This window comes from Pseudomonas sp. GW821-FHT01A09, assembly GCF_058986725.1.
This window is the reverse complement of the sequence record NZ_JBYSWB010000005.1, coordinates 225,751-280,895: the sequence shown is the minus strand read 5'-3', so window position 1 is coordinate 280,895 and position 55,145 is coordinate 225,751. Positions and strand designations below refer to the sequence as shown.

General features: G+C 62.2%; 53 protein-coding genes and 1 tRNA gene (1 of these 54 running past the window's edge). 27 read left to right on the top strand and 27 right to left on the bottom strand.

The features are described 5' to 3' along the window. Nucleotides 1–812, bottom strand: the 5' portion of a protein-coding gene (locus AC3WJP_RS09050) for an ABC transporter ATP-binding protein (protein ID WP_493721136.1). It extends 301 nt beyond the left edge of the window; the window shows 812 of its 1,113 coding nt (coding positions 1–812); its start codon is at nt 810–812; its stop codon lies beyond the left edge, outside the window. Between the two features lie 248 nt (nt 813–1,060). Between AC3WJP_RS09050 and AC3WJP_RS09045 the strand changes: the two genes are divergently transcribed. After that, nucleotides 1,061–1,735, top strand: a complete 675-nt coding sequence (locus tag AC3WJP_RS09045; RefSeq protein ID WP_493721135.1) for a DUF1028 domain-containing protein — start codon at nt 1,061–1,063, stop codon at nt 1,733–1,735. Nucleotides 1,736–1,739: 4 nt separating this feature from the next. Here the strand turns inward: AC3WJP_RS09045 and AC3WJP_RS09040 are convergent, their stop codons facing one another. Beyond that, the gene (locus tag AC3WJP_RS09040; protein ID WP_493721134.1) at nt 1,740–2,669 is read right to left on the bottom strand and encodes a LysR family transcriptional regulator; all 930 of its coding nucleotides are present in this window, start codon (nt 2,667–2,669) and stop codon (nt 1,740–1,742) included. Between the two features lie 177 nt (nt 2,670–2,846). Beyond that, nucleotides 2,847–3,416 carry an SPOR domain-containing protein gene (locus AC3WJP_RS09035; protein WP_493721133.1) on the bottom strand — a complete coding sequence of 190 codons (570 nt, stop codon included), beginning with the start codon at nt 3,414–3,416 and terminating at the stop codon, nt 2,847–2,849. 113 nt (nt 3,417–3,529) lie between these two features. On the opposite strand from AC3WJP_RS09035, the gene AC3WJP_RS09030 reads away from it, so the two are divergent. Next, complete coding sequence (locus tag AC3WJP_RS09030) at nt 3,530–3,823, top strand: DUF6388 family protein (protein WP_493721132.1); 294 nt, start codon at nt 3,530–3,532, stop codon at nt 3,821–3,823. Nucleotides 3,824–3,936: 113 nt separating this feature from the next. Here AC3WJP_RS09030 and AC3WJP_RS09025 read toward each other — a convergent pair. Continuing rightward, nucleotides 3,937–4,013, bottom strand: a tRNA-Val gene (locus AC3WJP_RS09025). 183 nt (nt 4,014–4,196) lie between these two features. On the opposite strand from AC3WJP_RS09025, the gene AC3WJP_RS09020 reads away from it, so the two are divergent. Next, the gene (locus AC3WJP_RS09020; protein ID WP_493721131.1) at nt 4,197–5,480 is read left to right on the top strand and encodes an NAD(P)/FAD-dependent oxidoreductase; all 1,284 of its coding nucleotides are present in this window, start codon (nt 4,197–4,199) and stop codon (nt 5,478–5,480) included. A 15-nt stretch (nt 5,481–5,495) separates the two neighbouring features. On the opposite strand, the gene AC3WJP_RS09015 is transcribed toward AC3WJP_RS09020, so the two are convergent. Then, a complete protein-coding gene (locus tag AC3WJP_RS09015) occupies nt 5,496–6,188 on the bottom strand; it encodes a peptidase C39 family protein (protein WP_493721130.1) in 693 nt (230 codons plus the stop codon). A gap of 545 nt (nt 6,189–6,733) precedes the next feature. Continuing rightward, the gene (locus AC3WJP_RS09010) at nt 6,734–7,489 is read right to left on the bottom strand and encodes a TerC family protein (RefSeq protein ID WP_493721129.1); all 756 of its coding nucleotides are present in this window, start codon (nt 7,487–7,489) and stop codon (nt 6,734–6,736) included. 124 nt (nt 7,490–7,613) lie between these two features. On the opposite strand from AC3WJP_RS09010, the gene nhaR reads away from it, so the two are divergent. Further along, on the top strand, nt 7,614–8,510 hold the full coding sequence (gene nhaR / locus AC3WJP_RS09005; protein ID WP_493721128.1) for a transcriptional activator NhaR: 897 nt from the start codon (nt 7,614–7,616) through the stop codon (nt 8,508–8,510). Nucleotides 8,511–8,518: 8 nt separating this feature from the next. Here the strand turns inward: nhaR and AC3WJP_RS09000 are convergent, their stop codons facing one another. Further along, nucleotides 8,519–9,028 (bottom strand): DUF1993 domain-containing protein, encoded by a 510-nt coding sequence (locus AC3WJP_RS09000; RefSeq protein WP_493721127.1) that lies wholly within the window; start codon nt 9,026–9,028, stop codon nt 8,519–8,521. Nucleotides 9,029–9,132: 104 nt separating this feature from the next. Here AC3WJP_RS09000 and AC3WJP_RS08995 point away from each other — a divergent pair, with 104 nt between their 5' ends. Next, on the top strand, nt 9,133–9,783 hold the full coding sequence (locus AC3WJP_RS08995) for a YceH family protein (RefSeq protein WP_493721126.1): 651 nt from the start codon (nt 9,133–9,135) through the stop codon (nt 9,781–9,783). Nucleotides 9,784–9,787: 4 nt separating this feature from the next. On the opposite strand, the gene AC3WJP_RS08990 is transcribed toward AC3WJP_RS08995, so the two are convergent. After that, nucleotides 9,788–10,609: a shikimate 5-dehydrogenase gene (locus tag AC3WJP_RS08990; RefSeq protein WP_493721125.1), complete on the bottom strand. Its 822-nt coding sequence runs from the start codon at nt 10,607–10,609 to the stop codon at nt 9,788–9,790. Nucleotides 10,610–10,777: 168 nt separating this feature from the next. Here AC3WJP_RS08990 and AC3WJP_RS08985 point away from each other — a divergent pair, with 168 nt between their 5' ends. Continuing rightward, complete coding sequence (locus AC3WJP_RS08985) at nt 10,778–11,128, top strand: hypothetical protein (protein ID WP_493721124.1); 351 nt, start codon at nt 10,778–10,780, stop codon at nt 11,126–11,128. Between the two features lie 360 nt (nt 11,129–11,488). Then, nucleotides 11,489–12,406, top strand: coding sequence for a D-alanyl-D-alanine endopeptidase (pbpG, locus tag AC3WJP_RS08980; RefSeq protein ID WP_493721123.1), 918 nt, complete (start codon nt 11,489–11,491; stop codon nt 12,404–12,406). 41 nt (nt 12,407–12,447) lie between these two features. Here pbpG and AC3WJP_RS08975 read toward each other — a convergent pair whose 3' ends face one another. Next, entirely contained in the window at nt 12,448–13,413 is a 966-nt protein-coding gene (locus tag AC3WJP_RS08975; protein ID WP_493721122.1) for a sensor domain-containing diguanylate cyclase, read from the bottom strand. A gap of 152 nt (nt 13,414–13,565) precedes the next feature. Beyond that, entirely contained in the window at nt 13,566–14,030 is a 465-nt protein-coding gene (locus AC3WJP_RS08970; protein ID WP_493721121.1) for a hypothetical protein, read from the bottom strand. A gap of 253 nt (nt 14,031–14,283) precedes the next feature. Between AC3WJP_RS08970 and AC3WJP_RS08965 the strand changes: the two genes are divergently transcribed. Genes AC3WJP_RS08965 through AC3WJP_RS08955 form a run of 3 tightly spaced genes read left to right on the top strand, consistent with a single transcriptional unit; the run spans nt 14,284 to nt 17,007 of the window. After that, entirely contained in the window at nt 14,284–14,967 is a 684-nt protein-coding gene (locus AC3WJP_RS08965; RefSeq protein WP_311969293.1) for a response regulator transcription factor, read from the top strand. Continuing rightward, on the top strand, nt 14,945–16,336 hold the full coding sequence (locus tag AC3WJP_RS08960) for a sensor histidine kinase (RefSeq protein ID WP_493721120.1): 1,392 nt from the start codon (nt 14,945–14,947) through the stop codon (nt 16,334–16,336). Before AC3WJP_RS08965 ends, AC3WJP_RS08960 begins: the two co-directional genes overlap by 23 nt. Then, nucleotides 16,333–17,007 (top strand): response regulator transcription factor, encoded by a 675-nt coding sequence (locus AC3WJP_RS08955; RefSeq protein ID WP_493721119.1) that lies wholly within the window; start codon nt 16,333–16,335, stop codon nt 17,005–17,007. Before AC3WJP_RS08960 ends, AC3WJP_RS08955 begins: the two co-directional genes overlap by 4 nt. 21 nt (nt 17,008–17,028) lie before the next feature. Here AC3WJP_RS08955 and AC3WJP_RS08950 read toward each other — a convergent pair whose 3' ends face one another. From AC3WJP_RS08950 to AC3WJP_RS08930, 5 genes are all read right to left on the bottom strand, one after another. Further along, a complete protein-coding gene (locus AC3WJP_RS08950; protein WP_493721118.1) occupies nt 17,029–17,802 on the bottom strand; it encodes an enoyl-CoA hydratase in 774 nt (257 codons plus the stop codon). Nucleotides 17,803–17,823: 21 nt separating this feature from the next. Continuing rightward, nucleotides 17,824–18,951 carry an acyl-CoA dehydrogenase gene (locus tag AC3WJP_RS08945; protein ID WP_493721117.1) on the bottom strand — a complete coding sequence of 376 codons (1,128 nt, stop codon included), beginning with the start codon at nt 18,949–18,951 and terminating at the stop codon, nt 17,824–17,826. A 4-nt stretch (nt 18,952–18,955) separates the two neighbouring features. Continuing rightward, on the bottom strand, nt 18,956–20,149 hold the full coding sequence (locus AC3WJP_RS08940) for an acetyl-CoA C-acyltransferase (RefSeq protein ID WP_493721116.1): 1,194 nt from the start codon (nt 20,147–20,149) through the stop codon (nt 18,956–18,958). Between the two features lie 57 nt (nt 20,150–20,206). Beyond that, nucleotides 20,207–20,974: an SDR family NAD(P)-dependent oxidoreductase gene (locus AC3WJP_RS08935; RefSeq protein WP_493721115.1), complete on the bottom strand. Its 768-nt coding sequence runs from the start codon at nt 20,972–20,974 to the stop codon at nt 20,207–20,209. Nucleotides 20,975–21,047: 73 nt separating this feature from the next. Next, entirely contained in the window at nt 21,048–22,073 is a 1,026-nt protein-coding gene (locus tag AC3WJP_RS08930) for an AraC family transcriptional regulator (RefSeq protein ID WP_493721114.1), read from the bottom strand. Nucleotides 22,074–22,262: 189 nt separating this feature from the next. Between AC3WJP_RS08930 and AC3WJP_RS08925 the strand changes: the two genes are divergently transcribed. Beyond that, on the top strand, nt 22,263–23,270 hold the full coding sequence (locus AC3WJP_RS08925) for an alpha/beta fold hydrolase (RefSeq protein WP_493721113.1): 1,008 nt from the start codon (nt 22,263–22,265) through the stop codon (nt 23,268–23,270). 35 nt (nt 23,271–23,305) lie between these two features. Further along, a complete protein-coding gene (locus tag AC3WJP_RS08920) occupies nt 23,306–24,259 on the top strand; it encodes a D-2-hydroxyacid dehydrogenase family protein (protein WP_493721112.1) in 954 nt (317 codons plus the stop codon). Nucleotides 24,260–24,286: 27 nt separating this feature from the next. On the opposite strand, the gene AC3WJP_RS08915 is transcribed toward AC3WJP_RS08920, so the two are convergent. Both AC3WJP_RS08915 and AC3WJP_RS08910 read right to left on the bottom strand, forming a co-directional pair. Then, nucleotides 24,287–25,438 carry a PQQ-dependent sugar dehydrogenase gene (locus AC3WJP_RS08915; protein WP_493721111.1) on the bottom strand — a complete coding sequence of 384 codons (1,152 nt, stop codon included), beginning with the start codon at nt 25,436–25,438 and terminating at the stop codon, nt 24,287–24,289. A 28-nt stretch (nt 25,439–25,466) separates the two neighbouring features. Next, complete coding sequence (locus AC3WJP_RS08910; protein WP_493721110.1) at nt 25,467–25,790, bottom strand: hypothetical protein; 324 nt, start codon at nt 25,788–25,790, stop codon at nt 25,467–25,469. A 226-nt stretch (nt 25,791–26,016) separates the two neighbouring features. Here AC3WJP_RS08910 and AC3WJP_RS08905 point away from each other — a divergent pair, with 226 nt between their 5' ends. Then, complete coding sequence (locus AC3WJP_RS08905) at nt 26,017–26,490, top strand: LEA/WHy family protein (RefSeq protein ID WP_493721109.1); 474 nt, start codon at nt 26,017–26,019, stop codon at nt 26,488–26,490. A 21-nt stretch (nt 26,491–26,511) separates the two neighbouring features. On the opposite strand, the gene AC3WJP_RS08900 is transcribed toward AC3WJP_RS08905, so the two are convergent. Then, complete coding sequence (locus AC3WJP_RS08900; protein ID WP_493721108.1) at nt 26,512–26,766, bottom strand: hypothetical protein; 255 nt, start codon at nt 26,764–26,766, stop codon at nt 26,512–26,514. Between the two features lie 137 nt (nt 26,767–26,903). On the opposite strand from AC3WJP_RS08900, the gene AC3WJP_RS08895 reads away from it, so the two are divergent. Further along, nucleotides 26,904–27,221 carry an ElaB/YgaM/YqjD family protein gene (locus AC3WJP_RS08895; RefSeq protein ID WP_493721107.1) on the top strand — a complete coding sequence of 106 codons (318 nt, stop codon included), beginning with the start codon at nt 26,904–26,906 and terminating at the stop codon, nt 27,219–27,221. 53 nt (nt 27,222–27,274) lie between these two features. Here the strand turns inward: AC3WJP_RS08895 and AC3WJP_RS08890 are convergent, their stop codons facing one another. Beyond that, nucleotides 27,275–28,306 carry an Ldh family oxidoreductase gene (locus AC3WJP_RS08890; protein ID WP_493721106.1) on the bottom strand — a complete coding sequence of 344 codons (1,032 nt, stop codon included), beginning with the start codon at nt 28,304–28,306 and terminating at the stop codon, nt 27,275–27,277. Nucleotides 28,307–28,471: 165 nt separating this feature from the next. Here AC3WJP_RS08890 and AC3WJP_RS08885 point away from each other — a divergent pair, with 165 nt between their 5' ends. Next, nucleotides 28,472–33,598 (top strand): dermonecrotic toxin domain-containing protein, encoded by a 5,127-nt coding sequence (locus AC3WJP_RS08885; protein ID WP_493721105.1) that lies wholly within the window; start codon nt 28,472–28,474, stop codon nt 33,596–33,598. Nucleotides 33,599–33,746: 148 nt separating this feature from the next. Then, entirely contained in the window at nt 33,747–34,130 is a 384-nt protein-coding gene (locus AC3WJP_RS08880; protein WP_493721104.1) for a fe2+ zn2+ uptake regulation protein, read from the top strand. Nucleotides 34,131–34,139: 9 nt separating this feature from the next. Here AC3WJP_RS08880 and AC3WJP_RS08875 read toward each other — a convergent pair whose 3' ends face one another. Then, nucleotides 34,140–34,331: a hypothetical protein gene (locus AC3WJP_RS08875; protein ID WP_493721103.1), complete on the bottom strand. Its 192-nt coding sequence runs from the start codon at nt 34,329–34,331 to the stop codon at nt 34,140–34,142. A 660-nt stretch (nt 34,332–34,991) separates the two neighbouring features. Between AC3WJP_RS08875 and AC3WJP_RS08870 the strand changes: the two genes are divergently transcribed. Next, nucleotides 34,992–35,372: a Mor transcription activator family protein gene (locus AC3WJP_RS08870; RefSeq protein ID WP_493721102.1), complete on the top strand. Its 381-nt coding sequence runs from the start codon at nt 34,992–34,994 to the stop codon at nt 35,370–35,372. 49 nt (nt 35,373–35,421) lie between these two features. Here the strand turns inward: AC3WJP_RS08870 and AC3WJP_RS08865 are convergent, their stop codons facing one another. After that, on the bottom strand, nt 35,422–39,108 hold the full coding sequence (locus tag AC3WJP_RS08865) for a translocation/assembly module TamB domain-containing protein (protein ID WP_493721101.1): 3,687 nt from the start codon (nt 39,106–39,108) through the stop codon (nt 35,422–35,424). After that, a complete protein-coding gene (locus AC3WJP_RS08860; RefSeq protein ID WP_493721100.1) occupies nt 39,105–40,835 on the bottom strand; it encodes an autotransporter assembly complex protein TamA in 1,731 nt (576 codons plus the stop codon). The genes AC3WJP_RS08865 and AC3WJP_RS08860 overlap by 4 nt, the downstream gene beginning before the upstream one ends. A gap of 143 nt (nt 40,836–40,978) precedes the next feature. On the opposite strand from AC3WJP_RS08860, the gene xthA reads away from it, so the two are divergent. Next, the gene (gene xthA / locus AC3WJP_RS08855; protein ID WP_493721099.1) at nt 40,979–41,791 is read left to right on the top strand and encodes an exodeoxyribonuclease III; all 813 of its coding nucleotides are present in this window, start codon (nt 40,979–40,981) and stop codon (nt 41,789–41,791) included. A gap of 10 nt (nt 41,792–41,801) precedes the next feature. On the opposite strand, the gene AC3WJP_RS08850 is transcribed toward xthA, so the two are convergent. Next, nucleotides 41,802–43,007 carry an acyl-CoA dehydrogenase family protein gene (locus tag AC3WJP_RS08850; protein ID WP_493721098.1) on the bottom strand — a complete coding sequence of 402 codons (1,206 nt, stop codon included), beginning with the start codon at nt 43,005–43,007 and terminating at the stop codon, nt 41,802–41,804. Nucleotides 43,008–43,167: 160 nt separating this feature from the next. Here AC3WJP_RS08850 and AC3WJP_RS08845 point away from each other — a divergent pair, with 160 nt between their 5' ends. After that, entirely contained in the window at nt 43,168–44,088 is a 921-nt protein-coding gene (locus tag AC3WJP_RS08845; RefSeq protein WP_493721097.1) for a LysR family transcriptional regulator, read from the top strand. Between the two features lie 625 nt (nt 44,089–44,713). On the opposite strand, the gene AC3WJP_RS08840 is transcribed toward AC3WJP_RS08845, so the two are convergent. Further along, nucleotides 44,714–45,400, bottom strand: a complete 687-nt coding sequence (locus tag AC3WJP_RS08840) for a LexA family protein (protein WP_493721096.1) — start codon at nt 45,398–45,400, stop codon at nt 44,714–44,716. A gap of 142 nt (nt 45,401–45,542) precedes the next feature. Here AC3WJP_RS08840 and AC3WJP_RS08835 point away from each other — a divergent pair, with 142 nt between their 5' ends. The 3 genes from AC3WJP_RS08835 to AC3WJP_RS08825 all read left to right on the top strand — a co-directional run bounded on the left by AC3WJP_RS08835 (nt 45,543) and on the right by AC3WJP_RS08825 (nt 48,152). Then, nucleotides 45,543–45,872, top strand: a complete 330-nt coding sequence (locus AC3WJP_RS08835) for a DUF6124 family protein (RefSeq protein WP_493721095.1) — start codon at nt 45,543–45,545, stop codon at nt 45,870–45,872. Nucleotides 45,873–46,401: 529 nt separating this feature from the next. Beyond that, nucleotides 46,402–46,935, top strand: a complete 534-nt coding sequence (locus tag AC3WJP_RS08830) for a DUF4880 domain-containing protein (RefSeq protein WP_493721094.1) — start codon at nt 46,402–46,404, stop codon at nt 46,933–46,935. A gap of 68 nt (nt 46,936–47,003) precedes the next feature. Continuing rightward, nucleotides 47,004–48,152 (top strand): M14 family metallopeptidase, encoded by a 1,149-nt coding sequence (locus tag AC3WJP_RS08825; RefSeq protein ID WP_493721093.1) that lies wholly within the window; start codon nt 47,004–47,006, stop codon nt 48,150–48,152. 75 nt (nt 48,153–48,227) lie between these two features. Here the strand turns inward: AC3WJP_RS08825 and AC3WJP_RS08820 are convergent, their stop codons facing one another. Together AC3WJP_RS08820 and AC3WJP_RS08815 are read right to left on the bottom strand one after the other, a co-directional pair. Next, entirely contained in the window at nt 48,228–48,779 is a 552-nt protein-coding gene (locus tag AC3WJP_RS08820; RefSeq protein ID WP_493721092.1) for a cytochrome b, read from the bottom strand. Further along, nucleotides 48,776–49,840, bottom strand: a complete 1,065-nt coding sequence (locus AC3WJP_RS08815; protein ID WP_493721091.1) for a catalase family peroxidase — start codon at nt 49,838–49,840, stop codon at nt 48,776–48,778. Before AC3WJP_RS08815 ends, AC3WJP_RS08820 begins: the two co-directional genes overlap by 4 nt. Before the next feature lie 168 nt (nt 49,841–50,008). Between AC3WJP_RS08815 and AC3WJP_RS08810 the strand changes: the two genes are divergently transcribed. From AC3WJP_RS08810 to AC3WJP_RS08795, 4 genes are all read left to right on the top strand, one after another. Next, nucleotides 50,009–50,521: a sigma-70 family RNA polymerase sigma factor gene (locus AC3WJP_RS08810; RefSeq protein ID WP_493721090.1), complete on the top strand. Its 513-nt coding sequence runs from the start codon at nt 50,009–50,011 to the stop codon at nt 50,519–50,521. Then, a complete protein-coding gene (locus tag AC3WJP_RS08805; protein ID WP_493721089.1) occupies nt 50,518–51,279 on the top strand; it encodes an anti-sigma factor family protein in 762 nt (253 codons plus the stop codon). Before AC3WJP_RS08810 ends, AC3WJP_RS08805 begins: the two co-directional genes overlap by 4 nt. A gap of 90 nt (nt 51,280–51,369) precedes the next feature. Beyond that, on the top strand, nt 51,370–52,473 hold the full coding sequence (gene zapE / locus AC3WJP_RS08800) for a cell division protein ZapE (RefSeq protein ID WP_493721088.1): 1,104 nt from the start codon (nt 51,370–51,372) through the stop codon (nt 52,471–52,473). Nucleotides 52,474–52,497: 24 nt separating this feature from the next. Then, a complete protein-coding gene (locus tag AC3WJP_RS08795; RefSeq protein WP_493721087.1) occupies nt 52,498–53,781 on the top strand; it encodes a leucine-rich repeat-containing protein kinase family protein in 1,284 nt (427 codons plus the stop codon). A gap of 93 nt (nt 53,782–53,874) precedes the next feature. Here AC3WJP_RS08795 and AC3WJP_RS08790 read toward each other — a convergent pair whose 3' ends face one another. Next, a complete protein-coding gene (locus AC3WJP_RS08790; protein WP_493721086.1) occupies nt 53,875–54,579 on the bottom strand; it encodes a YebC/PmpR family DNA-binding transcriptional regulator in 705 nt (234 codons plus the stop codon). A gap of 249 nt (nt 54,580–54,828) precedes the next feature. On the opposite strand from AC3WJP_RS08790, the gene AC3WJP_RS08785 reads away from it, so the two are divergent. Further along, nucleotides 54,829–55,068 carry a hypothetical protein gene (locus tag AC3WJP_RS08785; RefSeq protein ID WP_493721175.1) on the top strand — a complete coding sequence of 80 codons (240 nt, stop codon included), beginning with the start codon at nt 54,829–54,831 and terminating at the stop codon, nt 55,066–55,068. The last annotated feature ends 77 nt before the right edge of the window (nt 55,069–55,145 follow it).

Below are 55,145 nucleotides of genomic sequence, written 5' to 3'. Positions count from 1 at the left end.
TTGCCTGTGAGCGCCTTGCCTTCCAGCACGTTGGAAATACCGATGAAGCGCGCCACGGCGAGGGTGCGCGGGCGCTCGTACATGGTCTGCGGATCATCGATCTGCTCGATGCGACCGTTGTGCATCATGCAGATGCGGTCGGACAGCGCCAGCGCTTCGTCCTGGTCGTGGGTGACGAAAATGATCGTCGAGCCGGTTTCGCGGTGCAGGCGCTTGATCTCCATCTGCATGGTTTCACGCAGCTTGCGATCCAGCGCCGACAGCGGTTCGTCCATCAGGATCAGCGAAGGCTTGTAGATGAAGCAGCGGGCCAGCGCGACCCGTTGTTGCTGGCCACCGGACAGCTCCCGGGGAAAACGCTGATGCATGGCATCGAGACCGACCATGGTCAGGGCCTCGCTGATGCGCCGCTGTGCTTCATTGCGCGAAACTCCGCGCATGTCCAAGGCGAAGCCGACGTTCTGGGCGACGGTGAGGTGCGGAAACAGCGCGTAATTCTGGAACACCACACCGATGTCGCGCTGGTGCGCCGGGGCGTGGGTCTGGTCGCGATCATCGATCAGGATGCGACCGCTGGTGGGCGCTACCAGGCCGCTGATGATCTGCAAGAGTGTGGTCTTGCCGGAGCCCGAAGCCCCGAGCAGGGTCAGCAATTCGCCGCTGCGGACCTGCAGGTCGAGGGCGTGCAAGGCGTCGATATTGCCGTAGCGTTTGCCCAGGCCCTCGACTCGAAGCTTGACCGCTGCGCCGTTGACGGACTGGACAGGGCTCTGGGCTGGCGATGCTTGCGGCAGCTGGGTCAGCGTGCTCAATATCATTTCTCCCGTGCTGGCCTGGCGTTGGCTATAAGTACAGAAATGTGGCTGGTCGCTGCATTCTGTTGAGAGAACGGGGATAGCGAAAGTAGGTTTTTTATGGTCCCAAGGCAGGAAAAAGCTTTGCTAGACCGCCGCCATCGCTAACGACCTTTTAGCTTGGCAAGCGCTACAAAAAACCTCGTTTCGCCCAATACGGCGTATGGACACAATGTCGGCACACCTGGCGAACGGAGAAAACCTGGATGACGTTCTCAATCGTCGGCCGTTGCGCCGAAACCGGTCAGTTGGGCATCGCGATCAGCTCCTCCTCCATTGCCGTGGGCTCTCGCTGCCCTTGGCTGCGGCCGGGCGTGGGCGCCGTGGTAACGCAGAACAGCACCTTGCCAGCGCTGGGGCCGCAAGTGCTAGAGCAAATGGAGTCTGGTCTGGAGCCAGCCCAGGCACTGGAGCGCACGCTCATCCATAACGGCTTTAACCCCTTCCGTCAGCTCTCGGCCATCGATCACCTGGGCCGCACCGCGCATTTCACTGGCTGCGAAACCCTCGGCACCCATCATGCGTTGGCGGGTGAGCAGTGCGTGGGCGCCGGTAACCTGCTGGCCGGTCGTTCGGTGGTCGAGGCATTGGTGCTTGGTTTCGAGAACACCGGTGGGCAATTGGCGGATCGGCTACTGGCGTCGCTGCAGGCGGCACTCGCCGCAGGTGGCGAAGCTGGCCCGGTGCATTCGGCGGCGTTGGTGGTGGTGGGGGAATTGACCTGGCCCATCGTCGATCTGCGCATCGACTGGGCGGCGCAGGATCCAATCGGCCAGCTCGCACTGCTCTGGGCGGCATATCGCCCGCAGATGGAAGATTACCTCCTGCGCGCCCTCGACCCGGCCAAAGCCCCGGGTTACGGCGTTCCCGGCGATGACTGAGCCATCAGGCAGGCAGCGCCGGCTCGGCCAGCTTGGGCGCCAGCACCTCGCGGCAATGATCGACGAACAGCTGCGCCGGCTTGGTCAATTGCCCGCGGCGCAGCCAGGCCGCCGACAGGCCCGAGCTGGTGACCCGCTCGGCCAAGGGCACACAGACGAGCTTGTGCCCGTCGTAGGTATAGGGCGAGTGGGGACGGGTCACCAGGATCGAGAAACCGAAGCCGCAGCCGACCATGCCGCGCACCATCTCGATCGACGGTGAGCTGAACTGGATGTTCGGGGTAAGCCCACGCTCCTCGAAGATACTGACGAAGTAGTTGCGACTCGGCAAAACATCCAGCAATACCATGGGCTCAAGCACCAGATCACTCAGCGACACCTTGGCCTGGCGAGCAAAGCGATGCCCCTCAGGGAGCAACGCATAGGGCTGTTGCGGCGCCATCAGCGGTACCGTGTCGATGGTGCTGTCCAGACCATGCTCGTAGAGCATCGCCAAGTCGATACTGCCGGACGTCAGCGCCTGAACCAGCTCTTGCTGCTCGCCGTCGCGGATGCGGATTTCGACCCCCGGCCAGCGATCGCGGAAACCGGCGATCAGGCGCGGCAGGTACAGCGGCGCCACGGTTTCGAAGCAACCGATGTCGATCTGCCCGCCGACGACCTCGTTGTCCGCCAGCGCGTTCTGCTCGAACTCATGGGCGACTCGCAGCAACTCCAGGGCCTTGCGGTAGAAACGTGCGCCCGCAGGGGTCAACGAAACACCCTGGGCATGGTGGCGGATGAACAACTGCACACCGAAGCTCTCTTCGAGATGCTTTACCGCAGTGGAAATCGACGGCTGAGCGATATACAGCTTGCGGGAGGCCTCCGCCACGCTGCCGCATTCAACGGTGGTGATGAAGTACTTGAGTTGTCGAAGGTTGTAAGCAGCCATGTTCACCTCGGGTGAGTGACCGCATCAAATCAGGGCAAACGACCTCGACAGTGGCCGTCAGCGGGCGCGCCGATGGCGGTCAATGACCGCGTTATCGGGCACGCCGGTTGATGCTGGTTCCAGAGCACTCTCCCCTTCAAGAACCGGGCCGCTTCTGCCCGCGCAACGAAATCGGCGTCACTGGGCCGCAGCGGCCTGGTGAGCCACGACCACTGACTCGATGCCTTGGGAAGCCATTAATTCAGCGCGCTTGGCGTCCGCCTCGGCCTTGTCGGCAAAGGGCCCGAGGTACACCTGGGTGACGCCGTCGCGTTGGGCGATGCTGGCCATGAAGCCATGCTCCACCAGGCGCGACGTCATGTCGCTCAAGGCGCCCATGTTGCTGCCCTGGACGATCTGCACTTCCCAGCCGGCCGTGGCGCCGGTGGCGGCGACCGCAGGGGCTGGCGGCAACGATGGCCCACAAGCGGCCTGGACCTCGGCGTTGTTGCCGTCCTTGTCGAGGATGGCCCTGAAGCCATCGGCGGTCTTCAGCGCCACGTAACTCTGGAAGCCGCCGAAGTTGCCGGCAGCGTCCTTGCTCTTCACCTGTCCGCAGACATTGCCCTGGGGCGTGACGCGAACGTTGGTATATTTGGCCGAAGCGGGGTTCTCCAGAAGCTGGGACACCGCCTTGCTGGACGTCGAGACATCACTGCCGCAACCTGCCATCAGCACCATCGCCGCCACTGCCGTCAATCTGCGCACACGCCCTCTCCCGGAAAAATAAAGGGGCGATTTTATCACCATCGGATTCGAACCGGGGCGCTGCGCTGTGGCATCATTTCCCATCGAGACCTTCCAATACCTGAGAGACCTGCATGATCCCCAAGCACCAGCGCCAAGCTATCGCCCTCGAAAGATTTCTCGAGCAGCATCCCGATCTGCGCGAGGAAATCCAGGTCCTGAGCGAAAAGGAACAAAAAGAGCAGACGCTGTGGGCACTTGAAGATGCCGCCCAGGAACAGGGCCAGGAACCCTGGGAACTGGTGCTGGAACTGGTCGCCGAGTCCCCTGAGGAGCTTAAGGCCATGCGCCTGGAGGTGCATCAGGAAGTGGCCGAGGCGCTGGGCATGGACTGGGACGAGTATCGCCAGCTTAACGAACTGGACTGAACGGTGCGGGTGGGAGCTTGCTCCTGCCCTTCAGGTCAAGAAACGCGCACAACAAAAAAGGGCGACCCTTTCGGATCGCCCTTTTTTCACCGCCCAGCAGAGCGGATTTTGTTTGGTAGGCGCGATTGGACTCGAACCAACGACCCCCACCATGTCAAGGTGGTGCTCTAACCAACTGAGCTACGTGCCTGCTGTGAGGCGGCATTCTACGGATCTGTGCGTCGCTGTCAACACGTTTTTACGGCTAAGCCTATGAATAAGCGTATTTTTTAGTCCGCACTGCGTGGCATACCCTTCCCCCCTCACTGGTGGCCGATTTTTATCTCAGGTAGCATCGGAGCACTCGTAAAAAATATAGAACAGAGGTTGCAGGATGACGAACACCCCCTACCCCCAGTCCTACTATGCGGCCTCGGCCAACCCCGCACCTGCACGCCCGCACCTGCAAGAACAGCTCGACACCGATGTGTGCATCATCGGTGCGGGGTACACCGGGCTGTCCAGCGCCCTGTTCCTGCTCGAGCATGGTTTTTCGGTCACGGTGCTGGAAGCGGCACGGGTCGGCTTCGGCGCGTCGGGCCGCAATGGTGGGCAGATCGTCAACAGCTACAGCCGCGATATCGACGTGATCGAGAAGACCGTCGGCGCCAGCCAGGCGCAGTTGCTGGGCAATATGGCCTTTGAGGGTGGACGCATCATTCGTGACCGCGTGGCACGCTACAACATTGCCTGCGACCTCAAGGACGGCGGTATCTTCGCCGCCCTGACCAGCAAGCAGATGGACCACCTGCAAGCCCAGAAACGCTTGTGGGAACGCTATGGCAATACCCAGCTGGACCTGCTCGATCAACCGCGCATCCGCGCCAGCGTCAACTGCGAGCAGTACATCGGCGGCCTGCTGGACATGAGCGGTGGCCATATCCATCCGCTCAACCTGGCGCTGGGCGAGGCTGCGGCGGTGGAGTCACTCGGCGGGCGGATTTTCGAACAATCCGCGGCCCTGCGCATCGATCGCGGCGCTAGCCCGGTGGTGCACACGGCCAGCGGCCAAGTGCGGGCGAAATTCGTCATCGTCGCGGGCAATGCCTATCTGGGCAATCTGGTGCCGGAACTGGCCGCCAAATCCATGCCCTGCGGCACTCAGGTGATCACCACCGCGCCGCTTGCCGATGACCTGGCCCACAGCCTGCTGCCCCAGGATTACTGCGTTGAAGACTGCAACTACCTGCTCGACTATTACCGCCTCAGCGCCGACAAGCGCCTGATCTTCGGCGGTGGCGTGGTATACGGCGCCCGTGATCCGGCCAATATCGAGGCGATCATTCGGCCGAAAATGCTCAAGGCGTTCCCGCAGCTCAAGGACGTGAAGATCGATTACGCCTGGACCGGCAATTTCCTGCTGACGCTGTCGCGGCTGCCCCAGGTCGGGCGCCTGGGCGACAACATCTATTACTCCCAAGGCTGCAGCGGCCATGGCGTGACCTACACCCATCTGGCGGGCAAGGTGCTGGCCGAAGCGCTGCGCGGCCAGGCCGAGCGCTTCGATGCTTTCGCCGGTTTGCCCCACTACCCGTTCCCGGGCGGCCAGTTGCTGCGCACGCCGCTGACGGCACTGGGCGCCTGGTACTACAGCCTGCGGGACAGGTTCGGGTTCTGAGTCATCAAGCCGCGCTTAATGACCCGCGACGGCTTTCACCGCCTTCGCGGCCTCGCTTTCCTGGCCAGTGCGGGACAACTCGTCGGCCGCGGTCAACCAGCGCTGGCGATCGACTTCGGCGGGCAATTGCGTCGGCCGCTGAATCAGCACCGCCCAGCTGCCGGCATCGCGCCACTTGGATTCGAAATCGGAAAACCTCACTAGCTTGCGACGCTCTTCGGCTGAGCGCAGCACCATGTTGTCCTTGAAACGGTCGTAACCGACCACTACCGCATAGCGCGGTTCGGACCAGAACAGCGAGCCCTCGGTGTAGCGCACCAGCACCGGATAGCCAGCCGCGACCTGGGTCAGCAGTGCGCGCAGGTTGCCGTCCAACGGGTAGACCAGCATGCCGTATTCACGTGCGACACGCTGAGTGGAGGTCTGAAGCTGGTCGGCCTGTTCGGGCAGATGCAGCGGTTTGTCCAGCAGGCCTGGGGTTATCTCGATACCTTGCTGGCGCAACAGCGCCGCCAATGCCATGGCCCCGCTGTGGTTAGCCTTGCCGCGGAAATACGGCACGCTGTTGAGCTCGACGCGGTCCGGTAGTCCGGACATACCCGGTGCCGGCGTCGGCTTGCTGGCACAGCCACCAAGGGCGCCCAGCAAAACCAGCAGGGTAAACAAGGGTGCATAGAACGAAGTGTTGCGCGTGAATCCGGACGACATCTGGCGCTCTCTATCCTGGGGGGCCGAGCCGCTGATGGCCCGAGGGGAAGGCTGATGATAGAAGGGTGCCGCGCGCCGGTACAGTGTCCCAGCATTAAAGGTTGTCGCCAGGTGAAATGCGGCTGCGTCATACCATTGGTCAATGGACTGAAACATGGGCCGGGCTAGAATGTCATCTATAACAAGCGCACGCGTTTGTTTGGCCAAAGGAGGCCCTTATGAGCCCGACAGTGACAATTCTGATGTTGATCGGCGCCTGGCTGGCCGTAGCCGGTGCAATGTTGTGGGGGGTACTGCGCATCAGCCGCCGGCACCACCCCGTTTCCCGCCCGTTGCCCAAGGCACGATCGCAAGCTCGGCCGCGCCACCAGGTGGCTCACCTGCACTGATCATTCAAGCCGATCGCTATGGCTGCACCGATAATCTCCAGCCAATCCCTATGGCTGCACCGATAATCTCCAGCCAATCCCTGTGGCGAGGGGGCTTGCCCCCGATAGGGCGTGTCAGTCACAGACATTGCTCCTGACACCCCTCACGGGGCGCCATCAAGCGCCGGCAAGCCTCTGCTCTTTACGCAAGCGCGCCTTGCGGGCCCAGATGTTCAGGCATTCGATCGCTGCCGAGAAGCCCATGGCGCAATAGATGTAGCCCTTGGGCACATGAGCGCCGAAGCCTTCGGCGATCAGCGTCATGCCGATCATGATCAAAAAGCCCAGCGCCAGCATCACCACGGTCGGGTTATCGTTGATGAATTTCGCCAACGGCTCCGATGCCAGCAACATCACCAGCACGGCTACCACTACCGCGATGATCATGATCGGCAAATGCTGCGTCATGCCAACGGCAGTGACGATGCTGTCGATCGAGAACACCAGATCGAGCATCAGAATCTGCCCGATCGCCGCAGCGAAGCCCATGGTCACCTTGGACGCCACCTGCGCCTCCTGCTGCGCCGTAGGGTCGACGCTATGGTGAATCTCAGTAGTGGCCTTCCACAGCAGGAACAGTCCACCGGCGATCAGGATCATGTCTTTCCACGAGAACGCCTGGCCGAGTACCTCGACCACCGGCTCGGTCAACTGGACGATGAAGGCCACCGTGCTCAGCAGGCCCAGGCGCAAGATCAACGCCATGCCGATACCGACGCGGCGCGCCTTGGTGCGGTGCTCCACGGGCAATTTGTTGGTGAGAATGGAAATGAAAATCAGGTTGTCGATGCCCAGGACGATTTCCATGACCACCAGCGTGGCGAGGGCAATCCAGGCAGCGGGGCTAGTGGCCAGTTCAAGTAGATATTCCATGCAGATACGCGCTCGTGTGGGAGAGATTCGATAAGCACGCAGTGTAGGCAACGCCAATCATCAGGAAAATTCGTATTTTCAAGCGCTATACTTCGCCCATACCGAACTGTTACCGGAAATTTCGATGCTCAACTATCGGCAACTTCATTACTTCTGGGTGGTCGCCAAGACCGGCAGCATCGTGCGCGCCTGCGAGCAGTTGAACCTGACGGCGCAGACCATCAGCGGCCAGATCAGCCTGCTGGAACAGACGTTCGGTACCGAGCTGTTCAAAAAGGTCGGCCGCCATCTCGAGCTTACCGACACCGGCCGTCAGGCCCTGCCCTATGCCGAACAGATGTTTCAACTGGGCAACGAGCTGGAGGTGCTGTTGCGCGCACAACCCAAGGAGCAACCGATCCTGTTTCGTGTGGGGGTGGCGGACGTGGTGCCCAAGTCGATTGTCTACCGCCTGCTGGCGCCGACCATGGAGCTGGCCGAACCGCTGCGCATTACCTGTCGGGAGGACAAGCTGGAGCGCTTGCTGGCCGATCTGGCTATCCAGCGCCTGGATCTGGTGATCTCCGACCGCCCGATGCCGGCGCATCTGGACATCAAGGGATACAGCCAGAAACTCGGCGAATGCGGCATCAGTTTTTTCGCCACGCCGGCTCTGGCCGCGCAGTATGCGGGGGATTTCCCGGCCTGCCTGCAGGGCGCGCCGCTGCTGATTCCAGGTACGGAAACCGTGGTGCGCAGCCGCCTGGGTCGCTGGTTCGCTGACCAGCGGGTACAACCGCGCATTGTCGGGGAGTTCGATGACAGCGCCTTGATGCAGGCATTCGGGCAATCGGGCAGCGGTGTGTTCATCGCCCCCAGCGTGATCGCGGAAGAAGTCTGCACTACCCTCAACGTGCACGAGATCGGCCACACCGACGCGGTCACGGAATCGTTTTATGCGATTGCCGTGGACCGCAAGGTGAAACACCCCGGGATCGTCGCCATTACCGAAGGCGCGCGCCGCGAGCTGTTCACCCCATGAGTGCCGGCTTAGAACGCGCCCATGAAGTCACGCTTGCCGATTTCCACGCCGTTGTGGCGCAGGATGGCGTAGGCGGTGGTGACGTGGAAGAAGAACTGCGGCAAGCCATAGCTCAGCAGGTAGCTTTGGCCGGTGAAGCGTTTTTCCTTATCGGTGCCTGGGCGGGTGATGATTTCCCGCGCTTCCTGGCCGTCGATCTGGGCGGCGTCCAGGCCATTGATGAAGCCCAGCACTTGGGCCAGCTTGGCCTGCAGGTCCGCGAAGGTCTTGTCGTCATCGGCGAACGAGGGCACTTCGACACCGGCCAGGCGCGCCGAGACGCCCTTGGCGAAGTCGACGGCAATCTGCACCTGGCGGATCAACGGGAACATGTCCGGGTACAGGCGGGCCTGCAGCAGCGCATCGGGCTCGATCTTGCGCGCGGTGGCGTGAGCTTCGGCCTTGGTGAGCACTTCGCCCAGGGCGGTGAGCAGTTGCTTGAAGACGGGAATCGAGGCAGCGTAAAGGGAGATCGTCATGGGGCATCCTGAAAGGTCGAGAGAATCGCGTAAACGCCTGCCCCGCTTGTGTTTTATCGGGGTCAGGCCCTAGGCTGTGGGCATTACTGCATAGGAAGCGCGCTATGTCCGCCGAACACGATACCGCAACCACGACCATTGAGCTCGACCGTACTGAAATTCGCGTGCTGGGCTCACTCATAGAAAAGCAGGCCAGCAACCCGGAAACCTATCCGCTGACGCTCAATGCGCTGGTCCTGGCGTGCAATCAGAAGACCAGCCGCGAGCCGGTCATGCAACTGACACCGGGACTGGTCGGGCAAAGCCTGCGGGCACTCGAAGGCCGCGGCATGACGCGCCTGGTCATGGGCAGCCGCGCCGATCGCTGGGAACAACGGCTGGACAAGGCACTGGAACTGGTACCGGCGCAATTGACGCTGATGGGCCTGATGTTCCTGCGCGGTCCGCAGACAGTCAGCGAGCTGCTGACCCGCAGTAATCGCCTGCACGACTTCGAGGATGCCGAACAGGTCGTGCACCAGCTGGAACGCTTGATCGGCCGCGGCCTGGCAGTGTCGATACCGCGCCAGGCGGGGCAACGCGAAGACCGCTATTGTCATGCGCTGGGCGATCCCGCGGATATCGAAGCGGTGCTCACCGCGCGCCAGAGTCCGCCGGAACGCACCCAGGCCAGCGCGGCTGCCAATGAGCGTATCGGCGAGCTTGAAGCACGCATCGCCGCCCTCGAAGAGCGACTGGCGCGTTTGGAGGGCTGAAGCCTCACACTGCCCGGGCAAACTCCGTCGCCAGGCGCACTTGCTCGTCACTCGGGCGAACGCCGGTGTAAAGCACGAACTGCTCCAGCGCCTGGATGGCAATCACTTCAAGTCCGGTGACCACCTGCTTGCCCAGCGACTCACCCAGCAACACCAGCGGCGTCTGCGCCGGCAGGGCCACTACGTCGAACACCGTCGTGGCGGCCTCGACCGCCTCGCGGGGAAACGCCAGGTCATTGACCTGCGGCCCGCCACTCATGCCCACCGGGGTGACATTGATCAGCATCTGCGGGCGCAACTGCCCTAACTCGTTGCGCCAATCGTAGCCACAGTTGCGCGCCAGTGCAGGCCCGGTGTCGGTATTGCGGGCAATGAGGGTGCCGCGCTTGAACCCGGCATCCCGGAACGCCGAGGCCACGGCCTTGGCCATGCCACCGCTGCCGCGCAAGGCAAACGTGGTGTCGGGATTCAGCCCATGACGGTCGATCAGTTGACGAATGGCAATGTAGTCCGTGTTGTACGCCTTGAGGCGCCCATCGGTATTGACCAGGGTGTTGATCGACTGGATGGCGGCGGCCGACTCATCCATTTCATCGACCAGCGCGATGCACGCCTCTTTGAAAGGCATCGACACGCCGCAACCGCGGATGCCCAAGGCGCGAATACCGCCAACCGCTGCGGGCAGATCCGAAGTGGTCATGGCCTTGTAGTAATAATTGAGGCCCAACTGCTCATAAAGATGGTTGTGGAAGCGCACGCCAAAGGTGCCGGGCCGTCCGGCGAGCGACATGCACAGCACTGTGTCTTTATTGGGTGAAGTCGACATCTAATGCTCCTGTAGGGGGACCCGCCGCTGGGCGGTAGCGGGGTTGGACCTTACACAATATTTACCGTTCCCTTTCGCAATTTTTTACAATTTAGCTGTCATAGTTTGTACGGCGGACCTTGATCTCACAGAGAGCCCAAGCGCCAGGTCGTAATACGAGGAACCATCATGATTCGTCATCTTCCCAAAATCGCCTTGTTGGTCGGCGCTCTCGCTGCCGCCGGCCAAGCCTCTGCTCACCCCTACGGCTATGGCGGTGGTCACTGGGGCGGCGGTGCGGCAGGCGCAGGTGTATTGGGTGCTGTACTCGGCGCAGCAGTCGTCGGTGCAGTAGTGGCAACCCGACCTGCTCCCGTTTATGTCGAACAGCGCCCGGTGTACGTCGCCCCGCAGCCCGTGTATGTACAGGCGCCACCTCAACCGGTCTACTACCAGCCAGCACCGGTCTACTATGCACCGCCACCGCCGCCACCTGGGTACTACGCACCCCGCGGCTACTACGGTCCACCACGCTGGTAATCGCTGGGCCGCAGCGTCCCGTGGCCTGCTGAGAACCAATAGCCCCGCCCTGTGCGGGGCTTTTTATTAGGCATAACCCATCGACATGGACGTTTCGAGGCTCCTGAAAACGGCAATTGTCTTGGTTTTCAATGAAAAAGATTTAACTTCTACAGCCAATCGACAGTTGTGGGGCCATACTCATAAAATGTAACGGTTTTTTACCACCGTATTTTTTGCGCCAACGATGAACCTTGCAGGAGCGGGTTCTGCACGCGAAGCTCTTTGGCCTTCGCGTGCAGAGCCCGTTCGTGCAGACAGGCCCCGGAAACGCAGAACCATTGGCTGTTATTACCCACTTTTTCCAGGTGAGCGCTACACGTGAAAAAATCTCTTTCGATTCTGAGCCTGTTGTTGGTTCTGACAGGCGCTGCCGTGACGTCGAATGCCCTCGCCACCGAAGCTTCCCTGCAACGCGATCCCGCGCAATTGCACCTGGCTTCGGGCAGCGCCTTGCTGGTGGACTTGCAGACCAGCAAAGTCATCTACCAGAGCAAGGCCGATCAGGTCTTGCCGATCGCCTCCGTGACCAAGCTGATGACCGCCATGGTGGTCCTTGACGCCAAGCAGTCGATGAGCGAAGACCTGACCGTCGACATCAGCCAGACCCCGGAGATGAAAGGCGTATTCTCCCGCGTCAAACTGGGCAGCACACTCAACCGCCACGACATGATGCTGATCGCACTGATGTCCTCCGAAAACCGCGCGGCGGCGACCCTGGCGCATCACTACCCGGGCGGCTACAACGCGTTCATCGCCGCCATGAACGCCAAGGCGCGCTCGTTGGGCATGGACCACACCCATTACGTGGAGCCGACCGGGCTGTCGATCCACAACGTGTCCACCGCTCGTGACCTGAGCAAGCTGTTGATCGCCGCACGCCGCTACCCGATGCTCAGCGACTTGAGCACCACCCGGGAAAAGACCGTGGCTTTCAAGAAACCCAACTACACCCTGGGCTTTCACAACACCGATCACCTGTTGAACAAAAGCAACTGGGATATCAAGCTGACCAAGACCGGCTTCACCAATGAAGCCGGCCATTGCCTGGTTCTGGTGACCAGTATGGCCGGGCGCCCGGTGGCGATGGTGATCCTCGATGCGTACGGCAAGTACACTCACTTCGCCGATGCTGCGCGTCTGCGCAGCTGGATGGAAACCGGCAAGAGCACCAAAGCCCCCGCCGTCGCGGTGCAGTACAAGCTCGACAAGCATGGCGAACGCCAGGCGATGGAGTGAGCCCCGTGGCGAGGGGGCTCGCCTCCTCGCCCACCGCAAGGTTAGCGCTGACCTGACGCCAGCTTCTGCTGAAGCATCAAAGAATCGGCATCACCGAGCAGCGACTGCACGCTGACATGCCGGGCCGGATCGTATTCGGTCCTGCCCATGCTGCAACGAATCTCGTAACCCCGCGCCTCCAGCGCGTTGCGTGCTGCCAGCGCGGCACGCAAGCGCTCGATGATCAAACGACTCTGCGCCGCCGCCGAGCCCATCAGCAGCGCGGCGAACTGGTCGCCGCCCAGGCGGCCGATGATGTCCATCTCGCGCACCACCGAGGCCAGTACCTCGGAAAAGATCACCAACGCACGATCACCCTCTGCATGCCCGAAGCGATCATTGATGGTCTTGAATTGATTGAGATCGAAAGACAGCAGCGAGGCCGGGGTGTCCATACGCTTGCAGATACTCAACGCATGCGCCGCCAGGGTCTCGAAACCGCGGCGGTTGGCGATTTGCGTCAGTTGATCGATGGTGGCGGCCTGCACGGCTTCGAGTTCCTGCTCGGCCATGCTCGCCAGATCCCTGAACAGCTCTCGCTCCTCGGCATCCAGCGTGCGCGGGCGCGTATCGATCAGGCACAGCGTCCCGACATTGCTGCCATCACCGACCTTCAACGGGCATCCTGCATAAAAGCGAATATTGGGCGCACCGGTGACCAACGGGTTATCGGCAAAACGCTCATCGCTGCCGGCATCGGGGATCATCAGGATCTGGTCGTTGAGGATGGCGTGGCCGCAGAAGGACACTTCCCGCGTGGTCTCGCTGACGCCAAGGCCCGAGCAGGACTTGAACCACTGACGGTTGCTGTCGACCAGGCTGATCAAGGCGATGGGCACATCGAACAGTCGCCGTGCCATGCGCGTCAGACGGTCGAAGCGCTCTTGCGGGGGGGTGTCGAGAATCTGCAGCGAACGCAGGGTCGCGATGCGCTGATACTCGTTGGCGGGTTGAACAGGTGCGAGCATCGGAACCTCCAGGCAGGTGAGTTACCAAGCCTAGCTGATGGATACCGACGTGCGCGCTCAAAGGTAGCGAGGAGGTTTGCCCACGAACAGTCGCCAGGCGAACATCTCGGGCGTCTTTCGGGGGCAAGCCCCCTCGCTACAGGGTGCAGTAATCAAGCGGTGGTGCTGACCGAAGTACCCGAGGTGCTGCTGCCTTCGTCCGTCAAGGCCTGCAGCAAGGCGGCGTTGGCCGTTTGCAGCTCGGACGAAACGCTGCTTACCGAAGACTGCGCTTCAGCAACCGCGGCGGCCTTGGCATCGGCGCTCTGGGTACTGGCCTGGGCCTTTTGCAGCGCTTGCTCCTGAGCTTGCAGTTGCTTTTGCAGTTCGGCGATCTGTTGCTTGAGCTGCTTGACGGTATCGCTGCTGCTATCGCTGCTGGAGGAGTCGCCGGACCCACCTGCGCCTGCGCTACCAGAGCTCTTGGACACGCCGCTGAGGTCGGCGGACGCCGTGGTGGCCGACGCAGCGGTGGTATCGGTGCTGGTGGCGTCTTCTGCCGCGGCCTTGGCCTTGGCGGTGGTGGTGAGCGTCAGGGTCGATAGACTCTGACTGGAGCTGAGCGAAACGCTGACCATAGTGGATTCGTCCCTAGGAATGGAAAAGAGAGTTCTAGCGAACAGTCCATCGGCCAAGGGGCACAGGTCTTGAGCACTATCGGGTAACGCTGCAGATACAAACAGTTACAAACGCCTGAACCGGGTCATCCTGCACCCTGAGCTAGCATCACTTGGCCTGAGCCGTCAATATGAAACAATCTTCAGAATGTCATGCAGTATTTCTTGGCACAATGATTGTGTCTAAAGCCGAAACCTCTGGGTAGATCACACCATGACGCGCGTATTGACCATCGAAGACGATGCCGTAACTGCCAGGGAAATCGTGGCAGAACTCAGTAGCCATGGCCTGCAGGTCGACTGGGTCGACAATGGCCGTGAAGGACTGGTCAAGGCGGTCAGTGGCGTCTATGACGTCATCACCTTGGACCGCATGCTACCTGAACTCGACGGTCTGGCGATCGTCACCACCCTGCGCACGATCGGCGTCTCCACGCCGATCCTGATGATCAGTGCGCTGTCGGACGTCGACGAACGCGTGCGCGGTCTGCGCGCCGGTGGCGACGATTACCTGACCAAGCCATTCGCCTCTGACGAAATGGCCGCGCGCGTCGAAGTCTTGCTGCGTCGCAACAGCACCACTGCTGCCCCGAGCAACGGCCTCAAGGTCGCCGATCTGGAACTCGACCTGATCAGCCGCGAAGCCAAGCGTGGCGAGCAATCGCTGAACCTGTTGCCGACCGAGTACAAACTGCTCGAGTTCCTGATGCGCAACGCCGGCCAGATCCTCACTCGCATGATGATTTTCGAGGAAGTCTGGGGCTACCACTTCGATCCGGGCACCAACCTCATCGACGTGCATATCGGCCGCCTGCGCAAGAAAATCGACCCTGCCGGCACCGTGCCTCTGATCAAGACCGTTCGAGGTTCTGGCTATGTCATTGCCGAACCCCTCTGAGGGTTGGCGCTCCTCCAGCAGCCGGTTGCTGGCGCTCTACAGTTTTCTGTTCGTGGCCTGGGGGAGCATCCTCATGGGCGTCATGTACTACGAGGTGTTCACTTATCTGGACAGCCTCGCACGGCATTCGCTGATGCAGCGCGAACAATTGTTCTCGCGCTTCCAGGGCCGTGATCTGGAAGATGCGCTGGCCGCCAGTTCGACCTTCGACGACCGCGCCTTCGACGCCTACGGCCTGTTCGACGACCGTCTCAACCCGCTGGCCGGCGAACTGCTGCGTATCCCCAAAGGCCTGCCGCTCGATGGGCAGATCTATGAGCTGGACAAGTGCATCGATTCGGACAACGACAACATCCCCGACGACGCCTGCGATGCGGTGGCCATGCCCACCCGCGATGGCCGCTGGCTGGTGCTGGTGCGCGACAACGGTTCGCTGTTCGCCGTCACGCGCATCATCCTCCATGCGTTGCTGTGGGGCATGTCGCTGACCATCATTCCCGGTGCCCTGGCCTTCCACTTCCTGAGGCGCAGGCCGCTGCGGCGGATCAGGGCGATTCAGGACAGCGCCGATGCCATCGTCGCCGGTGATCTGACCCAGCGCCTGCCGCTCTCGGACCGGCGCGACGAGCTCGACCGCCTGGCGGCGATCGTCAACACCATGCTCGACCGTATCGAGCGGCTGATGATGGAAGTCAAAGGCGTGTGCGACAACATCGCTCATGACCTGCGCACCCCGCTGACCCGCTTGCGCGCGCAGATCTATCGGATCAAGCAACAGAACGACCAGGACCCGCAATTGGGCGAGCAACTGGACGAGGTAATCAGTGAAACCGATACCTTGATGGCGCGTTTCCGCGGTTTGCTGCGCATTTCCGAAATCGAGGATCACCGCCGTCGCTCCGGCTTCGTCGAGCTCGATCCACTGGCGCTGCTGCAGGAGCTGCACGACTTCTACCTGCCGCTGGCTGAAGAAGGCGAATTGACCCTGGATCTGCAACTGCCGGATTCGGTGCCGCAGTTGTACGGCGACCGGGCGTTGCTGTTCGAAGCCATCGGCAACCTGCTGAGCAACTCGATCAAGTTCACCCCCATGGGTGGCAGTGTCACCGTGCGGGCAAGCATCGAGCAGGGGGCCACGCGCATCGATGTCGAGGACACCGGGCCAGGGATTCCGGCCAGCGAACGCGAGGCGATCTTCCAGCGCTTCTACCGCAGCGACGACAGCAGCAACCAGAGCGGCTTCGGCCTCGGGTTGTCGATTGTCGCGGCCATCGTCAACTTGCATGGATTCACTCTGGACGTCGGCGCCAGCCCTGAAGGGGGCGCGCGTTTGACCTTGTTGTGTCGGCAGACCAAGGCGCTGGTATGAACACGAACCTGCTGTATATCGCGCAACAACGTGACGCACAGTTGCTCCACAGCCTGTGCAGCGAAGGCCAACGGGTCACCGCTGCCGAGCCTGTGGATGCCGAGCGCGCCCTCAGGGGTGGCGGCTATGCCTTCATCCTTCTCGACCTGGTGGAACTGCGCCCGGAATTGCTCGCCCTGTGCGTTGCCCACCGTGGCGCCGCCGAACTGCTGGTGTTGTTGACCGACAGCGATCGCCACGCCCGTATCGAAACCCTGCGCGCCGGGGCCGACATGTGCCTGTCGCGGCCGTTGAGCCTGGTCGAGCTGCAAGCGCGGATGGAAGCCCTGAGCCGCGATCACCGCAGCGACACCAGCGCCGCCACCGAGCAGCTGTGGCTGTCCAACAGCCGCTTGTTGCTGGGGCGCGGCCGAGACGGTGGTGTGGTGGCGGTGACGGTCACCGAGCAGCGCTTGCTGATCCTGCTGGCCCGGCATAACGGCGCCATCAGCCGTGATGCCATCGAGCAGGCTGTGTGGGGCAGCAACGATTCGAGCCGCAGCACACTGATCGAGCGGCATATCTGCAACCTGCGGCGCAAACTTGCGCAACTCAACGCGCCCCATGCGCTGCAGACCTTGCGCGGGTTCGGCTACTGCCTGAGCGAAACGATCGAACTGCGGGTGGAGTGACACCACCCGCAACACCTCGGCTTATCGGTGCTTGAACTGCGGCTCGCGTTTGGCGACGAACGCCGCCATGCCTTCCTTCTGGTCTTCGGTCGCAAACGCCGCATGAAACACCCGGCGTTCGAAGCGTATGCCTTCACTCAAACTGACCTCGAAGGCGCGCTCTACGCTCTCCTTGACCATCATCGCCACCGGCAGGGATTTTTCCGCGATGCTGGCGGCGACTTTGAGCGCTTCCTCCAGTAGCTCCGCTTGGGGCACTATCCGCGCCGCCAGCCCGGCGCGCTCGGCTTCTTCGGCGCCCATCAAGCGCCCGGTGAGGCACAGTTCCATGGCCTTGGCCTTGCCGATGGCGCGGGTCAGGCGCTGGGTGCCACCCATGCCGGGCAAGACCCCGAGCTTGATTTCCGGCTGACCGAAACGTGCGGTGTCCGATGCCAGGATAAAGTCGCACATCATCGCCAGCTCGCAGCCGCCACCGAGGGCGAAGCCGGAGACGGCGGCGATGATCGGCTTGCGTCGGTTGGCCACGCGATCCGCTTCGACGAACAGATCGTCCAGATAGATCTGTGGATAAGTACGCTCGGCCATCTCCTTGATGTCCGCGCCCGCGGCGAAGGCCTTGGCCGAACCCGTGAGCACGATGCAGCCAATACCGGCATCGGCATGCAGGGCGTCGAGGGCGTGATTGAGCTCGCTGACCATCTGGCCATTGAGGGCATTGAGGGCTTCGGGGCGGTTGAGGGTGATCAACGCCACGCGGTCGCGGGTTTCGAGCAGGATGCTTTGGTAGGACACGGTCGATGACTCCTTGGCACGTTAGAGGTTGCGGGCAATCACCAGGCGCTGGATATCGCTGGTGCCTTCGTAGATCTGGCAAATGCGCACATCACGATAGATGCGCTCCAGGGGGAAGTCATTCAGGTAGCCATAACCGCCGAGGGTCTGCAACGCCTGGGAACAGACGGTCTCGGCCATTTCCGAGGCGAACAGCTTGGCCATCGATGCTTCGGCCAGGGCTGGCTCGCCGGCGTCGCGCAGGCTGGCGGCGTGATAGACCATCTGCCGGGCCACGCTGATCTGGGTCAGCATGTCGGCCAGGCGAAAGGCCACCGCCTGATGCTCCACCAGCGGCTTGCCGAAGCTCTCGCGCTCGCGGGCATAGTCACGGGCGACCTCGAAGGCCGCGCGGGCCATGCCGACCGCCTGCGCGGCAATGCCGATGCGACCACCCTCGAGGTTGGCGAGGGCAATACGATAGCCCTCACCCTCCTCACCCAGACGGTTCTCCACCGGGACGCGCACTTCATCCAGCTGGATCTGACAGGTGTCGGACGCGTGCAGGCCGAGTTTGTGCTCGACCCGCACCACCTGGTAGCCGGGGGTATCGGTGGGCACCAGGAAGGCGCTGATTCCGCGCTTGCCCGCCGCCGGGTCGGTGACGGCGAAGACAATGACCATGCCGGCGTTCTTGCCGGAGGTGATGAACTGCTTGGCGCCATTGAGGATGTAGTACTCACCCTCCCGGCGCGCGCGGCATTTGAGGCTGCTGGCATCGGAGCCGGCCTGCGGCTCGGTCAGGGCAAAGCCACCGAGCATCGCGCCGCTGGCCAGGGGCTCGAGCCAGCGGCGTTTCTGCGCCTCGCTGCCGAAGCGCAGGATCGGCACGCAACCCACCGAGTTGTGCACACTCATGATGGTCGAGCAGGAGCCGTCGCCAGCGGCGATTTCCTCGATGGCCATGGCATAGGCCACGTAGCCGGTGTCACAGCCGCCCCACTCTTCCGGCACCAGCATGCCGAAAAAACCCAACTGGCCCATCTCGGCGATGGCTTCGTGGGGGAAACGGTGCTCACGGTCCCAGTCCGCCGCGAACGGCCGCAGGCGCTCCTGGGCGAAATCACGGGCGGCATCACGGATTTGTCGTTGTTGTTCGTCGGGTAGCATGGTTTTACTCCAGGGATTCGAGGGCCATGGCCGTGGCTTCACCACCGCCGATGCAGATGGCAGCGACGCCGCGGCGCGCTCCGCGTTGGCGCAATGCCGCCAGCAAGGTGACCAGGATACGCGCGCCTGAGGCGCCAATCGGGTGGCCGAGGGCGCAGGCGCCGCCGTGCACATTGACCTTGTCGTGGGGCAGGCCGAGCCGAGCCATGGTCACCAACGCGACCACCGCAAAGGCTTCGTTGATTTCGAACAGGTCGACGTCACCCAGCTGCCAACCGGTGCGCTGCATGAGCTTGTCGATCGCGCCCACCGGTGCTTGCGGGAACAGTCCCGGCGCGGCCGCGAAGGCCGCATGCCCATGAATGATCGCCAACGGCCGCAAACCCGCCGCTTCGGCCTCGCAACGACGCATCAGCAGCAACGCGGCTGCGCCATCTGAGATCGAGCTGGAATTGGCCGCAGTCACCGTGCCGCCTTCGCGGAACGCCGGTTTGAGCGTGGGGATCTTGTCCAGCCGCGCCTTGGGCGGTTGTTCGTCATCGCTGATCAGGCGTGGCTGCTTGCCTGTCGTCACCTGCACCGGGACGATCTGCGAGCGAAACCAGCCTTGTTCGATCGCCTGCTGCGCGCGCTTGAGCGAGGTGATGGCGTAGTCATCCTGCACGCTGCGGCTGAAATCATTGGCCTGAGCACAGTCCTCGGCAAAGGTGCCCATAAGCCGGCCCTTGTCGTAGGCATCCTCCAGGCCATCGAGAAACATATGGTCGATGACTCGCCCATGGCCCATGCGATAACCCGAACGGGCACGATCCAGCAGGTACGGCGCATTGGACATGCTTTCCATGCCACCGACGACGACCCGCCGGGCACTGCCGGCCAGCAGCAGGTCGTTACCCAGAATGGCCGCCTGCATGCCGGAGCCGCACATCTTGTTGAGCGTGGTGCAGGGCGTCGCCGGGCTCAGCCCCGCCCCCAGCGCGGCCTGGCGAGCCGGTGCCTGACCGAGGCCGGCGGGCAGCACGCAGCCCATCAGCACCTCGTCGATGCTGTCGGCGGCGATCCCGGCCCGCTCGACGCTGGCCCGTATCGCCGCGGCGCCCAGTTGCGGGGCCGTCAGGCTGGAAAGATCGCCCTGGAAACTACCCATCGGCGTGCGGGCGGCACTGACGATGACGACGGGATCATTGCTTATTGTCATTGTGGGTTCCTCTCTGCGCGGCCTCGACGTGAGTGACGTCGCCGCCGACCACGGAATTCAGCGTGCGGCCATCCGCAAAGCACCATCGAGGCGGATGACCTCGCCATTGAGCATAGAGTTCTCGAGAATATGTCGCACCAGTGCGGCATATTCCTGCGGCCGCCCCAGGCGCGGGGGGAAAGGTACATCGCTGGCCAAGGCATCGCGCACTTCGTCGGTCATGCCGGCCATCATCGGTGTTTCGAAGATCCCTGGGGCGATGGTCATGACGCGGATACCATGGGCCGCCAGCTCCCGCGCGGCAGGTAAAGTCAGGCTGGCGATCGCGCCCTTGGAGGCCGCGTAGGCCGCTTGGCCGACCTGGCCATCGAAGGCCGCCACCGAAGCGGTATTGATGATCACCCCGCGCTCGCCATCGGCATTCGGGACATTGCGGGCCATGGCCTCGGCGGCCAGGCGCAGCATATTGAAGCTGCCGATCAGATTGACATTGATGACCTTGGCGAACGTCGCCAGATCGTGCACGCCACGCTTGCCGAGAATCTTGCCGCCGTTGACGATGCCCGCGCAGTTGATCAACCCATCCAGGCCGCCAAAAGCCTCGCTGGCGGCGTCGACTGCAGCCTGGGCATCGGCCTCCACGCAGATATCGGCGACGCTGTAGCGGCTGCGATTGCCGAGGGCCCGCACCCGTTGCGCCAGACCCTCGGCGTTGAGGTCCACCAGCATCACTCGAGCGCCGGCCGCGGCCAGCAAGGTGGCCGTCGCCGCACCTAGACCGGAGGCGGCGCCGGTGACCAGAAAGCGTTGGTTGTCGATATGCATGAGGGCGCTGCTCCTTGCCTGAATGGGGAAAATCATCCCTCTGCAAGGTGGCCAGCGGCAATGGTCAAAGCACTCAATCGGCTTGAGCGGTTTGGCCAAGGATCAACTGCCGGTACTGGCCCGGATTGGCGCCCGACCACTTGCGGAATGCCTTGTAGAACGAACTGGTGTCGGCGAAGCCAAGCGTCTGCGCGATATCGGCGAAACTCAGCTCGGCATCGGCCAGGGCGGCCACGGCGAGCTCCTTGCGCACGGCATCCTTGAGGCGCTGGTAGGTTTGTTCCTCGTCGGCCAAGCGCCGCCGCAGGGTGGCGGACGACATGCACCACTGCTGCGCGAGGGTGTCGGTTTCCGGCCACAGTACCGGTGCCTGGGCCCGCAGCTGCGCCTTGACGCGCTGGGCGAAACTGTCCGGGTCGCGGTACTTGACCAGAATATTGCCCGGCGCCCGCGCCAAAAATCGTTGCAGATCGGCCTCGTTGCGACGGATCGGCAGGTCCAGGCACTCATCGGCGAACATTATCCGCGTGCGTGGCTGGGCAAAGCGCAGGTGGTCGGAAAACATCACTTGATAATCGTCGCAGTCATCGGGCGCGGCGCTGCGCAGATCCAGGGCGAGGATCGGAATGCGTCGCCCGGCCAGCCAGCACAGCACGCCATGGACGATCATCCAGAAGGTGAAGTACGCAAATGCCCGCAGGGGCGGCACCGCAACGTCGTGGATGACGATTTCCACCAGACCCCGATGGCGGGTCGGGCGTGCGGCGAAGCGGTCGAGCATCAGCGACAGGAACGTCAGCATCGACTCCAGCCCCTGCGCCACGGTCGGTTGAGCGATGGCGCCCCGGCAGATGAACGCCAGGCTGCCGCTGCGCAACGGGCGTGGGTCCATGGCGAAGAATTCATCGTCCAGGCGCCGCGCCAGCAGCCGCCACAGGCGCGCATAGGCCCGCGCTGAAACCCGGGTGCCGGGCTGTTGCAACTGCTGCGAATCGATGCCGGCACGGGTGAGCATCGGCACCACTTCGGCGCGCGACAAACCGCTCTGTAGCAGCGCTTCACGCACCATTTGCATGGAAATGCTGTCCCGCTGTGCCATGGTCTTACCTTGTTCGATGTCTTATTGTGGGCGCCTGTTGCCTGACATTGCCCGGCTGACGAAGCGCCGGTAGCGCTACGCCATCTTAGGGGGCTGCCGGGCAAAAGTCAGTGGGCCATGAAACCGTAGTGCCTGCTCAAGGTCAGTGGCTGCAACGCTGGCCCAATGAACGCCCAAGAGGAATCGACCATGTACCGTCTTTCTGCCCTGTTGTTGTCCTGCCTGGTGGGCACCAGTGCGATGGCCGCCGATACCGCGCCTACCTACGGCCCCGAACTGCAAGGCTTCGACTATCCCTACACCCTGCAACATTATGCGTTCGAGTCCCAGGGCAACAACTTGCAGATGGGCTACATGGACGTCGCCGCCAGCGGCAAGGCCAACGGTCATACCGTGGTGCTGCTGCACGGCAAGAACTTCTGCGCCGCCACCTGGGAGAGCTCGATCAAGGCGCTCAGCGATGCCGGCTACCGCGTCATTGCGCCGGACCAGATCGGCTTCTGCACCTCCAGCAAGCCCGAACACTACCAGTACAGCTTCCAGCAGCTGGCCGACAACACCCACGAATTGCTCAATGACCTGGGGGTCAAGGAAGCGACCATCCTGGGCCATTCCACCGGTGGCATGCTCGCCACCCGCTATGCCCTGCTCTACCCCACCGAGGTCGAACGTCTGGCGCTGGTCAATCCGATCGGCCTGGAAGACTGGAAAGCACTGGGCGTGCCCTATCGCACCGTGGACCAGTGGTTCGAGCGCGAGACCAGGCTCGATGCCGAGAGCATTCGCAAGTACGAGCAACACACCTACTACTCCGGTCACTGGAAGCCTGAATACGACCGCTGGGTCACCATGCTCGCCGGCCTCAACCAAGGCCCGGGGCATAACGTGGTGGCATGGAACTCGGCGCTGATCTACGACATGATCTTCACTCAGCCGGTGGTCTACGAATTCAAGGACCTGAAAATGCCGACCCTGTTGCTGATCGGTGATGCCGACACCACGGCAATCGGCAGCGACATCGCCCCGGCGGACGTCAAGGCCCGTGTGGGCCACTACAATGTGCTGGGCAAACAGGTGGCGCAGATGATTCCCCACAGCACCCTGGTGGAATTCCCAGCCCTGGGCCATGCGCCACAGATGGAACAGCCGACGCAGTTTCACCAGGCGCTGCTGGATTGGCTGAGCAAGACCAACTGATCATGGCCCATCAATAACAATCGGGAGCGAATTCGATGAGCGCATTGCGCATTGCGGTGCTGGATGACTGGCAAGCGGTCGCCAGTCAGGTAGTGGATTGGTCGCCCCTGCAGGCCTTGGGCGAATTGGTCTTCGTGCACGATTATCCGGCCGCGACGGCCACCTTGGTCGAGCGTCTGAAAGACTTCGACGTGATCTGCGTGATGCGCGAGCGCACCTTGTTCGACAAGGCGCTGATCGACGGTCTGCCACGCCTGAAGTTGCTGGTCACGGGGGGCATGCGCAATGCCGCGCTGGACCTCGACGCGGCCCGCGAGCGTGGCGTGCTGGTGTGCGGTGGCGACAGTTACAAACACGCCGCCCCCGAGCTGACCTGGGCGCTGCTGATGGCGCTGCAGCGTAACCTCGTAGCCGAGGCCAACTCCTTGCGCAACGGCGGCTGGCAGGTCGGATTGGGTGGCGATCTGTACGGCAAGACGCTGGGCATCCTGGGCCTGGGCAGCATCGGCCAGAAAGTCGCCGGTTATGCCAAGGCGTTCGGCATGCGCGTGATCGCCTGGAGCGAAAACCTCACCGAAGCCCGCGCCAGCGAAGCCGGCGTGACCTGGGTGAGCAAACGGGAACTGTTCGAACAGGCCGATATCCTGACCGTGCATCTGGTCCTCAGCCCGCGCAGTCAGGGCCTGGTGGATGCTCAGGCGCTAGGCTGGATGAAGCCGAGCGCGTTGCTGATCAACACCTCCCGCGGGCCTATCGTCGACGAGCAAGCGTTGCTCGACGCCCTGCAACACAAGCAACTGGCGGGTGCCGCCGTCGACGTCTTCGCTCAAGAGCCCCTGCCCAGCGACCATCCGTTTCGCAGCCTGCCCAATCTGCTGGCCACGCCCCATATCGGCTATGTCACACAGAACAACTATCGGCAGTTCTTCGAGCACATGATCGAGGACGTCCTGGCCTGGCATGGGGGTGCGCCCATCCGCCAGCTGTAGCGAAGCGCGGCAGGTCAAGCTGTTCCGTTATTTCAGGCCGAGCTTGAGCAACTGGCCGTCAGGCTCGTCGGTGAGTACATAGAGGTAGCCATCCGGTCCTTGGCGCACATCGCGGATGCGCGCCTTGAGCGGCGTCAACAGGCGCTCCTCATGCACGGCCTTGTCGCCATCGAAGTGCAGACGCAGCAATTGCTTGCTGACCAGCGCGCCGATGAACACGTCGTGATCCCAAGCCTTGAAGCGATCGGCGCTGTAGAACGTCATGCCGCTGATACCAGGGGATTTTAGCCAGACGTGGTGCGGCCCGGCGACACCATCGGCGGTCTTGCCGCGGGACTCGGGGATCGGCTGGCCGGTGTAGTCGATGCCATGGGTAGTGATCGGCCAACCGTAGTTCTTGCCCTTCTCGATGATGTTGATCTCGTCGCCGCCCCGTGGACCATGCTCGTTGGTCCAGAGCGTCCCGGTCCAGGGATTGAGCGCGGCGCCCTGCTGGTTGCGGTGGCCATAGGTCCAGATTTCCGGGCGCACGCCCGGCTGGCCGACGAAGGGGTTGTCGGGCGGGATCTTGCCGTCGGCAAATATGCGCACCACCTTGCCTTGCAACTTGGACAGATCCTGCGCGGTCGAGCGCTTGTTGTTCTCGCCCAGGGCGATGAACAGGTAACCGTCGTTGTCGAACACCAACCGTGAGCCGAAATGGTTGCCCATGGACAGCTTGGGCTCCTGACGGAAGATCACCTGGAAGCCTTCGAGGCGGGTCAGGTCGACTGACAGCTTGCCGCGGCCGACCGTGGTGCCGGCTCCGCCGTTGGCTCCACCGCCCTCGGCATAGGACAGATAGACCAGGCGATCCTCGGCGAAGCTTGGCGACAGGGCCACGTCGAGCAAGCCACCCTGCTCCTTCTCCCACACCTTGGGCGTACCGTGAATGGCCCCCGACACCTTGCCATCCGCCGTCACCACCCGCAGGTAGCCCAGCCGTTCGGTCACCAGCATACCCTTGTTATCTGGCAGAAAGGCCAGCGCCCAAGGGAAGTGCAGCCCCTCGGCGACGGTTTCGACGGTGAGTTTGCCACTCTCGCTGGGATACTCATGCACGGGCCCGGCACTGGCTAGCAGCGGCAGGGCAAGACAGGCGACGGCGCAGAAGCTGGCCAGCATTTTTGTTGGAGTCATCGAAAATTCCTTTTGCATCTCGCGGCGTTCAAGGCGTAGTGGGGCGTGGAGGATGAATGGGTTCGATCTGCGGTGCCTTGGGCGCCGGCCGGAGATTCTGGCCGTTGCCGATGCCACCGTTTTGCAGCGTAGGCGGTCGCGGATCGATCTGCTGACGCTGGGCTGGCGACTGCGGCCCGAGCGGCTGGGTGCCTTGCATGGAATTCGGATTGATGCGCCGAATCGGGCTGTTGTATGGATTGGCCTGATCGTTGGCGGCCAGCCAGCCAACGCTGCCCGTAGCCGCCTGAGCCAGGCCCCAGGGGCTTGCGAGCAACAGCCATGCGAAGATCAAACGAGCCACGACACTCATGAACGGCGGTCCTTGCGAAGAGGTTGATTGCGGTTGTCTGGGCAAGCATAGAAGCCATGGCATCGAATGAAAGTAAGCAGGCGGTTTCAGGTGTTTCCAGCTGTGACATCGGCGCTGCAGGCAACAACATGCGCTGCGCCGAACCCCTTATGCCAGAAGTGGTCGCAGTTAGGTAGCAAGTCACTGGCGCCAGTCGCTAATTTCATCTGCGACTCAAGAGAACACCATGCATTCATCGTTGCGTACCTGCCTGACGGCCATGCTGCTATTGACCCTTGGCGCTTGCGCGCTGCTGCCCCAGCGCGATCCGGTCAACATCAGCGTAGTCGGCTTCGAGCCATTGCCGTCACAGGATCTGGAGTGGCGCATGGCGGTGAAACTGCGTCTGCAGAACCCCAACGACAACGTCATCGACTACGACGGTGTGGCCTTGGACCTGGACATCAACGGCCGCGGCCTGGCCTCTGGGGTAAGCGATCAGCACGGGTCGATCGGACGCTATTCGGAGGCGGTGTTGACCGTGCCGGTCAGCGTGTCGGCGTTCTCCGCCCTGCGCCAGGCAATCGGGCTGAGTCAAAGCCAGGGCCTGCAAGGCTTGCCCTATGTGGTACGGGGGAAATTGGCGGGAGGACTGTTCGGGACGGTGCGCTTCGAGGAAAGCGGCGTGATTGACCTGGGCACCTTGGGGCAGGTGCCCTGACACGCTGGCGGGTCGATTGGATTACTTGGCAGCGGCCATCAGCTTGTTGACTTCGCTCTTGACCATGTTGGCGTATTCGGGGGGCGACATGGCGTCCAGCTCGGCCCTGACCCACTCCGACCAGCGGCCTTTGCGCCGCGGTTTTTCAGCGATCAGCCGGGCTGCATCGCCCTTGGCGCGGCCGATGTTCTGCTGCCAGAGTTCATACAGACGCGCCTTCTCGTCTTCGATCAATGCCCGCTCGGCAAAGGACTTGTTGGCCAGATTGAAACTCATCGCACGTGCTCGCTGCCGGGGTGAAAAAGAAAGCGCATTTTACACTCCGATCGTGGGTTTGCTGCAAACCCGCTGCAACTTTCCAGACCGGCAGGACTCAACAGCCTGTTGCCGTACATTAATCAAGGAGTGTCTCGATGGCTCGCAAGACTGCTGCTCAGGTGGCCGAAGATCAAATCAAGGACCAAGCGTTCAGCGAACTGGCATCGCTGATCGAAGAGTCCGAAAAACTCCTCAAGGACGGTGCGTCGCTGGTGGGCGAAGAGGCCGACAGCCTGCGCGAACAAGTGTCGCAGAAGCTCAAGCAGGCCCGTGAATCGGTGAGCGGCGCTCGCGACCGCGCTCAACCGGTCATCGACGCCACCCAGACCTACATCGGCGGTCATCCTTGGCAGACCGTGGCGGTGTCGGCCGGTTTCGGCCTGGTCGTCGGCCTGCTGCTGGGTCGTCGCTGATCCGATACTGATGCGGCGATGAGCTCGCCTCTCGCCGCGTCCAGGATGCGCCGTTATAGAAACCCTTCGAGCTCCCGCAGCTCGCCGGCACGCAAAGCGATGCCTTGCACCAGGGCCTGCGCTCGTGCCCTGTAGCGTCGATCGCCCGCCATGCGCGTCACCCCCGCCGCCTCCATCTGCCTGACCAGCGCTTCACTGCGTTGAGCGAAAGGCGCGCCTCGGCTTTTGTCCGGATCGATGACGATGATCAATTGCCCGGTCCAAGGTGTCTTCGCACCGGGATGCCCGGACCAGTCGAACTCGAAGGAAAAATGACCGCCGGTCAGGGCCGCCGCCAGCAGTTCGACCATCATCGACAAGGCCGAGCCCTTGTGGCCACCGAACGGCAGCAACGCGCCGCCGTCGAGAATGGCCTTCGGGTCCTGAGTCGGCTGACCGAAGCGATCGACGCCACTGCCAGGCGGGACGTCATGGCCCTCGCGGGCGGCGATCTGCACATCGCCATGGGCCAGGGCGCTGGTGGCCATATCGAACACGATCGGGTCGCGGCCGTGGCAAGGCGCCGCGAACGCGATCGGGTTGGTGCCGAATACCGGTTTTTCCGCGCCATGGGGCACCACGCAGGTCATGCTGTTGACCACGCTCAACGCCACCAGGCCTTCGCGGGCAAACGGCTCGACATCGGGCCACAACGCGGCGAAGTGGTGGGAATTGCGGATCGCCAGCACGGCGATGCCAGCACTGCGGACCTTGTCGATCAACAGGCTGCGCGCCGCGGCCAATGCGGGTTGGGCGAAGCCGTTGGCGGCGTCGACAGCGACGAAACCACTGGCAATGTCCTCGACCACCGGCACCGCCTTGCCGTCCACCCAGCCACTGGCAAGGGTCGACAGGTAACCAGGGATACGAAAGACGCCATGGCTGTGCGCGGCATCCTGTTGCGCGCTGGCGCAGTTCAACGCCAGGCATCGGGCCACTTCGGGGCTGGTGCCATGGCGCTCGAAAATCTGCCGCAGCAATGTCGCCAACTCGGTGAACGAAAGATGGACCGTTGCTGCATCTGCAGCATGGGTAGTCTGCGACATGGCTCGTCCCTTCCCGTTGAATGTACCGACCGCCATTAATTCCCTGCCTCACGCGGGCTGTCAATCCACCAGCAATATCTAGCGCAGCGCCAGCCGCACGCCATCCTATGCTCCCTGGCCCTGTGGCCCTGCGTCGGCCACGTCGCCTTGCCAGGAGCCGCGAACATGAACCCTACCCTGCCCTGCTTCCATGCCCATTCTTTGCGCGATGCCTTCGCCCGCCAATTGAGCGCTGCGCGTCAGTCCAACGAGCTGTCCACCGCAGAGGCCGATGCCTTTGCATCTTTGTGCCAGCCGGTCTGGCAGCCCTCGCCGGCACTGCGTATCGACCGCCTCAGCGCCCGCGGTTGGGCCAGCCACGAATTCGCCGATGCCTTGATGGTCAGCTACACCGACAACCTGATAAAAACCGTCTATCTGTGCCTGCCACTGTTGGCGATAGAGCGTTTTGCCGATCGCCATGCGCTTGACCTGGCGCTGATCGAACGCTATGCCGAAGGCAAGGACCAACAGGTCAGCGCCGAGCTGCTGTCCATTTCGCCCTTCGATTACTGGATGGAGAACTTCCTCGGCCGTCAGCAAAAGCTGCTGCAGGCATGGGACGCATCCCTATTGAAACTGCCCAGTCTGCGCAGCGTGCTGCTGGAGGGTCTGCGCAAGGATCTGACCATGCTCGCGCCAACGATGGATACCGAGCCTGACGCCTGGACCTATCAGATCACCACCTTCCAGAACCCCACCGAGGTGCGGCTGACCAAATCACTGCTGGCGGCGGCGCTGGATGAATGCTGCGCCGTGCCGGCACCCGACGCCACCCGCGCGCGCCTGGTCGATCCGCAGGGCAACCGCCTGTCGACGTTGCGCCTGGAAGAATTCGAGGCCGCCTTCAGCCACTCGATCAATCGCCTCAATGCCTCGTTCGCCGATGCGCTCGACGCATTCTGGGCGATCCTCGACGGCAGCGGCCAGACGCGCCTGCATCAGGCTGCCCAGGCATTGGCTCATCATTACTACCTGACGCTGCTGCGCGCCGCGCACGAGCAAACGATCGACGCGGCAAGCTTGACCTGGCTACGGACTGCGTTGCACCCCGGCGCGCAGACCAACACGACAGCCCTGCGCGCGCAGCGCATCACCTTGCATTCCGGGGCACTCGCCGGCATCGAGCTGGCCGGGGCCTTCGTGTTGACCGACAGCCATCCCACCAATCAGGCGCTTTTCCTGTTCAGCGCCCGCGACGGTTTGCGGCACTTTGCCAACGCTCAGGCGCTGTGCAGTTGGCTCATCGACCCGGCCTGCAAGCTGATGTTCGAAGAAGCCATCGGTCGTCAGAGCCTGGCGCCGCTGCAAGCCATGAAACACCTCGAAGTGCGCCTGAGCCCCATCACCGAGCCGCTGTTCACCGAGCGGTTGCAGTCGATCGTCAAGGTCCAGCAAAGCAATCTGGCCGTGGCTATCGCGCAACGCGGCAGCGTGCCGAACGAGGTCGCAGCCGACCTCGATGATGCGTTGGACGTTCGCGGTCTGTTCGTCCCCGCATTGCTGCAACTGCGCTACTCGCCCCGATGGTCCGATAGTGCCCCGCCCGCCGTCACGGCATCGACGGCGACGCCCGACTCATCGGCCTATCTGCGCGCGTTCGCGCTGCAAACTCGGTCCAACGCCATCCGCGCTGCCCGGCCGAATCTGGAGTGCTGCCTGAATCACCTGATCGACTTGCAACTGGCCATGCTCGGCCCGCCCTGGCTGGCGGCGGATTCCATTTGGGTATCCCGTGCCTCAGGCCCGACCAACGACGACAACCCGCGTGAAAAACTCTTGGCTTACTTGCTCGGCCGCTTGGCTCGCAGCCCCGCTGCGGTACTGCCCGATGACTGTGTCATCACCGATGCCGACGAACGCCGCCTCTCACAGTTGGATGCACGCCTGCTCAATCGCCTGCTCGATAACGTCGTCAAAGCCGCAAAAAATGCCTGGATCGGCCAATTTCATCGCTTCAACAACCATCCGCAGCGAGTCGGTGCGACCCAGATCGATGCCCATGGTGAAAGCCTGGAGATTCGCCAGGCCGCGCTGCGCGAAGAACTGGCCATGAGCGAAAACGCGGGGCCTGGCGCCGCCTGGATCTGTGCCTGGCTCCGACAGGTACTCGACCGCCCGACTCGCGCCATGCGTTTTGCCCTTGGCGACGCGCGCATCGAAGTCAACCGCTTGAGCCTGCGCCTGCCCGGTAATGCCTTTGTCATCCCCCTGAGCAATGTCATGGTGCTCAGCCGCGGGCTCGACCCTCAAGGCCCTGTGGTGTTGTGCTCGCACCTGATGGGCACCGTGGGGTTCGCGACGCTGGCACAATGCCAGGCTGAACTCCTGAGCCAGTTGCAGGCCCCGCAAACGCAGGCGCGCTGGCTCGCACTGGTTGCCGAGCGCTTCCTCCCGGCATTGGCCGGTCACTTGCAGAGCGAATCGCAGCCTGCCTTGCAGATCGAGGTTTTCGCCGAAGACGGCGACTACGCGCAATACTTGCAACGCAGCGACGAGACGCGGCAGATTTTTACCGCCGAGTACGCATTCAATCGCGCCCGCAATGGCCGCTATCCAAGTGATTTGTGGCTGGCGTACACAGATCGATGCGCCGCTTCGACCGGGCTCGACTACCAGCTCGACGAGCTTGCCAGCACCCTGTACGCCGATCATCTGGAACAGCAGATCCCTGCCTGGATACGCAACGCCAACAGCGACGACGTGAAGCTTTATCTCGGCAACCTGCAGCGCCTGGGGTTCAGTCTTGCGCGAACAGCCCATTACCTGTTCGGTATCCCGTCGGCCATCGACTACGCCACCGAGCGACTGCAAGCCGCTTTGAACCTGAGCTTTGCGGATGCGGCGCTGACTCCCGCGCAGATTCGCGTGCAAGTCGCAGAAAAATTCAAGCCCGGGTTCTATTTCAGCGCGGCTGCCGAAGGCCTGATCAGCGGCCCCGGCGGTGTCAGCTACCCCACGCTGGACCTGTCCCTGGCCGAATATGCGTTGCACCGAGCCATGGCCGCGCCGGGCATACCGATCAAGATCAGTTTGCGCGACCATGCCCCGGTCCCGGCAGGGCTGACACCCGAATTCGTCACCCAACTGGCGCAGCGACTGGACGCAGGGGGCCACTACCTGCGGCAATTGAGCGACAAGTTCCAACCTGACGACGTCGACTACGCCGAACGTCGCGCCTTGTTTCATCAACATATTCCCTTGACCCTGATGGATGCGGCCATCGAAGCGAAGCTCAAAGGCGAGCTCAGTGAACTCGCCTACAAAGTCATCGAAACCCTCTTGGAAATGCCCGACCCACTAGCGCGTCAGGCCCCCGCAGGCAGCGACTATGTGCTGCGTCCGCTGTGCCTGCTGGCGGCCGACCACCTCGCGCCAGACCCGGTCGCCGGCCTGTATCTGCTGGGCCCCGCAGCGCGAACGGCAGGGCCGTTGGTATTGCTCGCCACCTACCACACAGGCTTCGTCTTTCGTGAGTTCCAGGACGAACACGAGCTGATGGCAAAAGCCCGTGCAGAGGGCGATCTGCAGGAGCTGGTGTTGCAGCGAATAGACACTGCGGTGCGCTCGCGCTACAGCCATGGCGGCCTGACCGTACCGCGTTTCGAGACCAGCACCGGTGCGGAATTCGAGCAGCCCATGCCACCCCCCGCCCGGACGCGCCTGGCTTACCTGCCGGTGAGCGGCAATGTCGTCGACTATCTCTTCAAGGCGTCGCTGCAGTATCTGCTGCGCCTGGCCCGAAGCCAGATCGTCACCAGCGCGCAACTCGATCAAGCGGTCAGCGCAGGCCTGCTCAAGCAACTGGTCGAAACCGGCCTGTCGTTCGCCAATGGCCGGGTCGCCCTCGTGCTGGGCGCCTGGCAAAGCGCGCAATGGATCCGCTCCTCGACTCAAGCCCTGGCCGTGCACGACTGGGGCAGCGCGGTATCGCAGTTCAGCGCCGGCCTGTTGAGCTTGATCGCGCAACGCACGCCGCGCCGGGAGCGACTGGGCACCGATGCGCTGCTGACGGCCAACACCACCGAAGTCAGTACTGAATACTCATGGCGCTTCAGTGATATTCCAGCCGAATTGAAGGCACGCCTGCAGGCACTGGTGGTCACCGATATCACCCTTCAGGCGCTGCAGGCGGACACCACTGCGGGCATCTATCTGGACGCCGTCACGCAAAAACGCTACGCCGCCGTTGCCGGTCAGGTGTACCAGGTGGACAAACTGGAAGGCCGCTGGCGGATCATCGGCGATCGGCGCGAGGGTCCACCGCTGCGCCGCACCGTCGACGGCCGCTGGGAGATGGAAATCCGCCAGGGCCTGGCCGGTGGCGGCTGCGCCTGGAGCGACCAACGCTACGACCGGGCGTTGCAACGGGAGGTCAACAATGTGCTCACTATCCAGGCCTCGGGCATGGCGGACATGCACCGCTATTTCCCGCACAACGCCAACAAACTGGTACGAGCCCATGCCAGGGCCCGGCGCTATCTGGAACGCTGCATGGACGCCCTTACCGTCGCACCGGGTCAGTCCGCCATACCGACCACCAGCCTGGACGTATTGAAACAGTTCTTTTCCCTGACCACGGTGCCGCCGACGCTGATCAAGAACCTGCGCAAGATGGCCGGAAAACTGTTCACCGAGCTGATGAACAGCGACATGGATCCACAGACCTCATCCCGCTATGTGTTCGGTCTCAACAAGCCGGGATTGTCGTTCGTCGTCGCGTCCACCGACCCGAAGGATCCGCGGCGACGGATCTTCCTCACCGACACCTTCTTCGATATACCCCAAGCGTTGCGCCGTGCCGTGCGTCTGAGTCAGCGCAGCTTCGACGTGCCTTCGCACTTTCGCGCGACATCGTTGATTCATGAGTTGTCGCATATCGTCAGCGGTACCGAGGATATTGCCTACGTCGAGGCGTCGGTACCTTATATCGACATGATCGACGCCACTCGCCCCGGCGGCCCGGCATTGATGCAAGCCATTACCCAGGCGCAGAATCAGACACTCAACGCCCATACGCCATTGACCGAACTCTTTACGCTGGTGGAGAACGGCGCCAGACGTGACATCACCGATGCCGATGGCCCAGCCTATAAACTCGTGCTCAAGGCCAGCAAGACGAAAAACCTGCCCGATGCACGGATGGCGTTCATGACCGATCCCGCCGCGCGCCAGCGCGTCATCCTCGCCAATGCCGATTCGGTCGCGCTGCTGATAACCCTGCTGTCTCGAAGCCAGCCGGGGCGCCCGTAGAGGCTGGATTGCCGAGGTTCCTACAACCTGCGAGCGTGATGACGCCGACCAATCCACATCTTTTTTTGCAAAGGGGTGTGGATTTCGTCGTTTCGTTCGTCTTGTCTAGAGAGACTGTTTTCCGGACATCATGAAAAGGAGCATTCGCATGCACAACCTTGGTTCTCCCGTCATCGACCGCTCACAGCGCAGAACGCTGCAGCGCCGCTCACGCAGCCTCGAGGGCGGCCTGCCCGTCGAGCGAGTGGGTTATGACGGCATCAAGGCGTTGCTCAAGCACTTCGGCCTGCGCACCAGCCTGATTCGCCTGAAGGTGCTCGATGCGTTGATCGATGCTCATCGCAACGAGCAGAAGATTGGCGTACGCGGCGTGCACAGTTACCTGGATGTCCACGGCGTCAGCTCATCGTTCCTGAGCGTGCGCGAGGTGCTCAAGCGCCTGAGCGGCGATGGCGTGATCCTCCTCGATGCCGACAAGCACTATTGTCTGAGTGCCGACGCCGAGACTCTGTTGCAAATGCGTGCGCAATAGAAGGCGGTATCAGGACCGGATGACCTTGCGGCGCATGATGCCGTTGATGATCACGACCACCACTGCAACGCCCATGGCAAGGTACTGAAAGGCCTTTTCAGTGATGACGCCGTGGGCTTGCAGGTAGGAAAGCCCGAGCATGACGGCCAGTGTGGCCAGGGCGATCAGCAGGGAATATTTGATGCGTTGGGACTGAGTCATTGCCGGTTCCTGATTGCGTTTGTATCAATTCTGTATCAACCATCTCACCAACTGCATACCCTGTGCGCGGGATGCCATGGCGATTGTGCGGTCACATGTTACAGCGCCCGAAGCCGATTTGGCACGAGCGCCTTTACGAACATGAGGACTTGCAGATGCTTCGTCGAATCACAATGCTGATTCCTATTCTACTGACCCTCACGTTGAGTGGGTGCTGGATATTCATGCCACCAGGGGGCGGCCACGGCGGTGGCGGCGGTCATGGTGGTGGCGGCTATGGCGGCGGCGGGGGTGGCGGCGGCGGTCACGGCCCTGGTGGCGGCCCCGGTTTCCAGGGACGGTAAAAACGATACGGCGGGCTCCAGATGAGCCCGCCGTTTTTTTCGTCTGCTGGACGGAGGGAATGTCACAAGACTTTGCTAAATACCGCCATTCCGTTAGGCTGCGCAGCCCATCTTCCGAGACACTCAGGTAACTGGCGGCCTGGAGTCGTTTGCTGCAGATTCGCCCTACAGCACCACGGAAAAGCCCCTACAGATCAATCAGAAACATCCTCGCTACACGACGACCTTGTTACCTAGAGCCCGCTGCAGTGCTGGGAAAGAATGCGTCTTGCCCAAGACTCAACTTTCTTTTTTTGCTGCCGCACAAGGAAGTCCCATGAACATCGAAGACTTGAAACGCATCGACATCACCCACCTGCCCAAATCCCTGCAAGCCCTGGTGGACTGCCTGGGAGTCGAGCAGGCCTATCGCCTGACCTGCCTGTTCGGCGGACGCCCCAAGTACATCCCCAAGCATCCCGAACGCACCAAGCTGGCCAAGTCGCTGCCGCCCAAATCGTTGCGCGCGCTGATCAATCGCTTCGCCGGCGCCTCGCTCGAAATCCCCAAAGCCGACCACTTCGCCCGTCAGTTGCGCAACCAGAAGATCCACGAGGATGGTCTACGCGGCTGTTCCCGCACGGCGCTGGCCCACAAGTACAAACTGAGCCTGCGCCAGATCGGCAACATTCGCCGCCGGGACAGCGCGCCCGAGTAGTGACACCACGGGGCGCTGCAACAAAGCGCCCCAGCACCAGGGCGCCAGGCTAGAAATCGCGCTTGTAGAAGATGTCCAACGAGCTGGCCACACCGCTGGCCACCTCCAGGTAGACCTTCTTGCTCAACAGGTACCGCAAGGCGATGGTGTTGGCGGGTTCGAAGACCCCCACGCCATAGCGCAAGCTGAGCTTTTCGGTAATTTTGCCGCTGGCCACGACATTGGTGGTGGTCCCGCTGCCCGTGGTGTCCAGCTGGAAATCCTGGATACCCAGGTCCTTGGCCACCGAGCCCGTCAATGACGAACTGCCAGCCAGCCCCAACCCCAACGCCGCTTGCGCCAGCAGGTTGTTGTCCTCACCCGTGGTACTCAAGGGGCGCCCCAGCACCAGATAAGACAACGCCTGCTCCTGGCTCATCGCCGGTTCTGCGAAGACTTCGCTGGTGGGCTGCTCGGCGCTGCCGGTCAAGCGAATGCCGGCGATCACATCGTCGACCTGGCGAACCGCCTCGATGTCCAGGTAGGGCTGATCGAGGGGCCCGGCGAAGAACAGTCGGGCGCGACGGATGGTCAGACGCTGGCCATAGGCGGCATAACGTCCGTCCTTGAGATTGAGTTCGCCGCGGGTGTCGAGGTTGTCGCCGATGTGCACGCGCCCGACCAGATTGGCGCTGAGACCGAAACCACTGAAGGTGAGCTTGTCCTGGCCGACATCGACATTGATATCCATGGCGATCGCCAGCGGCGCTTTGCCCTCCTCGGTCTGAGCGCCGATGATGACCGCGTCATCCGACACCTTGACCGTCGAGGGCGGTAGGTCGCGCACCACGATACTGCCTTTGGGGATGGCCACATTGCCCGATACCGCCAGACGTCCCCCACTCATGTGCACATTGAGGGCCGGCGTCACTTCGAGGGTCGCGTAGGGCTCCACCGTCACGGGCAGGCGGGTGCCTTTGAGGTCGACGTTCACCGCCAGGCCCTGAGCCCAATCCACGGTGCCGCCCAGGCTGCCCTGGCCATGGTCGCCGCTTTTCCAGGTGCCATTCAACTGCACGTTTTCACCAGCGATCCGGGCCTGTAACTGCAGAGCCTGAAGGCTGAGCGGTAACTGCCCGCCAGCCACTTCGCCATCGCGCAGATCGACCTCGCCGTTGATCTGAGGTGCCAACAGACCACCGCCAAGTCGACCGCTGCCCTGCAAACGCCCATTGAGTCGTTCGACCATCGGCACGAACGGTCGCGCCACCGACAGATCAAGGCCTTGCAGACTGAAACTGCCCGACAGTGGCTTGTCCTTGGCCACCGGATCGATCTGCGTATCGAGCTGCAGATCGCCCAGCTTGCCGCCCTGGAATCTGACCTGGGTATCCACCCGTCGCGGGGTCAGATTGCTGTCCAGACGCAATGCCTGATAAGGGAAATCAAGCCACTGGCCGTTATCGCGAATCCGCAGCGTGCCACCACTGGCGTCCACCGTCACCCGGCCCTTGGGGCCACTGGCGGGCAAGTCGAGCTGCACATCGGCGTTGAGTTGGCCATTCCAGCCCAGGTCCTTGGGCAACCACTGCGCCAGGCTGTCGAGCGGGAACTGCTTGAGGTGATAACGCAAGCGCGGCTCGGGGGCCAGGCGTTGATCCTCGCCGCAGAGGCTGGCCTTGCCGGACAGCCAGCAATGGGCGCCGAAATCGATCTGGCCGTTGGCCAGGAGCTGCAGGTTGGCCGGATTTCGCAGGCGCCAGTCCTGACCGCCGGCCTGAATGTCACCACTGAACAAGCGTCCGCGCCAATTACCGCGATCCAGGCCGCCATCGAGGCCCAACGCCAGCACCAATAGCGGGCCTTTGAGGTCGAGCTGCAGCTGCTGTTTTTGCAAGGTCCCCTGGCCTTTCGCGGTCAGCGTGCCCAGCGCCGTATCGCCGACCTGGATACCCCTGGCGCTCAGGTCGATATTGGCGCGTTGAGCCGTATCCAGTCGCGCTTGCAGATCGAGCGCCTGCAGGTGGTTATCAGCCAGGCCGAGCTGTTGACCTTGCAGCGACAGTTGACCTTGGGGAGCCGCCAGCGTACCTGCGACATCGATGCGACCTTTGACCTTGCCTTGCATGTCTGGCCAGAGTTGCCCCAGGCGCGGCAGATCAAGGTCGATGCGCCCTGCCAGGCGTTGCTGGAGGCTGCCGCTGCCATTGATCTTGTTGTCCCCCAGATGCACATCGAGCGCGCCCAGCGTCCACTGCTCGCCCGCGCCATCGACCTTGGCCAGCAGCGCTGCCGGTTGGCCACGCAAACGGCCTTTGAGGTCGATATCGGCCTGGGCCTGCAAGCGGCCGTCGATGAATCGGCCTTTGCTGCGCAGCGGGCCGGCCAAGGTGCCCGGCAGTTGCGCCACCCAGTAGGCCGGATCGAGCGCGCTCAGATCCAGCGCCGTGTCCCAGCCGATGCCTTGAGCGAACTGCAGATTCAGGTGGCCCTCAGCCTTGCCTTGACCTGCCTCAACGCTCAGCTGTGGCAGGAAGACCTCACGCAGGTTGCCGCTGAACGGGCTGGCCACGGTAAAGTCACCGGCCGGCCCCTTGAGCGCGGAAGCGAAGTTGCCCAGGTAATTACCATCACGGTAGGACACCTCGCCCGTGAAGCGTTGCAGGCTGACGGCGGGTTCGGCGACTTGCGGATACAGCCGATGCCAGGGGAAATTCTGCCAATCGATCCTGGCGTCGGCTGCCAGCCCCTGCTGCCAATCCAGATGACCACTGAGCGCCAGCCGTTGCTCAGCGCTCGCTGACAGATTCAGCGCGGCGATATCCGCGCCCTTGGCGTCGACACGACCCCGCAGTTGCAAGGCTACAGGCCCTTGCTCCGCTGGCAGGCTGGCACTGCCTTCAAGCTGATAACCCGCCTGCAAGTCGCCTTTGGCATCGAGTTGCAGGGCATTGAGCACCAGGGTGTCCGGCAACGCCTCGCCAGCCTTGAAGGCTTGGCTGTCGATATGCAAACGAGCCGGCAGCCGACTGGCCAGCGGCTGCACCTGCCCGCTGATGCCCGCGTCCAGGTAGCCACTGCTGCGGCCCTTGAGTTGCAACGTCTGCAGCAGATCGCCCTGAATATTGAGCGCCACTTGCCAGGGCTTGCCATCGACCGCCGGCAGTTGCACGGTTCCATCCACGGTCAGTGGCCACTGGCTGACCGGTTGCAGCCGCCCGTGCAGGTCGAGCGCGATGGCGTCGCGTTGACCTTTGAGGCTGTCGATCTGCAAACCCTCTGCGTTCCAATGGCCGACCAACTGTAGATTTTGCACCTGGTCGGCGCCATCCAGTTGCACGCTGCCGATCTGGATGTCACCCAACTCGAGGCTGATCGGCAGCTTCAGATCGGGCAGTTGCACGGCGTCGTCATTGCCTTGCGCACCCGAGCTCGGGGCAAATTGCAGCGCAACCTGATCGACGTGCAAGCGGTCCACGCACAGGGTCATGCGCAGCAGGCAACCGGGAGACCAGGCGACGTCGACGTTATGCAGTCGCACCTGTTGTCCCGGCTGCTGCCATGACAGCTGATCGGCGCGCCAGGCACCGGCCAGCCTGCCGTTGAAATTGTCCAGCGTCAGGCCCGGGACCCGCGCCAGCACCCAGCGACTGCCTGATTCGCTGGTCACCAGGCCCAAGCCCGCCGCCACTGCCAGGAGGAGCAAGAGCACCAGGCCGGCGAGGGCCAGCAACGTTCGCTTCAAGGCTCGGCTCACAGTTCAGGCCCCATGGAAAAGTGCAGGCGAATGCCTCCGGGATCATCCAGCGCATGGGCCAGGTCGATGCGGATCGGCCCCACCGGCGACACCCAGCGCACACCGATACCGACGCCGGTCTTGAGGCTGGGCAGATCCAGATTGTTGAACGAGCTGCCCTGATCGATGAAGGTCGCGATACGCCACTTCTCGGCAATCGAGTATTGATACTCGAGGCTGCCGGCGACCATGTAGCGGCCGCCGATCTTGTCGCCCTGCTCGTTTTCCGGCGACAGGCTCTGATAGTCATAGCCGCGCACGCTTTGATCGCCACCGGCGAAGAAGCGCAGCGAGGGCGGGATCGACTGGTAACCATTGGTGGCACTGCCGCCCAATTGCAAGCGTCCCAGAAAACGATGGTTCTGCCAGAGAGTGGTCAAGCCCTTGAGGGTCATGTCGCCATGCAGCAGGTTGGTATCGGACAGCATGCCCTCTTTGGCCACCTGGGCATCGAACTGCAGGCGGTAGCCGTTGTGCGGGTCGACGCGATTGTCGCTGCGCAAAAAGCTGTAACTGATGCCCGGCATCACCAGGTTGCTCAGCCCCGCGTCACTGCCCAGGCGGTACTCTTCACGCTGCCACTTCAGTGAAATGACGCGCTGCCAGCCACTGGGCAATTTGCTGTGCCACTCCGGCCCGACGGTGAGCAGCTTGCTGACGGTGTCGGTGTTGGCCAGCTCTTCATATTGATAACCGCCGGCGAAGCGCAGCTTGTCGGTCAAGGGTGGGTCGAGCGGCACGTCGTACCACAGGCCGATATTCTGCTTGGGTGCCGAGATTTCCGACTCGAAGCCGTAGCTGTGGCCTTCGGGGTTGACCCAATGGCGGGTCCAGTTGGCCTTGCCGCGCGGTCCGACGTCAGTCGAGTAGCCCAGCCCGAGCCCCATGGTTCGTGGCTTGCGCGTCTGCAAGTCGACATCCACGGGAATCACCACCGCGTCGGCGGCGCCGCTGGGCGTGGCATCGACACGCACCGCTTCGAAGTAACCGCTCGATTGCAGCGCCTGGCTGAGCTCGGCGATCAATTCGGAATCGTATGGGGTATTTTCCTTGAAGGGCACCATGCGCTGCAGCAGGTCATCGTCGAACGGCGTGTCGCCGCTGAAGTGCACCTTGCCCAAGGTGAAGCGCGGGCCGCTGTCGTAGACCAGCTCGATATCCGCCACCCCCGCTCGTGGATCGATGGACAAGCGCTGTTGCACGAAATGCCCTTTGAAGAAACCGTAACGCGAGGCCTGATTCTGGATCAGCCGCTTGGCGTCATCGTAGTAGCCGTGATTGAGCACCGCGCCTTCGCGCAGCACAGGCCCGCTGGGCAGTTTGAAGGCTTTGAGCTGGCTGGCCGGGCCGTCGACCCGGATCACTACGTTGCGCAGATGAATGGGCTCGCCGGGCTCGATGTTCAGGACCAGCGTCGGTTGGGTGCCGGCGTTGACCTCGCTGTCGATGTGCGCCTGGTAATAGCCCAGTGCCTGGGCCGCCTTGCGTGCCTGCTCCTCGGCACCGTGGCGAAACCGTAGCAGGGCCTGCTCGTTACGGTCGCCAAGGGCGCCGATGTAGCCCTCGATGTTGGCCTTGAGGGCGGCATTGGCGGGCTTGACCCGAACCTGCAACTCGCTTTGCGCCTGCGCGGCAGCACTGATGAACAGCAGCATGAGGCTGCTGGTGAAACGTCCTGGAAACTTCATGGCGCAGATGCTACCACGTCAAAAGCTTGTCACCGAGTCCGTACTGTTCCGAAACATTCCGTCGCCAGCCACACGCGCCTTGCAGGGCTGGCCTGCGGCCCACAGGTCCGTTAGCATCAGCCTTTTGCCAAGGCTGCGGCTTCATGAAAATCGTCTCGTTCAACATCAACGGCCTGCGCGCACGCCCCCATCAACTGGCCGCGCTGATCGAAAAGCATCAACCCGACGTCATCGGCCTGCAGGAAACCAAGGTCTCGGACGAGCAGTTCCCGCTGGCTGAAGTCCAGGCCCTGGGCTATCACGTGGAGTTTCACGGGCAGAAGGGCCATTACGGCGTCGCGCTGCTTTCGCGCAAGCCGCCCTTGTCGCTGCACAAGGGCTTCGACAGTGATGACGAGGATGCCCAGCGCCGCTTTATCTGGGGTACCTATGCCGATGCCGACGGCCAGCCAGTGACCATCATGAACGGCTACTTCCCTCAGGGCGAAAGCCGTGACCACCCCACAAAGTTCCCGGCCAAACAGCGCTTCTACGCCGACCTGCAGACGCTGCTGACCAGCCGCTTCAAGCAGGATCAACCCTTGGTGGTGATAGGCGACATCAATATTTCACCTGAAGACTGCGACATCGGTATCGGCCCCGACAACGCCAAACGCTGGCTGAAGACCGGCAAATGCAGCTTTCTGCCCGAAGAGCGCGAATGGCTGGCGACCCTCAAGAGCTGGGGCCTGACCGACAGCTTCCGTCATCTGCACCCGGAAGTGGCCGACCGCTTCAGCTGGTTCGATTACCGCAGCCGCGGCTTCGAGGACGAGCCCAAGCGCGGCCTGCGCATCGACGTCATCCTGACCTCCACCGCGCTGCTCTCGCGAGTCAAGCAAGCCGGGGTCGACTACGATCTGCGCGGAATGGAAAAACCCTCCGATCATGCGCCGATCTGGCTGGAACTGGGCTGAAATTTCCGCTTTACGAGCTTGAACGTCCTAGCTCGTATTTGCCGATCGCCGTACGATGCACTTCGTCCGGCCCATCGGCCAGCCGCAAGGTGCGCTGCATCGCGTACATGTAGGCAAGCGGCGTATCGCCGCTGACGCCCGCGCCGCCATGTATCTGGATGGCGCGGTCGATCACCCGCAATGCAACGTTAGGCGCTACCACCTTGATCTGCGCGATTTCACTGCGCGCCACCTTGTTGCCCACCGTGTCCATCATGTAGGCGGCCTTGAGCGTCAGCAGCCGCGCCATGTCGATCTCCATGCGTGAGTCGGCGATGCGTTCCAGGTTGCCGCCCAGCAACCCCAGCGGCCGGCCAAAGGCATGCCGCTCATTGGCGCGCTCGCACATCAGCTGCAACGCGCGCTCCGCCATCCCGACCGACCGCATGCAGTGGTGAATCCTGCCCGGGCCCAAGCGGCCCTGAGCGATCTCGAAGCCACGGCCGGGCCCCAGCAGCACGTTCTCGAACGGTACACGAACGTCGTCGAACTGCACCTCTGCGTGGCCGTGGGGGGCGTCGTCATAGCCGAACACCGTAAGGGGCCGCAATACTTTGACTCCAGGGGTATCCATGGGCACCAAAATCATCGAATGCTGTTGGTGGCGAGGGCCATCCGGGTCACTGAGGCCCATGAAGATCAGGATTTTGCAGCGCGGATCGCAGGCCCCCGACGTCCACCACTTGCGCCCATCGAGTCGCCATTGATCGCCCTCGCGAATGGCGGTGGCCTGCATGTTGGTGGCATCGCTGGAGGCGACCTGCGGCTCGGTCATGGCGAAGGCGGAGCGTATCTCGCCGCGCAACAGCGGCTCCAGCCAGCGCTGACGCTGTTCGGCGCTGCCGTACCGGACCAGGACTTCCATGTTGCCGGTATCCGGCGCCGAACAGTTGAAAGGCTCCGGCCCCAGCAGCGAGCGGCCCATGATCTCGGCCAACGGGGCGTACTCCAGATTGCTCAGCCCTGCGCCATACTCGGAATCCGGCAGGAACAGGTTCCACAAGCCCTGCGCGCGGGCCTTGGCCTTGAGCGCTTCGACGATGGCTGTCGGCTGCCAGCGGTCCCCCTCATTGACCTGCTGGATAAAGGTCATTTCCGCCGGATAGACGTGGGTCTGCATGAATGCAGCGACCTTTTCGCGCAGATCCATGACCTTGGGGGAATAGGCGAAATCCATGGCGGTGACCTGCTCGACTGATGAGAAGAATCGAGGTTAAGGCGTCGATCCCGATCAATCCAACCTATTCTCGGCGTGTATTACCATTCATAAGCCATATATGATCTGGTTCAACGGCTCCATCCAGCGGCCCGAAAAACAACAATAAGAGTGTGCGCACATGAACCTCAGCAAGGTCGACCTCAACCTGTTCATCGTTTTCGACGCCATTTACACCGAAGCCAATCTGACCCGGGCCGGGCAGATCGTCGGCATCACCCAGCCTGCCGTGTCCAACGCCCTGGCGCGCTTGCGTGACACCTTCAAGGATCCACTGTTCGTGCGTACTGCCCAAGGCATGGTGCCGACGCCCATGGCGCAGAACATCATCAATCCGGTGCGCAATGCCCTGGCTCTGTTACGGGTATCAGTGCAGGAAAGCCGGGTTTTCAACCCCGCCCAGGCCAGCAAGACCTTCCGCATCAGCATGACCGACCTCACCGAAGCGGTGATCCTGCCGCCGTTGTTCCAGCGCCTGCGACGCCTGGCACCAGCCGTGGTGATCGAGAGCTTTCTGTGCAAGCGCCGCGAGACCACCAAAGAGCTCGCCGCCGGGCATCTGGATTTTGCCGTGGACGCACCACTCAACAGCGACCCGCAGGTGCGCCACGTCAAGCTGCTGGCCGACCGTTACGTCTGCGCCATGCGCACCGGGCATCCCCTGGCACAGCGGGAATTGTCGCTGGACGACTATCTGGCCCAGACCCATATCCATATTTCCAGCCGCCGCAACGGCTTGGGCCATGTTGATCTGGCTCTGGGCCGCATGGGGCTGCAACGCAAGATCGCGTTGCGTTCCCAGCATTACATGATGGCCTCTCAGGTTCTGCAGCAGAGCGACATGCTCATGACCGTGCCCGAGCGTTTCGCCCGCCGCCACGAACTGCGCTACGTCAGCCTGCCAATGGCCGAAGTGCCTCAGGTGGAAACCCATCTGTATTGGCATGAGAGCACCGATCAGGACCCGGCCAATCGCTGGATGCGTGAACAGATCGTCGACCTTTGCCAGCAGATCACCCATAGAGAAAGCCAACCCCGCTGAATAGAGCCCTTTGGGCGCGCTTGGGTAACAGCTTTTCCGACGAGAGTGTTACCGGCGATGAACCAGACGCCGAAAAAACGAGTAACATGGAAACAGGTTGCGACACTTTGCCACGGCATCCGCGACACGATTTTTTTAACGTGCTGATTTTAAAGGGTTTTTAAAAGTTGGCACGCACCCTGCTATACCTAAGGTACAAGAACAAGAAAAAATGCGACACCCAATAAAAACAATACGAAACGACTCTGACATAACAAGAACAACACGGCAGAGACGCAGCTAACAGATTTTTTTGGAGAAGAGGTGCTTTTCAGGGGTTCGCCCCGCAGTCGGACAGAGAACAACAAAACTACCTTGAGGTAGCGTCCGAATCGACTGGATCGCAAGATGAAAGCAGGTCAGCGCTCAAAAAAATACGTTTGCTCTTGACCCCGCATGGGGGTCGCCAAAACGGCTGGACGGGTCACGACTTACAAAAACAACAACAGGTCGCCCCGCAATAATAAAAAAAGAGCACGCGATACACGATTAGAGGGGAGCTTCGGCTCCCCTCAGTGCATTCTGCGATCCGGCGAACCTAGAGCCGGTATCAGCCCTTACCCGATGCCCCCCCGCACCGGGCTTCTCAGCCCAGATGAAAGGTTGCCTGCACCACGACGCCGACCACCAGGCAGTCATCTGTCAACTCGTACACCGGATACATTGAATTCAAGGGTTTAAGGAAACGCTCGCTGCCCTCGGCGGCCAGCTGGCGCACGATTGCCTGATCGATACCCGGTCGTCGCGCGATGATCAGATCCCCGACCTGTGCCTCCAGCCCAGGATCGACCAACACTTCGGTGCCGTCCGGTACGCTGAGGCCGACAGGCGAATTCATGGCATCACCTTCGACCTTCAACCAGTAGGCCGGCCCGATCGCCTTGTAGCCGGAAACTCCGGCATCGCCACGGTAATACGACGCCCGTGACGGCTGATCGGTACCGGCTACCGCCCACGTGAGACGCGGATAGCAGAAGTACGAGACGCTCTGGTGCAGCGCGTCGCGATCGTGATCGCTGGCACGCGACAGGTCGTCGACGTGAGCCTCATAATCGGCGCGCTGCTCGGCGGTACGCAGGACCTGCGCGACCTCCAGATTGCCCATGCCCAATTCACGCAACACACGGTTCATCTGGCTGACGTGGGGCGTACTGCGCCCACGCAACCAATGCCCCACCGCCCCCTGACTCACGCCGACACGTTCTGCCAGTTCCGTCTGGGTGACGTTCTGCTCGCGCATTATTTCTCTGACCAGCTCTTTCCATTTATTCATGGTCGAGCACCTTACCTGCCCTGTCGCCAAACCGCATACACAGTCTGTAATAACAGAAATCTTGAAATAACTACCTATCGTATTAGCCTGCACGCTGAACCTGTCGCGATCACACCGCGGCGGCATATTACGGGGAATCCCTATGCGGCATCGAAAAGACACCACCGTTGAATTTGTCCCGAGCGAGTCACTCAAAGACTGCCCATTGTCGCGTAACGCGCTGGACTTCTACCTCGCGCCGGCAACGACAGCGCCCAAGGCAGAGCCCTTCATCGCGCGCACCGATCTGAGCATGCTCGACGCCCTCAATCACGCCTCGGAATTGCTACGTTGCGCGGCCGCCACCGCCTATGAATCCGCAGACGCACTGAAAGGGCCGCAACGTGATCTCGGACTGAGCGTCGTGCATATGATCAACATGGCCAGGAGCATGGTCGACCGCTCGCTGGACGTGCATCCGCAGCGGCAATGAGTTGCGCAGACGGGCGTCCGGGCCGACATGGGCGCGAAAGAACCGGAAAGGGAAAACAAGCAAAGGCCGCCAGGACGGGCAGCCAGAAAAATTAAAGCAAATACGAGGAGAAATCATTTGACTTGCAAATGATAACGATTATTATTGCCTCAACTGGTCGCAAGATCAGTTGGGTAACCTGAAAGACCTTAGGTCGGACTTTCAGATTATCTCCTCATCAGGCTAATCACGGTTTTTGACCCGGCTTTTTGCCGGGTCTTTTTTTTGGTTCTTCAGGCTAATGAAGAAGGTACTGCGCGTTGCAGGAATTCGGTATGGCTCAATGAGGCCATCATAGCAAATCACTATCAACGCTGAAAAGTCCTGAAACAAATCCAAATCGAAGAAAAGCCCGCCTACAGCAATGAAGATCAGATCAGCACTTGAGAATCAATCGCAACAAGACTAAGCTCGATTCACTGTTACGGAAGATGCCACGCAGTCCAGGCCTCTATGTCGTTCGCTTGCCCCATACGCGGAGCACAGATTCATGACCAGCCTGCTCACCCCCTTGCAGCATTTGTTTCATCGTGTGCCAGACAACGACCACGAGAAGCTTTCCGGCGCCGAACAATACCTCTGCTCGCGGATCCGGCAGTTGTCGCGGCGCAATCAGCAGGTGTTTCTGCTCAGCCGCGTCGACGCCCTGCCCTATCCAGCCATCGCTCAGCGGCTGGATATTTCCCTGGAGGAAGTGCACAAGGACATGGTTCGCGCCCTGCAACAGACTCACACCCCAGCTGAACTGTTGCCACACGAACAATCGGCCTGCGAGTGGTACGTCAAACTGCAGATCCCGCATACCACGGCCAGCGAACGCATCGATTTCCGCCGCTGGCTGGATGCCGCGCCTGAGCATCTGGCCGCATTTCACGAAACCGAATTGCACTGGCGTCGGCTGCTGATTCCCGCGCGGCACCTGGCCCTGCGTGGCAGCTACCAGCAAAGACATCACCCACTGCAGATCGGCGCCTGGCTGGCCGGCCTGCTGAGCATGATTCTGTTGATGGTCCTGGCTTTCTGATACCTGCGCCAGGCGGCAGCTTGGGTGTAGAGTACTGATGCATAAGTACTCTATAAGGATTCAACACCATGACCCTGGCCCTTCCTTCGCTCGATATCCGCGCCGATTTCGACAGCGGCAATATTCAAGTGATAGACGCGAGCGACCGCCAGCATGTGCGCCTGGCCATTCGCCCTGATAGCAAAAGCCAGCATTTTCAGTGGTTCCATTTCAAAGTCAGCGGCCTGGTACCCGGCACCCCCCATCGCTTCGTCCTTGAAAATGCCAGCGAGTCGACCTTCTCTCGCGCTTGGCAGGGGTACCAGGCTGTAGCCTCCTATGACCAGCAGGAATGGTTTCGCGTGCCGTCGGACTACGACGGCAAGGCGTTGCACTTCGAACTCTTGCCAACCAAGGCCGAAGCCTGGTTCGCCTATTTTGAGCCCTACAGCCGCGCTCGCCATGAGCAACTGGTCAGCGACGCACTGAACAAGGCCGAGATGCAACTGCTGGCCGTCGGCCGTAGCCTCGAGGGCCGCGATATTCCGTTGCTGCGCCTCGGTAACGGCCAGCCGGGCCGGCGCAAACTATGGTTCATCGCCCAGCAGCACCCCGGCGAACACATGGCCGAGTGGTTCATGGAGGGCATCGTCGAACGCTTGCAACACCCCGATCCGCAGTTGCAGACGCTGCTCGCCGAAGCCGATCTTTACCTGGTGCCCAACGTCAATCCCGACGGCGCTTTCCATGGTCATCTACGCACCAATGCTGCAGGGCGCGACCTCAACCGTGCCTGGCAGGACGCCGACGCTGAAACCGCGCCGGAAGTCCTGTTCATCATGCAACAGATGGAAAAATACGGCGTCGACCTGTTCATCGATGTGCACGGCGACGAGGAAATCCCCCACGTGTTCACCGCTGCCTGCGAGGGCAACCCAGGCTATACCCCCCGTATCGCACAGCTGGAACAGCAGTTTCGCGACTGGCTGTGCGAGCGGACCGTGGACTTCCAGCAAGTGCACGGTTACGGTCGCGCACAGCCGGGCAAGGCCAATCTGCAACTGGCTTGCAACAGCGTTGGGGAGAAATTCGATTGCCTGTCGTTCACCCTGGAGATGCCCTTCAAGGATCACGATGACGCCCCCAACCCGCGTACGGGCTGGAGTGGCGCGCGTTCGGCGCAGCTGGGCAAGGATGTGCTGGCTACCTGTATCCGCATCCTGCCCCAGTTACGCTGAGGCTCTCAGTTGCGCCGCGGCTATCAGTTGCGCCGCAGCTCTCAATTGCGCTGAGGCTCTCGATCACTCAGAGGATCAGTCCTTGCCGCCGCTACGGGCCATGCTTTGCAGCACGCCGTCGCGGCGGATCAGACCGTGGTACAACGCAGCGGCGACGTGCACGAGAATGGTCAGGAACAACAGATACGCCAGGTAGCCGTGAGCCTTGCGCAAGAAGGCGAAGGTTTCGGCATGCGGCGCCAGGATAGCCGGCAGGCGCAGGCTTTCGGTGAGCATGATCGGATCGCCCGCCGCCGAAAGCATGGCCCAGCCCACCAATGGCAGCACCAGCATCAGCGCGTACAGCAACAGATGGGACGCCTTCGCGGCCAGTGACTGCACCGCTGGCAAATCCGCCGGCAGCGGTGGCTGCGGGGTGCTCAAGCGCACCACGATGCGCAGAATGACCAGCACCAGCAAGGCGATGCCCAGCGGCTTGTGCAGGTGAATCAGCCACTCGTGGCGCTCTGATACCGAAGCTACCATGCCAGCGCCGATAAACAGCATCGCCAGCAGCCCGAGCGCCATCAACCAGTGCAACCAGCGCGCCAGAGGCACGAAATGAGCGAGCTTGGATGACGTCTTCATTTGCCTGCCTCCTTGAGTTGATCCACTTCACCGGTGCGGCGCAGATAGGAGCTTGCGTAGGCCGCAGAGCGCGCTGCCAGCAGCGGATCGCTGGACGCCTCGATACCGTTGGGCAAGACCGTGGGGTCATAGTTGATGTCGCGGCACTCGCCGTCGTTCTGCGCTTCGAGCTTGTCGATCACCAAGGTGCCCGCAGTCACCACACGGCGGTCGGCGGGCCACGCTTTGCTGGCGTCATCCACCGGATCGTCGGGGTTGGCCAGGGTCAAGCGCAACTGCCAGCGCAATGGGCCGAGGACCAGGCGCCGGGCCAGATCCTGCTGGAGGAAATCTCCCCCATCGGCAGCGGGAGCGACTGCATCGGCATCGTCGCTGGCCACCGGCACCATGGCCCAACGTACGGCCTGACGCTCACCCTTGGCGTTGACCAGATAGAAAGCGTTGATGCTGTTGTAGGTTTCGGTGGCGAAACTGGCAGACGGCTTGGCGGTCTTGACCCAGGCCAAAAAGGGCGCGGCTTCTGGATGGGCGCCGAAGAACGCCTTCATCTTCGCAGGGTCTGGTTTGCCCGTGGCGGGGTCAGGCGCGCTGGCTATCTGCTGCTGATAGAAGGCCTCTGGGGTGCCGATCGGGAACACCGGCATGCTGTTCATCCCCGTGCGCCACTGCTGGCCATTGGCAAGGGTGAAACGCAGCGCCATGCTGCGGATCGGCACACTGCTGTCTGGAGCGTAGGGATTGACGCTGGGCAGCGCCAGGCGCCCGACCACCGGGGTCTTCTCGTCGCCGAACAGACTGGCGACGGACAGCTCACCGGCCTGGCCGTTACTTTCGAAGTGACCGACGATGCACACGCCTTTGGCGTGATTGCGCCGATAGCCCGGATGCACGCCACCGCCGCGCTCCAGATTGTCGACCAGCGCCTTGGGCGTGATACGGCCGTGGTCCAGGGTACCGTTGACGTAGGCAAAAGCGCCCCCGGCAGCCAGCACCACGGCGGCAATGACGCCGAATCGCAGGGCTTTGCTACCGGGGGACAAGGGAGGCAAGGGATCACTCATGTGCAACTCCAGAGGCGCAAGCCAGAGGGTGAAGGTGCTATGAGACGGCCCTCGTCGCGGTCTATTCCCTGCAGCCGCTGAAATAGTCTGAAAATAATTTTCACTGGCCACGGAATAACGGCAGGCTGAGGGACGTCTTGCTCACACTTCTCACTCGACGGACGCACCATGACCGATCTGGATGATCAGCTCCGTGAACTGATGCCGCGCCTGCGCCGCTTTGCCCTGTCGCTGACCCGCGAGGCCAGCAGCGCCGACGACCTGGTGCAGATGTGCCTGGAGCGCGCGCTGAACAGCTGGCGCAGCAAGCGACCGGACGGCGATCTGCGCGCCTGGCTGTTCGCCATTCTGTACCGGCAGTTCATCGATGGCCGGCGCAGCGCCCGGCGCTATCAGCGCATGCTCGAGTTCTTCACCGGCCGGGGCGACGATGACCCGGCGCCGACGCTGGAACGCGGCATCATCGCTGAATCGACCCTCGACGCCTTCCAGCGCCTGGCCGACGAGCAGCGTGCACTGCTGCTTGCTGTCTCGGTGGAAGGCCTGAGCTACAAGGAAGTGGCACTCATCCTCGACGTGCCCATCGGCACCGTGATGTCGCGCCTGTCCCGCGCCCGCCAGGCGTTGCGCCAGCTCAGCGAAGGCGACATCATCTCCCCTTCATTGCGGATTCTGAAATGATCACCCTGCCCCCCAGCGAAGACGACCTCCACGCTTACGTCGACCACCGCCTGACGCCCGACCAGCGCCGGCAGATCGAGTGCTACCTGGCCAGCCATGCCGACATCAAGGCTCGTGTGGAGGGCTGGCAGGCCGACGCGCACAATTTGCGAACGGCCCTGGCGGGCAACTTGCAGCTACCAGCCAATCCGCAGCTGAGCCTGGAGTCGATTCGCCACCTGCGGCGTCAGCGCACCGGCGGCCATCTGGCCCGCGCGGCCATGTTGGTGCTGGCACTGGGCACCGGCGCGGTCGGCGGCTGGCAGGGCCATCGAATGATCGCCGTCAGCCCTGGCGTCGCGCCCATGACCGATGCCTTGCAGGCCTACCGCATGTTCGCCCAGCAAGACATCATGCCGGCCGACTTCAAGGTCGAGCGCAATGCCGACCTGCAAGCCTGGCTCGATCGTTATTTCACCGATGCCCGGCGCTTGCCGGACCTCGCCTCGGCGGGTTTCAAGGCGGTCAGCGCGCGCTTGCTCAGCACTGACCAAGGGCCGGCGGCCATGGTGCTGTACCAGGACAACAGCGGCCGGCGCGTGAGCTTCTACGTGCGCCCTCCGGGAGTAAACAACGGTCTACTGCCTAGAGGCACCCGGCGCGATGGCGAACTGCAGGCCGATTACTGGTCCGAGCCCGGTTACAACTACGCCATGGTGATCCCGGTGGGCGACCCGGCCACCGCACAGTTGCGTCAAGCCATAGGCGCCGCTATCTAGGCCATCATTCAAGCTACTGCACGACGGCGCCCAAATCGAACCGCGGTTTTCCGTATAATCGCCGCAGTTCGATTTCCTGAGGACGCTCCCTTGGCGGCGACACCCCCGAAGAAACCCTGGTTCAAATGGTCCCGACAGGCCACTGCAGGTGCAGCGCAGGCCCTGCCCGCCGCCGGCCAGCAATTGATCGAGCATTTTCACGGCAAGGCCCTTGATCTGGGTTATACGCTCAGCCAGGGCCAGCAGCGGGTCATCGCCAGCATGGCCGAACGGGTCGAGCCGCTGCTGGGCCAGGCTGGAGCGCCGCGTTCGCTGTATCTGTACGGCTCGGTTGGGCGCGGTAAAAGCTGGCTGCTCGACGGTTTTTTTCAGGGCGTGCCCTTGGCCCACAAACGCCGCGTGCACTTTCACGATTTTTTCGCCCGCCTGCATCAGGGCATGTTCGCCCATCGCGGCAACGCCGACGCCTTGCAAAGCACCCTGGATGAGCTGCTCGCCGACTGCCGCCTGCTGTGTTTCGATGAATTCCATGTGCATGACATCGGCGATGCGATGCTCATCACGCGCCTGTTCAAGGCGTTGTTCGAGCGCGGAATCTGCCTGCTGGTAACCTCCAACTACGCACCCGAAGGGCTATTGCCCAATCCGCTGTATCACGAGCGCTTTCTGCCGGTTATCCAACTGATTCACGAGCGCATGGAGGTGCTGGAAGTCGGCGGCAACCAGGACTACCGCAGCGTGCCCGAATCCGGCGCCAACCAGCGGTTCGTCCAAGGCCGCTACGTGCATCCCGGCGATCAGCAGCAACGGCAAGCCCTGCAGTTGCCGGCCAATCCCGCACCGTTTGCGCTGGCGGTGGGCACCCGGCAGTTGCGCGCGCGAATGAGCCATGAGCGCAGTATCGGCTTCGATTTCAGCGATCTGTGCGAGCAGCCCACGGCGGTGATGGACTATCTGGAACTGTGTCGGCGCTTCGATCAGTGGACCATCGATAACCTGCCCCTGCTCGATGACTGCTCGATCGCGGTACAACAACGCTTCATCAATCTGGTCGACGTGCTCTACGATCAGGACAAACACCTGACGCTCATCAGTCAGTGGCCGCTGGACCAGGCGCTGGACGCCAAGGCCGTCGACCTGATGCGCACGCGCAGCCGCCTCGGGCAGTTGCGCGATGTCGACACCCCGACCTGACTTCTTGCTCCAGGAACCCTACCGTTGACGGACACCCTTGCACGCCTTGAAGCCGGTCAGCTGACCGGCCTGACCCGACTGGACCTGTCCTGCGGACTGCGCGAATTCCCCCCGGCCATTTTCGATCTGGCCGATAGCCTGGAGGTGCTCAACCTCAGTGGCAACGCCCTGAGCAGTCTGCCGGAAGACCTGCATCGTCTGCACAAACTGCAGGTGCTGTTCTGCTCCGACAATCAGTTCACTGAACTGCCCACCTGCATCGGCCGCTGCACCACGTTGCGTATGGTCGGTTTCAAGGCCAACCGCATCGCCAGCGTTTCGGCGCAAGCACTGCCGCCGCATCTGCGTTGGCTGATCCTTACCGACAACTGCATCGAGCAATTACCTGACGAACTGGGCGATTGCACCGAGATGCAAAAGCTCATGCTGGCCGGCAACCGATTGACCGCACTGCCGGACCTGTCGCGTCTCGAGCGTCTGGAATTGCTACGCATTTCAGCCAATCAGTTGCCGCGGCTGCCTGACTGGCTGATGACGCTACCGAGCCTGGCTTGGTTGGCCTACGCTGGTAATCCTCTGCCTGCGGGCTTTGCCGCTCCCAGCGAAGAGCCCGCCACCCAGGCCATCGGTTGGGCTCAGCTGCAACTGCTGGAGGTGCTGGGTCAGGGCGCCTCGGGCATCATCCATAAGGCGCGGCGCACTGACGGCCATGAGGTGGCGGTCAAGCTCTACAAGGGTGAGGTGACCAGCGACGGTTCCCCGCTGGACGAAATGCGCGCCTGCCTGCATGCCGGCCTGCACGCCAATCTCATCCCCCTTGAAGGTCGCGTGCATGACCACCCGCAAGGCACTCAGGCGCTGGTCATGACGCTGATCGACAGTGCCTACCTGAACATGGCCGGCCCACCTAGCCTGGCCTCGTGCAGTCGCGACGTCTATCCCGCCGGCTTCGCGCTCGGCATCGAGGCCGTGCGCAGGATGACGGCGGCGATCGCCTCGGTCGGCGCGCATCTGCATGGGTTGGGTATCGCCCACGGTGACCTGTATGCCCACAACCTGCTGTATCAAGCCGACGGCCGTTGCCTGTTGGGGGATTTCGGCGCCGCGACCTTTTACCCGCGTGACGGGCAGCCCATGTCTGATGCGCTGGAGCGCATCGAAGTCCGAGCCTTCGGGATTCTGCTGGGAGAGTGGTTGGCGCATTGCGACACCGACGACGCGCGTTTGCAGACATTGCAGAGCCAATGCATCCAGCCCCAGGTCAGCGCCCGCCCCAGCTTCGCCGAGATAGTAGAGATGACCCTGTAGCGAGGGGGCTTGCCCCCGATTCGGTGCACCGGCACCATGCCGAGTGCTGACTCGCCCCCCGGCGGCAAGCCACCTCGCTACAGCGACTGCGCCTTATCCCGCCAAACCGACGTACACGTTCTGCACGTCATCGTGACCATCGATGGCGTCCAGAAACGCCTCGACTTCGGCCAACTGAGTCTCGTCGGTCAGGGTCACCGGGTTCTTGGCGACATAACCGATCTTCGCCGAGATCACGGTAAAGCCCTGCTCCGGCAAGGCCTTCTGCACGGCATCGACGTCGGTGGTTTCGGTCAGGAACAGAGTCGCGCCATCCTCGCCCGGTTCGACGTCCTGGGCACCCGCCTCGATGGCGGCCTCGTCCGGGTCCGCATCGGCGGAGTCAGGCGTCGCTTCGATCATGCCGACATGGTTGAAATCCCACGACACCGAACCTTCCGCGCCAAGCTGGCCCTTGCGGAACAGCACGCGAATCTCGGCAACGGTGCGTTTGACGTTATCGGTCAGGCACTCGACGATCAGCGGTACCTGGTGCGGCGCGAAGCCTTCGTACTTGACCAAGGTGTATTGCACGGCATCGCCACCGATACCGGCACCCTTCTTGATCGCGCGTTCCAGTGTCTCTTTGGTCATCGAGGCCTTTTTGGCTTGCTCGATCACCAGGCGCAGGCGCGAGTTGGTGTCCGGATCGGCACCCGAACGCGCCGCGATCGAAATTTCCTTGGCCAGCTTGCCGAAAATACGCCCTTTGGCATTGGCTGCGGCTTCTCTATGTTTTGCTTTCCACTGTGCGCCCATGGCTGACTCTCTAGATTCCGATGCGCCGATACCGGTATCGATCGACGCCTGGCGAGAGTTTACCCGCCAGCCCGGGTTCTTTACAGCCTTTGCAGGACATTCCCGGGTCCGAGGGACTGGTGCATGGTATAAGTGAAGGCTGACACGCGGCAGACGCCGGATTATTTTTTTCACCGCGCTAAACTCCCCTATAAAACAGTGGTCTATCGTGCAGATCAATACACGCAAGACACAGAGGTTGTGAATCAAATGGCTGCAGTGCTCGTTGGACAATTTCATGCACGGGATGCGGAGGGTCGTATCTATTCGGTGCATGAGTTCCAGGAATCCGAAGTGGATACCACCGACAGCAGCGATGGGTCACCGCGGTTCACCTACAAGCTGGCCATTGGTGACCGGGTCAAGAAGTTGGAAAGCGGTGAATTCGAACTGGTGCAAACCGGCGTGAAGATCACCCGCGAACCCGAGTACGTTCCTCCCGTCGTCTGATCATCTCGCTGCGTTCGCGCAGCTTTTGCGTAGCGATTTCCTGGCATCCTCGCGCGGCGCGCCCTTGTACCGCACGG

Excerpts from the sequence above, each read along its gene's own strand:
- AC3WJP_RS08785 (WP_493721175.1), top strand. The coding sequence starts at position 54,829 with ATGGCTGCAGTGCTCGTTGGACAATTTCATGCACGGGATGCGGAGGGT.
- AC3WJP_RS08915 (WP_493721111.1), bottom strand. The coding sequence starts at position 25,438 with ATGACTCCAACAAAAATGCTGGCCAGCTTCTGCGCCGTCGCCTGTCTT.
- AC3WJP_RS08895 (WP_493721107.1), top strand. The coding sequence starts at position 26,904 with ATGGCTCGCAAGACTGCTGCTCAGGTGGCCGAAGATCAAATCAAGGAC.
- AC3WJP_RS08920 (WP_493721112.1), top strand. The coding sequence starts at position 23,306 with ATGAGCGCATTGCGCATTGCGGTGCTGGATGACTGGCAAGCGGTCGCC.
- AC3WJP_RS08945 (WP_493721117.1), bottom strand. The coding sequence starts at position 18,951 with ATGCTACCCGACGAACAACAACGACAAATCCGTGATGCCGCCCGTGAT.
- AC3WJP_RS08810 (WP_493721090.1), top strand. The coding sequence starts at position 50,009 with ATGACCGATCTGGATGATCAGCTCCGTGAACTGATGCCGCGCCTGCGC.
- AC3WJP_RS08995 (WP_493721126.1), top strand. The coding sequence starts at position 9,133 with ATGTCCGCCGAACACGATACCGCAACCACGACCATTGAGCTCGACCGT.
- AC3WJP_RS09020 (WP_493721131.1), top strand. The coding sequence starts at position 4,197 with ATGACGAACACCCCCTACCCCCAGTCCTACTATGCGGCCTCGGCCAAC.
- AC3WJP_RS09030 (WP_493721132.1), top strand. The coding sequence starts at position 3,530 with ATGATCCCCAAGCACCAGCGCCAAGCTATCGCCCTCGAAAGATTTCTC.
- AC3WJP_RS08890 (WP_493721106.1), bottom strand. The coding sequence starts at position 28,306 with ATGTCGCAGACTACCCATGCTGCAGATGCAGCAACGGTCCATCTTTCG.
- AC3WJP_RS08985 (WP_493721124.1), top strand. The coding sequence starts at position 10,778 with ATGATTCGTCATCTTCCCAAAATCGCCTTGTTGGTCGGCGCTCTCGCT.
- AC3WJP_RS08990 (WP_493721125.1), bottom strand. The coding sequence starts at position 10,609 with ATGTCGACTTCACCCAATAAAGACACAGTGCTGTGCATGTCGCTCGCC.
- AC3WJP_RS08905 (WP_493721109.1), top strand. The coding sequence starts at position 26,017 with ATGCATTCATCGTTGCGTACCTGCCTGACGGCCATGCTGCTATTGACC.
- AC3WJP_RS08930 (WP_493721114.1), bottom strand. The coding sequence starts at position 22,073 with ATGGCACAGCGGGACAGCATTTCCATGCAAATGGTGCGTGAAGCGCTG.
- AC3WJP_RS08885 (WP_493721105.1), top strand. The coding sequence starts at position 28,472 with ATGAACCCTACCCTGCCCTGCTTCCATGCCCATTCTTTGCGCGATGCC.
- AC3WJP_RS09010 (WP_493721129.1), bottom strand. The coding sequence starts at position 7,489 with ATGGAATATCTACTTGAACTGGCCACTAGCCCCGCTGCCTGGATTGCC.
- AC3WJP_RS08840 (WP_493721096.1), bottom strand. The coding sequence starts at position 45,400 with ATGAATAAATGGAAAGAGCTGGTCAGAGAAATAATGCGCGAGCAGAAC.
- AC3WJP_RS09015 (WP_493721130.1), bottom strand. The coding sequence starts at position 6,188 with ATGTCGTCCGGATTCACGCGCAACACTTCGTTCTATGCACCCTTGTTT.
- AC3WJP_RS08815 (WP_493721091.1), bottom strand. The coding sequence starts at position 49,840 with ATGAGTGATCCCTTGCCTCCCTTGTCCCCCGGTAGCAAAGCCCTGCGA.
- AC3WJP_RS08830 (WP_493721094.1), top strand. The coding sequence starts at position 46,402 with ATGACCAGCCTGCTCACCCCCTTGCAGCATTTGTTTCATCGTGTGCCA.
- AC3WJP_RS08845 (WP_493721097.1), top strand. The coding sequence starts at position 43,168 with ATGAACCTCAGCAAGGTCGACCTCAACCTGTTCATCGTTTTCGACGCC.
- AC3WJP_RS08875 (WP_493721103.1), bottom strand. The coding sequence starts at position 34,331 with ATGACTCAGTCCCAACGCATCAAATATTCCCTGCTGATCGCCCTGGCC.
- AC3WJP_RS08825 (WP_493721093.1), top strand. The coding sequence starts at position 47,004 with ATGACCCTGGCCCTTCCTTCGCTCGATATCCGCGCCGATTTCGACAGC.
- AC3WJP_RS08960 (WP_493721120.1), top strand. The coding sequence starts at position 14,945 with ATGTCATTGCCGAACCCCTCTGAGGGTTGGCGCTCCTCCAGCAGCCGG.
- AC3WJP_RS08965 (WP_311969293.1), top strand. The coding sequence starts at position 14,284 with ATGACGCGCGTATTGACCATCGAAGACGATGCCGTAACTGCCAGGGAA.
- AC3WJP_RS08970 (WP_493721121.1), bottom strand. The coding sequence starts at position 14,030 with ATGGTCAGCGTTTCGCTCAGCTCCAGTCAGAGTCTATCGACCCTGACG.
- AC3WJP_RS08870 (WP_493721102.1), top strand. The coding sequence starts at position 34,992 with ATGAACATCGAAGACTTGAAACGCATCGACATCACCCACCTGCCCAAA.
- AC3WJP_RS09040 (WP_493721134.1), bottom strand. The coding sequence starts at position 2,669 with ATGGCTGCTTACAACCTTCGACAACTCAAGTACTTCATCACCACCGTT.
- AC3WJP_RS08935 (WP_493721115.1), bottom strand. The coding sequence starts at position 20,974 with ATGCATATCGACAACCAACGCTTTCTGGTCACCGGCGCCGCCTCCGGT.
- AC3WJP_RS08805 (WP_493721089.1), top strand. The coding sequence starts at position 50,518 with ATGATCACCCTGCCCCCCAGCGAAGACGACCTCCACGCTTACGTCGAC.
- AC3WJP_RS08835 (WP_493721095.1), top strand. The coding sequence starts at position 45,543 with ATGCGGCATCGAAAAGACACCACCGTTGAATTTGTCCCGAGCGAGTCA.
- xthA (WP_493721099.1), top strand. The coding sequence starts at position 40,979 with ATGAAAATCGTCTCGTTCAACATCAACGGCCTGCGCGCACGCCCCCAT.
- nhaR (WP_493721128.1), top strand. The coding sequence starts at position 7,614 with ATGCTCAACTATCGGCAACTTCATTACTTCTGGGTGGTCGCCAAGACC.
- AC3WJP_RS08850 (WP_493721098.1), bottom strand. The coding sequence starts at position 43,007 with ATGGATTTCGCCTATTCCCCCAAGGTCATGGATCTGCGCGAAAAGGTC.
- AC3WJP_RS08975 (WP_493721122.1), bottom strand. The coding sequence starts at position 13,413 with ATGCTCGCACCTGTTCAACCCGCCAACGAGTATCAGCGCATCGCGACC.
- AC3WJP_RS08910 (WP_493721110.1), bottom strand. The coding sequence starts at position 25,790 with ATGAGTGTCGTGGCTCGTTTGATCTTCGCATGGCTGTTGCTCGCAAGC.
- AC3WJP_RS08790 (WP_493721086.1), bottom strand. The coding sequence starts at position 54,579 with ATGGGCGCACAGTGGAAAGCAAAACATAGAGAAGCCGCAGCCAATGCC.
- AC3WJP_RS09045 (WP_493721135.1), top strand. The coding sequence starts at position 1,061 with ATGACGTTCTCAATCGTCGGCCGTTGCGCCGAAACCGGTCAGTTGGGC.
- AC3WJP_RS08860 (WP_493721100.1), bottom strand. The coding sequence starts at position 40,835 with ATGAAGTTTCCAGGACGTTTCACCAGCAGCCTCATGCTGCTGTTCATC.
- AC3WJP_RS08955 (WP_493721119.1), top strand. The coding sequence starts at position 16,333 with ATGAACACGAACCTGCTGTATATCGCGCAACAACGTGACGCACAGTTG.
- AC3WJP_RS08820 (WP_493721092.1), bottom strand. The coding sequence starts at position 48,779 with ATGAAGACGTCATCCAAGCTCGCTCATTTCGTGCCTCTGGCGCGCTGG.
- AC3WJP_RS08940 (WP_493721116.1), bottom strand. The coding sequence starts at position 20,149 with ATGACAATAAGCAATGATCCCGTCGTCATCGTCAGTGCCGCCCGCACG.
- AC3WJP_RS09000 (WP_493721127.1), bottom strand. The coding sequence starts at position 9,028 with ATGACGATCTCCCTTTACGCTGCCTCGATTCCCGTCTTCAAGCAACTG.
- AC3WJP_RS08900 (WP_493721108.1), bottom strand. The coding sequence starts at position 26,766 with ATGAGTTTCAATCTGGCCAACAAGTCCTTTGCCGAGCGGGCATTGATC.
- AC3WJP_RS08880 (WP_493721104.1), top strand. The coding sequence starts at position 33,747 with ATGCACAACCTTGGTTCTCCCGTCATCGACCGCTCACAGCGCAGAACG.
- AC3WJP_RS08925 (WP_493721113.1), top strand. The coding sequence starts at position 22,263 with ATGTACCGTCTTTCTGCCCTGTTGTTGTCCTGCCTGGTGGGCACCAGT.